The sequence below is a fragment of the Vibrio cincinnatiensis genome (assembly GCF_022113815.1).
Lineage (GTDB): Bacteria > Pseudomonadota > Gammaproteobacteria > Enterobacterales > Vibrionaceae > Vibrio > Vibrio cincinnatiensis_A.
In genome coordinates this window covers 57,672-115,342 of the sequence record NZ_SGOM01000008.1, presented here as the reverse complement: position 1 = coordinate 115,342, position 57,671 = coordinate 57,672, and the positions used below count along the sequence as shown (strand labels likewise).

53 protein-coding genes, 9 tRNA genes and 2 pseudogenes (2 of these 64 cut by a window edge) are annotated in these 57,671 nt (G+C 44.0%); 38 read left to right on the top strand and 26 right to left on the bottom strand.

What is annotated here, in order from left to right:
- From EXA13_RS11585 to EXA13_RS11575, 3 genes are all read right to left on the bottom strand, one after another.
- Positions 1–1,952: the 5' portion of a DMSO/selenate family reductase complex A subunit gene (locus EXA13_RS11585; RefSeq protein ID WP_238133320.1), read on the bottom strand. 484 nt of this gene lie to the left of the window's left edge; only the first 1,952 of its 2,436 coding nucleotides appear in the window; it begins with the start codon at positions 1,950–1,952; its stop codon lies beyond the left edge, outside the window.
- Positions 1,953–2,091: 139 nt separating this feature from the next.
- A complete protein-coding gene (locus EXA13_RS11580) occupies positions 2,092–2,607 on the bottom strand; it encodes a 4Fe-4S binding protein (protein ID WP_238133319.1) in 516 nt (171 codons plus the stop codon).
- A gap of 190 nt (positions 2,608–2,797) precedes the next feature.
- Positions 2,798–3,892, bottom strand: coding sequence for an NADH:flavin oxidoreductase/NADH oxidase (locus EXA13_RS11575; RefSeq protein ID WP_238133318.1), 1,095 nt, complete (start codon positions 3,890–3,892; stop codon positions 2,798–2,800).
- A gap of 108 nt (positions 3,893–4,000) precedes the next feature.
- On the opposite strand from EXA13_RS11575, the gene EXA13_RS11570 reads away from it, so the two are divergent.
- Together EXA13_RS11570 and EXA13_RS11565 are read left to right on the top strand one after the other, a co-directional pair.
- Positions 4,001–4,933, top strand: coding sequence for a LysR family transcriptional regulator (locus tag EXA13_RS11570; RefSeq protein ID WP_238133317.1), 933 nt, complete (start codon positions 4,001–4,003; stop codon positions 4,931–4,933).
- Positions 4,926–5,396 carry a YhcH/YjgK/YiaL family protein gene (locus tag EXA13_RS11565; RefSeq protein WP_238133316.1) on the top strand — a complete coding sequence of 157 codons (471 nt, stop codon included), beginning with the start codon at positions 4,926–4,928 and terminating at the stop codon, positions 5,394–5,396. The genes EXA13_RS11570 and EXA13_RS11565 overlap by 8 nt, the downstream gene beginning before the upstream one ends.
- Before the next feature lie 217 nt (positions 5,397–5,613).
- On the opposite strand, the gene EXA13_RS11560 is transcribed toward EXA13_RS11565, so the two are convergent.
- From EXA13_RS11560 to EXA13_RS11540, 5 genes and pseudogenes are all read right to left on the bottom strand, one after another.
- On the bottom strand, positions 5,614–5,772 hold the full coding sequence (locus EXA13_RS11560; RefSeq protein WP_238133370.1) for a hypothetical protein: 159 nt from the start codon (positions 5,770–5,772) through the stop codon (positions 5,614–5,616).
- Positions 5,700–6,562: pseudogene (locus EXA13_RS11555) on the bottom strand (lipase family protein). Before EXA13_RS11555 ends, EXA13_RS11560 begins: the two are co-directional and overlap by 73 nt.
- 226 nt (positions 6,563–6,788) lie before the next feature.
- Positions 6,789–7,334 (bottom strand): DUF6795 domain-containing protein, encoded by a 546-nt coding sequence (locus tag EXA13_RS11550; protein ID WP_238133315.1) that lies wholly within the window; start codon positions 7,332–7,334, stop codon positions 6,789–6,791.
- 587 nt (positions 7,335–7,921) lie between these two features.
- Positions 7,922–9,754, bottom strand: coding sequence for a glutamine--fructose-6-phosphate transaminase (isomerizing) (gene glmS / locus EXA13_RS11545; protein ID WP_238133314.1), 1,833 nt, complete (start codon positions 9,752–9,754; stop codon positions 7,922–7,924).
- Positions 9,755–9,850: 96 nt separating this feature from the next.
- Positions 9,851–10,612 carry a DeoR/GlpR family DNA-binding transcription regulator gene (locus EXA13_RS11540; protein WP_238133313.1) on the bottom strand — a complete coding sequence of 254 codons (762 nt, stop codon included), beginning with the start codon at positions 10,610–10,612 and terminating at the stop codon, positions 9,851–9,853.
- Between the two features lie 442 nt (positions 10,613–11,054).
- On the opposite strand from EXA13_RS11540, the gene pykF reads away from it, so the two are divergent.
- Positions 11,055–12,467: a pyruvate kinase PykF gene (gene pykF, locus EXA13_RS11535; protein ID WP_238116071.1), complete on the top strand. Its 1,413-nt coding sequence runs from the start codon at positions 11,055–11,057 to the stop codon at positions 12,465–12,467.
- 75 nt (positions 12,468–12,542) lie between these two features.
- Here the strand turns inward: pykF and EXA13_RS16825 are convergent, their stop codons facing one another.
- The 4 genes from EXA13_RS16825 to EXA13_RS11520 form a co-directional block, all read right to left on the bottom strand.
- Positions 12,543–12,674 carry a hypothetical protein gene (locus tag EXA13_RS16825; RefSeq protein WP_269117635.1) on the bottom strand — a complete coding sequence of 44 codons (132 nt, stop codon included), beginning with the start codon at positions 12,672–12,674 and terminating at the stop codon, positions 12,543–12,545.
- A gap of 157 nt (positions 12,675–12,831) precedes the next feature.
- Positions 12,832–14,682 (bottom strand): sensor domain-containing diguanylate cyclase, encoded by a 1,851-nt coding sequence (locus EXA13_RS11530; RefSeq protein ID WP_238133312.1) that lies wholly within the window; start codon positions 14,680–14,682, stop codon positions 12,832–12,834.
- Between the two features lie 206 nt (positions 14,683–14,888).
- The gene (locus EXA13_RS11525) at positions 14,889–15,587 is read right to left on the bottom strand and encodes an oxidative stress defense protein (protein WP_238116073.1); all 699 of its coding nucleotides are present in this window, start codon (positions 15,585–15,587) and stop codon (positions 14,889–14,891) included.
- A gap of 182 nt (positions 15,588–15,769) precedes the next feature.
- Positions 15,770–16,666 (bottom strand): LysR family transcriptional regulator ArgP, encoded by an 897-nt coding sequence (locus tag EXA13_RS11520; protein ID WP_238116074.1) that lies wholly within the window; start codon positions 16,664–16,666, stop codon positions 15,770–15,772.
- A gap of 115 nt (positions 16,667–16,781) precedes the next feature.
- Between EXA13_RS11520 and EXA13_RS11515 the strand changes: the two genes are divergently transcribed.
- A complete protein-coding gene (locus EXA13_RS11515) occupies positions 16,782–17,414 on the top strand; it encodes a LysE/ArgO family amino acid transporter (protein WP_238133311.1) in 633 nt (210 codons plus the stop codon).
- A gap of 96 nt (positions 17,415–17,510) precedes the next feature.
- Here the strand turns inward: EXA13_RS11515 and mscS are convergent, their stop codons facing one another.
- The 5 genes from mscS to EXA13_RS11490 all read right to left on the bottom strand — a co-directional run bounded on the left by mscS (position 17,511) and on the right by EXA13_RS11490 (position 24,481).
- Entirely contained in the window at positions 17,511–18,374 is an 864-nt protein-coding gene (mscS, locus tag EXA13_RS11510) for a small-conductance mechanosensitive channel MscS (RefSeq protein WP_238133310.1), read from the bottom strand.
- 428 nt (positions 18,375–18,802) lie between these two features.
- Positions 18,803–19,879: a class II fructose-bisphosphate aldolase gene (gene fbaA / locus EXA13_RS11505; protein WP_238133309.1), complete on the bottom strand. Its 1,077-nt coding sequence runs from the start codon at positions 19,877–19,879 to the stop codon at positions 18,803–18,805.
- Between the two features lie 154 nt (positions 19,880–20,033).
- The gene (locus EXA13_RS11500; RefSeq protein WP_238116078.1) at positions 20,034–21,197 is read right to left on the bottom strand and encodes a phosphoglycerate kinase; all 1,164 of its coding nucleotides are present in this window, start codon (positions 21,195–21,197) and stop codon (positions 20,034–20,036) included.
- Between the two features lie 153 nt (positions 21,198–21,350).
- On the bottom strand, positions 21,351–22,376 hold the full coding sequence (gene epd, locus EXA13_RS11495) for an erythrose-4-phosphate dehydrogenase (RefSeq protein ID WP_238133308.1): 1,026 nt from the start codon (positions 22,374–22,376) through the stop codon (positions 21,351–21,353).
- Between the two features lie 146 nt (positions 22,377–22,522).
- Entirely contained in the window at positions 22,523–24,481 is a 1,959-nt protein-coding gene (locus EXA13_RS11490; RefSeq protein ID WP_238133307.1) for a ligand-gated channel protein, read from the bottom strand.
- Positions 24,482–24,626: 145 nt separating this feature from the next.
- Here EXA13_RS11490 and EXA13_RS11485 point away from each other — a divergent pair, with 145 nt between their 5' ends.
- On the top strand, positions 24,627–25,538 hold the full coding sequence (locus EXA13_RS11485) for a LysR family transcriptional regulator (RefSeq protein WP_238133306.1): 912 nt from the start codon (positions 24,627–24,629) through the stop codon (positions 25,536–25,538).
- A gap of 65 nt (positions 25,539–25,603) precedes the next feature.
- On the opposite strand, the gene tkt is transcribed toward EXA13_RS11485, so the two are convergent.
- A complete protein-coding gene (tkt, locus tag EXA13_RS11480; protein ID WP_238133305.1) occupies positions 25,604–27,601 on the bottom strand; it encodes a transketolase in 1,998 nt (665 codons plus the stop codon).
- A 320-nt stretch (positions 27,602–27,921) separates the two neighbouring features.
- Here tkt and metK point away from each other — a divergent pair, with 320 nt between their 5' ends.
- The 7 genes from metK (at position 27,922) to ruvX (ending at position 33,460) form a co-directional block, all read left to right on the top strand.
- Positions 27,922–29,076 (top strand): methionine adenosyltransferase, encoded by a 1,155-nt coding sequence (gene metK / locus EXA13_RS11475; RefSeq protein ID WP_238133304.1) that lies wholly within the window; start codon positions 27,922–27,924, stop codon positions 29,074–29,076.
- A gap of 63 nt (positions 29,077–29,139) precedes the next feature.
- The gene (locus EXA13_RS11470; RefSeq protein ID WP_238133303.1) at positions 29,140–29,643 is read left to right on the top strand and encodes a SprT family zinc-dependent metalloprotease; all 504 of its coding nucleotides are present in this window, start codon (positions 29,140–29,142) and stop codon (positions 29,641–29,643) included.
- A 79-nt stretch (positions 29,644–29,722) separates the two neighbouring features.
- Complete coding sequence (locus EXA13_RS11465) at positions 29,723–30,433, top strand: endonuclease (RefSeq protein WP_238133302.1); 711 nt, start codon at positions 29,723–29,725, stop codon at positions 30,431–30,433.
- Positions 30,434–30,676: 243 nt separating this feature from the next.
- Complete coding sequence (gene rsmE / locus EXA13_RS11460) at positions 30,677–31,408, top strand: 16S rRNA (uracil(1498)-N(3))-methyltransferase (protein ID WP_238133301.1); 732 nt, start codon at positions 30,677–30,679, stop codon at positions 31,406–31,408.
- A 12-nt stretch (positions 31,409–31,420) separates the two neighbouring features.
- A complete protein-coding gene (gene gshB / locus EXA13_RS11455) occupies positions 31,421–32,377 on the top strand; it encodes a glutathione synthase (protein WP_238133300.1) in 957 nt (318 codons plus the stop codon).
- A 39-nt stretch (positions 32,378–32,416) separates the two neighbouring features.
- Complete coding sequence (locus EXA13_RS11450) at positions 32,417–32,980, top strand: YqgE/AlgH family protein (RefSeq protein ID WP_238133299.1); 564 nt, start codon at positions 32,417–32,419, stop codon at positions 32,978–32,980.
- 54 nt (positions 32,981–33,034) lie between these two features.
- The gene (gene ruvX, locus EXA13_RS11445) at positions 33,035–33,460 is read left to right on the top strand and encodes a Holliday junction resolvase RuvX (protein WP_238133298.1); all 426 of its coding nucleotides are present in this window, start codon (positions 33,035–33,037) and stop codon (positions 33,458–33,460) included.
- Positions 33,461–33,502: 42 nt separating this feature from the next.
- Here ruvX and EXA13_RS11440 read toward each other — a convergent pair whose 3' ends face one another.
- Complete coding sequence (locus tag EXA13_RS11440; RefSeq protein WP_238133297.1) at positions 33,503–34,609, bottom strand: PilT/PilU family type 4a pilus ATPase; 1,107 nt, start codon at positions 34,607–34,609, stop codon at positions 33,503–33,505.
- An 11-nt stretch (positions 34,610–34,620) separates the two neighbouring features.
- Positions 34,621–35,658, bottom strand: a complete 1,038-nt coding sequence (locus EXA13_RS11435; RefSeq protein ID WP_238133296.1) for a type IV pilus twitching motility protein PilT — start codon at positions 35,656–35,658, stop codon at positions 34,621–34,623.
- Between the two features lie 26 nt (positions 35,659–35,684).
- On the opposite strand from EXA13_RS11435, the gene EXA13_RS11430 reads away from it, so the two are divergent.
- From EXA13_RS11430 to hemW, 7 genes are read left to right on the top strand one after another with little or no spacing between them, the layout of a single operon-like run.
- Positions 35,685–36,392 carry a YggS family pyridoxal phosphate-dependent enzyme gene (locus tag EXA13_RS11430; protein WP_238133295.1) on the top strand — a complete coding sequence of 236 codons (708 nt, stop codon included), beginning with the start codon at positions 35,685–35,687 and terminating at the stop codon, positions 36,390–36,392.
- A gap of 21 nt (positions 36,393–36,413) precedes the next feature.
- Positions 36,414–37,232 (top strand): pyrroline-5-carboxylate reductase, encoded by an 819-nt coding sequence (gene proC, locus EXA13_RS11425; protein WP_238133294.1) that lies wholly within the window; start codon positions 36,414–36,416, stop codon positions 37,230–37,232.
- Between the two features lie 51 nt (positions 37,233–37,283).
- Positions 37,284–37,841, top strand: coding sequence for a YggT family protein (locus EXA13_RS11420; RefSeq protein ID WP_238133293.1), 558 nt, complete (start codon positions 37,284–37,286; stop codon positions 37,839–37,841).
- Positions 37,841–38,128 carry a DUF167 family protein YggU gene (gene yggU / locus EXA13_RS11415; protein WP_238133292.1) on the top strand — a complete coding sequence of 96 codons (288 nt, stop codon included), beginning with the start codon at positions 37,841–37,843 and terminating at the stop codon, positions 38,126–38,128. The genes EXA13_RS11420 and yggU overlap by 1 nt, the downstream gene beginning before the upstream one ends.
- A 41-nt stretch (positions 38,129–38,169) precedes the next feature.
- Positions 38,170–38,601, top strand: a complete 432-nt coding sequence (locus EXA13_RS11410) for a DUF4426 domain-containing protein (protein ID WP_238133291.1) — start codon at positions 38,170–38,172, stop codon at positions 38,599–38,601.
- A gap of 26 nt (positions 38,602–38,627) precedes the next feature.
- Positions 38,628–39,230, top strand: a complete 603-nt coding sequence (locus EXA13_RS11405; RefSeq protein ID WP_238133290.1) for an XTP/dITP diphosphatase — start codon at positions 38,628–38,630, stop codon at positions 39,228–39,230.
- Between the two features lie 9 nt (positions 39,231–39,239).
- Entirely contained in the window at positions 39,240–40,412 is a 1,173-nt protein-coding gene (hemW, locus tag EXA13_RS11400) for a radical SAM family heme chaperone HemW (RefSeq protein ID WP_238133367.1), read from the top strand.
- A gap of 33 nt (positions 40,413–40,445) precedes the next feature.
- On the opposite strand, the pseudogene glsB reads toward hemW, so the two are convergent.
- Together glsB and trmB are read right to left on the bottom strand one after the other, a co-directional pair.
- A pseudogene (gene glsB / locus EXA13_RS11395) lies at positions 40,446–41,370 on the bottom strand (glutaminase B).
- A gap of 134 nt (positions 41,371–41,504) precedes the next feature.
- A complete protein-coding gene (gene trmB / locus EXA13_RS11390) occupies positions 41,505–42,224 on the bottom strand; it encodes a tRNA (guanosine(46)-N7)-methyltransferase TrmB (RefSeq protein ID WP_238133289.1) in 720 nt (239 codons plus the stop codon).
- A 236-nt stretch (positions 42,225–42,460) separates the two neighbouring features.
- On the opposite strand from trmB, the gene mutY reads away from it, so the two are divergent.
- The 13 genes from mutY (at position 42,461) to EXA13_RS11325 (ending at position 48,089) form a co-directional block, all read left to right on the top strand.
- Complete coding sequence (gene mutY / locus EXA13_RS11385) at positions 42,461–43,516, top strand: A/G-specific adenine glycosylase (RefSeq protein ID WP_238133288.1); 1,056 nt, start codon at positions 42,461–42,463, stop codon at positions 43,514–43,516.
- Positions 43,517–43,536: 20 nt separating this feature from the next.
- Entirely contained in the window at positions 43,537–43,812 is a 276-nt protein-coding gene (locus EXA13_RS11380; protein ID WP_238133287.1) for an oxidative damage protection protein, read from the top strand.
- A 70-nt stretch (positions 43,813–43,882) separates the two neighbouring features.
- Positions 43,883–45,013 (top strand): membrane-bound lytic murein transglycosylase MltC, encoded by a 1,131-nt coding sequence (mltC, locus tag EXA13_RS11375; RefSeq protein WP_238133286.1) that lies wholly within the window; start codon positions 43,883–43,885, stop codon positions 45,011–45,013.
- Positions 45,014–45,121: 108 nt separating this feature from the next.
- Positions 45,122–45,197 (top strand) — tRNA-Phe (locus EXA13_RS11370).
- A 49-nt stretch (positions 45,198–45,246) separates the two neighbouring features.
- A tRNA-Thr gene (locus tag EXA13_RS11365) sits at positions 45,247–45,322 on the top strand.
- 6 nt (positions 45,323–45,328) lie between these two features.
- Positions 45,329–45,404, top strand: a tRNA-Phe gene (locus tag EXA13_RS11360).
- Positions 45,405–45,416: 12 nt separating this feature from the next.
- Positions 45,417–45,492, top strand: a tRNA-Asn gene (locus tag EXA13_RS11355).
- 217 nt (positions 45,493–45,709) lie between these two features.
- Positions 45,710–47,344 (top strand): methyl-accepting chemotaxis protein, encoded by a 1,635-nt coding sequence (locus tag EXA13_RS11350; RefSeq protein ID WP_238133285.1) that lies wholly within the window; start codon positions 45,710–45,712, stop codon positions 47,342–47,344.
- 249 nt (positions 47,345–47,593) lie between these two features.
- A tRNA-Phe gene (locus EXA13_RS11345) sits at positions 47,594–47,669 on the top strand.
- Between the two features lie 52 nt (positions 47,670–47,721).
- Positions 47,722–47,797: transfer RNA gene (locus tag EXA13_RS11340), tRNA-Thr, on the top strand.
- Positions 47,798–47,815: 18 nt separating this feature from the next.
- Positions 47,816–47,891: transfer RNA gene (locus tag EXA13_RS11335), tRNA-Asn, on the top strand.
- A 35-nt stretch (positions 47,892–47,926) separates the two neighbouring features.
- Positions 47,927–48,002: transfer RNA gene (locus EXA13_RS11330), tRNA-Thr, on the top strand.
- An 11-nt stretch (positions 48,003–48,013) separates the two neighbouring features.
- Positions 48,014–48,089: transfer RNA gene (locus tag EXA13_RS11325), tRNA-Asn, on the top strand.
- A 117-nt stretch (positions 48,090–48,206) separates the two neighbouring features.
- On the opposite strand, the gene djlA is transcribed toward EXA13_RS11325, so the two are convergent.
- Positions 48,207–49,076, bottom strand: coding sequence for a co-chaperone DjlA (djlA, locus tag EXA13_RS11320; RefSeq protein ID WP_238133284.1), 870 nt, complete (start codon positions 49,074–49,076; stop codon positions 48,207–48,209).
- Between the two features lie 147 nt (positions 49,077–49,223).
- On the opposite strand from djlA, the gene lptD reads away from it, so the two are divergent.
- The 6 genes from lptD to apaH all read left to right on the top strand — a co-directional run bounded on the left by lptD (position 49,224) and on the right by apaH (position 55,986).
- A complete protein-coding gene (gene lptD / locus EXA13_RS11315; protein WP_238133283.1) occupies positions 49,224–51,575 on the top strand; it encodes an LPS assembly protein LptD in 2,352 nt (783 codons plus the stop codon).
- Positions 51,576–51,619: 44 nt separating this feature from the next.
- Entirely contained in the window at positions 51,620–52,915 is a 1,296-nt protein-coding gene (gene surA, locus EXA13_RS11310) for a peptidylprolyl isomerase SurA (RefSeq protein WP_238133282.1), read from the top strand.
- Positions 52,905–53,897 (top strand): 4-hydroxythreonine-4-phosphate dehydrogenase PdxA, encoded by a 993-nt coding sequence (pdxA, locus tag EXA13_RS11305; RefSeq protein ID WP_238133281.1) that lies wholly within the window; start codon positions 52,905–52,907, stop codon positions 53,895–53,897. The genes surA and pdxA overlap by 11 nt, the downstream gene beginning before the upstream one ends.
- Positions 53,898–53,909: 12 nt before the next feature.
- A complete protein-coding gene (gene rsmA / locus EXA13_RS11300) occupies positions 53,910–54,716 on the top strand; it encodes a 16S rRNA (adenine(1518)-N(6)/adenine(1519)-N(6))-dimethyltransferase RsmA (RefSeq protein WP_238133280.1) in 807 nt (268 codons plus the stop codon).
- Positions 54,717–54,779: 63 nt separating this feature from the next.
- A complete protein-coding gene (gene apaG / locus EXA13_RS11295; protein WP_238133279.1) occupies positions 54,780–55,160 on the top strand; it encodes a Co2+/Mg2+ efflux protein ApaG in 381 nt (126 codons plus the stop codon).
- A gap of 10 nt (positions 55,161–55,170) precedes the next feature.
- Positions 55,171–55,986 carry a bis(5'-nucleosyl)-tetraphosphatase (symmetrical) ApaH gene (gene apaH / locus EXA13_RS11290; RefSeq protein WP_238133278.1) on the top strand — a complete coding sequence of 272 codons (816 nt, stop codon included), beginning with the start codon at positions 55,171–55,173 and terminating at the stop codon, positions 55,984–55,986.
- Positions 55,987–56,038: 52 nt separating this feature from the next.
- Here apaH and folA read toward each other — a convergent pair whose 3' ends face one another.
- The 3 genes in view from folA to EXA13_RS11275 are tightly spaced (at most 37 nt apart) and all read right to left on the bottom strand, a layout consistent with a single transcriptional unit that may run on beyond the window.
- The gene (gene folA, locus EXA13_RS11285) at positions 56,039–56,539 is read right to left on the bottom strand and encodes a type 3 dihydrofolate reductase (RefSeq protein ID WP_238115796.1); all 501 of its coding nucleotides are present in this window, start codon (positions 56,537–56,539) and stop codon (positions 56,039–56,041) included.
- Between the two features lie 37 nt (positions 56,540–56,576).
- Positions 56,577–57,050, bottom strand: coding sequence for a threonine/serine exporter family protein (locus EXA13_RS11280; protein ID WP_238115797.1), 474 nt, complete (start codon positions 57,048–57,050; stop codon positions 56,577–56,579).
- 2 nt (positions 57,051–57,052) lie between these two features.
- Positions 57,053–57,671 carry the 3' portion of a threonine/serine exporter family protein gene (locus tag EXA13_RS11275; RefSeq protein ID WP_238115798.1) on the bottom strand. The gene runs 143 nt beyond the window's last position, so only the last 619 of its 762 coding nucleotides appear in the window; its start codon lies beyond the right edge, outside the window; the stop codon is at positions 57,053–57,055.

Genomic DNA, 57,671 nt, shown 5'->3' with positions numbered 1-57,671 from the left:
TCAGAGTAGATTTCAATTTTACCTGATGGCGTTTTTAATGGATGCTGCTGAGGATTATCACGGAATGCTTTCAGCGCAATATGCTGACTGCTATCTGCCACTCGGCGATCAATCACTCCCATACCATCGGTTTCTGCAAATGGAGGAAGATGAGGCTCTTGCTTGCGAACTTGGTTATAAGCATGTTCGATCCACTCTTGATAACTCCGTCCCTCAGTAAAGGCCTCTTTAATGCCCATTTTTTCGGCAATGTCAGCTAACACATCATAAGTTGGACGGTTCTCCCACATTGGCTCAATGGCTTTTTGTAGACGAACTAAATAGTGATACGAGCCAGATTGGTATGAGTTATTGATCAACTCATCGGATTCTAAGGTTGAAACATCCGGTAGTAATAAATCGGCATACTTCGCTGAAGCAGTCATGTGATTATCCCAAACCAGAATAAATTCACATAAAGATTCATCGCGCAGCACTTTATCGACTTGGTTGAGATCCGAATGCTGGTTAGCGGTTACGTTCGAGGCATAATTCCAAAGAAATTTCACATTGGTGGCTAATCGATCTCGGCCTTGAACATAATCTTTCTCTGCCGTCATTTCCGTGCCGCAAGTAATGGCATCTAGCCAACTGAAACAAGGAATGGAGACTTTGACGGGGTTTGGAATCGCCAGCCCTGCCAGCGGATAGTTAACACTGCCTCCCCAAGTACCAATATTGGTGCCAGGGCGACCAAATTGCCCAGTCATGATCGGTAACATCATAATTGCACGAGAAGCATGTTCACCATTTTGAGTTCGCTGAACCCCCCACCCTTGTGAGATCCAGGCCGCTTTGGCTCCTGCAATTTCACGTGCCAATTCACGAATACGTTGAGCAGGAATTTCGGTTAATGCTTCAGCCCATTCTGGTGTTTTTTCGATCTTATCTTCACCAAGCCCAAGAATATAAGCTTTATAGGATGAGTTCGCTGGCGCACTGGCAGGTAAGGTTTCTTCACTCCAACCGACGGTATATTGGTTAAGCATGGCCTCATCAAGTAGATTTTCTTTAATCAAGGTATGCCCAATGGCCGCCACCAATGCCGCATCCGTTCCGGGACGAATCGGTAACCATTCGGCATTAAATGCGGTCACACTGTCGGTACGACGAGGATCAATCAAAATAACCTTAGCGCCGCTTTGCTCCAGTGCATGGTAAATTTCCGCAATTTGTCCGCCGCCAGACATACGAGTTTCAGCCAAGTTTTGGCCAAACATCACCACTAAATCGGAATTTTTGATCTCAGCAAATAAGGTTTGTTGTTCGGTCCCGTAGATATTCCCCGCTTGACCAAAAACAAAAGGTTGAATTCGGTTAAGCTGCGCTTCTGAATAAGTATTGTGCATATCCAAAAAGCCGCCGGCTAAATTCAGCAAACGTTTACAGGTATTACGGCCTTGTAGATTGGCACCCGTAGTCCCACTACCATATTGATAATAAATCGCTTCGTTACCGTAAGTGCTGATCACTCGTTGCAGTTCATTGGCAACAATAGTGGTTGCTTCATCCCAACTGATGCGTTTGAATTTACCTTCACCGCGTTGACCCACTCGCTTCATTGGGTACTTCAAACGATCGGGGTTATAGGTACGAAAACGAGCAGAGCGCCCACGCAAGCAAGGACGAATTTGGTGTTGACCAAAAATCGCTTCATTTACCCCATCTTCTGGGGAAATTTTGACCGCCACGCCCTCACGAACATGTACTTTAAATGGACAACGACTACCACAGTTCACCAAGCAAGCACTGTAACGGATCTGCTCTTCACTCGAAGGCATTTCACTTTTAGCCGCCAAGGCATTAAATGGCAAACTGATTGAACTGGCCGCAACGGCGGCACCAGAAGCCACGACAGAGCTCTGAATGAATTCACGGCGTGTAAATAGTTTTTTTATTATTGATGTGGACATAGACCCTCCAATGTATGGGTCTATTATCATTAGTGATGACTATTTTCCCCTATGATCATCATCAACTAAAGATGAATTACCGGTAACACCCACAATAAATCAGAATTAACCGCTAATAAAAACCATTATCACCAGCCATTCACGTCGTTCTAATCTTCCAACTTATTGCGCTTGCTGGGCAAGTACTTCGGCACTGTCCACACCCATTACACAATGCAGGATCCACCGTCGGTTTTTGATCCGGTAGACATTGAATTGCTGCCGTTGGACACTGTTCCACACACAGTTCGCAGTAACCCAATAAGCGGCTATGGCACTGGTTAGCAAAGGTGGGTAACAATTCTGTCTGTGAAGCAGGCTGAAGCGCTCCTGTCGGGCAGGCTTGAGCACACTGGCTGCATAACTGACAGTGATTATAATCCACGCAAAGCTCTGGCCACGGTTCATTTAACTGAATGACTGAATTTGGGCAGGCCTTAACACATAAACCACAGCCATCGCACAATTCACGAAAAAGCCCTTCCGCTAATGCTCCCGGAGGACGTGGAATGGTACGCTTTGGCAAGTTTTCCGCTTCTTGGTAAGCCGATTTACCACGAGCCAACATGCCTCGAAAAAGATCACGCCGACTAAAACTGCGAGGGGTATCGCTCATAATTACCAGTGTAGAAATAGAAATGACACGCTAATCATAACGCGAAAAAACAAAAACCAAAAAGTGAACTTCACAACCCTCAGCGCTTTCATCCTTTCTGCTCAGCCCAGTCAAACAAGGCCACAGAGAATAAAATAAAGCCGCAATGCAAAATGCAGTGCGGCTTATCAATAAAAAAAAGTATAAAAAATCACTCAGTAAGAGCATAACGCTCTAACCAATGTGCATAAGGTGCGGGTAAAGTCCAAGATGGCTTATCAACCCCCAGTTTTCGCGCCAGCGTATAAGTCCAGTGAGGGTCGGCTAAATAAGCTCTGCCAATCATCACTAAATCCATTTGACCATCAGCCACCACACGCTGTGCATCTTCGGCTTTATCAATCCCCCAAGAGGAAGCGACCGGAAGCCCCGTCTCTTTTTTCACTCGTTCCGCTATCGGAGCCAAAAACGCTGGCCCCCAAGGAATGTTAGCCTCTTTCGTCGAAAAGCCGACACTGACGTTCACCATATCCAGCCCGACTTCCTTCATCTCATTGAGTAAGGCAATGGCTTCTTGCAAGGTTTCTTCATCACGACCATCAAATTCTATCACGCCAAAACGAGCGGTTAACGGTAAGGTTTCTGGCCATACTTCACGTACTGCTTGCAACGTTTCTAACAAGAAACGTCCACGCGCCTTAGCATCACCACCGTAACCATCTTGTCGCTGATTAGCGTGAACAGAGAAAAAGCTTTGCGCAAGGTAACCGTGAGCAAAATGCAGTTCAAGCCATTCAAACCCCGCGGCTAAAGCCCGTTGCGCCGCTTGCACAAAATCGGCTTTGACGCGTTCAATATCTTCAAGAGTCATCGCTTTAGGTTCTTTCGCTAAATGGCCCCCAAAAGGAATGGCAGAAGGTGAAAGGGTTTCCCAGCCGCCTTCTCCTTCAATATGGTCATCACCTTGCCATGGAATGTTGGCGCTGGCTTTTCTACCAGCATGGCCAATTTGAATACCCGGTACACTGCCGTTGCTTTTAATGGTTTGTGCCAGTTTCGCTAACTCTTGTGCTTGAGCCTCATTCCAAATGCCTAAACATTTAGGCGTGATCCGCCCTTCAGGAGAAACGGCCGTAGCTTCAACAATCACCAAACCAGCACCACCACGAGCAAGGCCGGCATAGTGAACTTGGTGCCAATCATTCGCTACCCCATCCGTTGCACTGTATTGGCACATAGGAGGAATCGCAATACGGTTTTTTAACGTCACAGATTTTAACTGGAAAGATTCAAATAACGCGGACATAACTCTTCTCATCAGCAGATTTAACCATTTAGGAAACCTAGTCTAGCGCTTGCTAAGTTAAATAAAAAATTATTAAATGTTTTCAGGTTAATAATTTTTGGTTATCACATGATCAACCCAATTTGGTTAAAAACGTTTAAAACACTGGTCGATGTCGGGCACTTCACCCAGACTGCCGAACAACTCAATATGACTCAACCCGGTGTCAGTCAACATATTGCCAAGCTCGAGGCGGCCTGCAATTACCCTCTTATCAAACGTTTTAATAAACAGTTTGAACTAACGATTCACGGAAAAAAAGTTTACCAATACGCACAGAAATGGCTGGAAGAAGAGCAACAATTGCTACAAGAACTGGGGCATGATGAACCCTTTAAAGGGAAATGTACCCTCGGTTGTTCAGGCACACTAGCGTGGTTACTCTACTCACCGTTACTTGAACTGCAAACCACTTACCCGGAACTGACCATTGAATTAGAGGCTACGCCTAATGAAAGAATTTATGAACAAGTTCATAAAGGTGCGATTGATATCGGTTTAGTCACTAAGCCACCCAGTACCAAATATTTTGATAGCCAAATCGTGGGCGTTGAGTCTTTAGTGTTTGTGGTACCCAGTACCTATGATCGCCACCTCCCCTTAACGGAACTCCTACCTCGCTTAGGTGTGGTACGTCATCCGGATTTAGAACACTATTTTCATGCTTATCTTTCACACAGCAACGATCCACAATTAGCCAAACTCGACCTCACTTCCATTCCCAGCAAAAGTTACATTAATCAGGTCCATCAAGTTTTGCTGCCCGTGGCAAAAGGAATCGGCTTTAGCGTGGTTCCGAAATGCTGCGTGAGTTTGTTTTCTGAGCAAGATAAACTAGCGGTATTACCCGTGACAGAAGAGATTCAAGAACCCCTTTATTTGGTCACAAAACGCCACGCGCCGTTAGCCAAACGATATGAATTAGTCGTTGAAACCATTCAATCGGTTCTCAATTCCTGTAATCTTTTGTCGAAAAACCACCAAGAGGCAAACCATGTTTAAAGGCCATTTATCTGCGCTTGCAGAGTATTCACAGCTTCCCACAAAACTTTTAGATGTCATCGACACTGTCAAACAACACCTAGCCACTCACCCAAGTAATGGACGCTACACACTCGAAGGCGATGAGGTTTTCTTCTTTATCGTTGATGATCACAGCCAACCACTCAATGAACGTAAAGCAGAAATTCATAAAAAATATCTTGATGTACAGATTGTGTTAGAAGGGGAAGAGCGTTTTGGCTTTAGCCTGCATCCATTCCAAAGCCTCGCAGAAGATTATTTAGAAGAGCGAGATCTGGCTTTTAGTGAAGATATTATTGATGAACAGTTTGTCGATTTATCTGAAAATGAATTTATTATTTTTAATGCTGAGCAGCCACACCGACCCCTTATTGCCGTTGAAAACCCACGCCCAATCCGCAAAGCGGTAATAAAGGTGGCTAAGTTTTGGTTAGAGGGATAAGTACGATTTATTTCTACATCATTCACAAGTTGGATTTTTGCTCTAACTTGTCTTGCTGCAGATTTTTGCTTTAATTTCTAATCAAGGCGGGAAAAGAGAACTTATCCAAGGTGGGTAAAACCAAAGCCTCGAAAATATCCGCATAAAAAGAAAAATGCCAGTCACCTTAACTGATTGGCATTACTCACAAGAAGTCTTTTCTCTGTAGCATGGGTATTTAACTGGCAAGCTGAATCGCCTGCTTTGCGATGAGATAGAGCTTACCAATGACAACACTAAACACTTTTCGAATAAAACTGGCTGTCATATCTTCAATGGCAGTGACTGGTTTTCCTGCAAAAACCAACATATGACCGAGCAAACCACGAACTTGCACTTCCCGTATTTTCGACGCTTTGGCGACTTTCTCAAGATGTCTGGAAATGTGAGGCCGACGGAGATAGATGCCTGTGCTGCTATGGAAGCGAGAAGGCCAGCATCTTTCAAGAGAGTGATCAGGGCTGAGCTTATTTTATTTGCCCAATATTCTGAAAATGAAGCTTGATTTCTGTGTTCAAATTTCAATCTGACAGGCGTATGCAAATATTGATTGGCCCTAATTTTTAATGCTTTCCAGTCTTCCGTATTTGCCGTGTTTAAATAACCCGGATTGTCATCTGCCGACATTGAATGAGCGCTGAGAGTGAGTCGGGGTGAACTGTCTAAGCGATATTCTTGCCCTTGGTAGGGAGCATGCACAAAAGGCCAAAGTGGAATCATAGGGACAGGATCACCGCCATGAGTACAGCGGAATATTTTATCCGCTCTGTTGCCTGATTTTATAGCATACTGTTCCAAGCCAACACGTGGTGCGCCAAATGTGTAGAGATTGACTCGACAAGAATACTCACTTTTTAGCCAGTCGGCACAAAGCGATGCTAATGCTCCCCCCAAACTATGCCCTACAAAGTGAATTTTTTTGGTGTGCGATTGCTTTTAGATAAATGTTGTTTGAGCTGATTTTTAATACTATTGAATGAGTTAATAAATCCTGCATGTGCTATTGAACCATTAGGAGAACCTTTGCAACCAATATTAAAGTTAGTGCTCCAATCATTCGCATTTTGTGTGCCACGAATAGAGACAACGAGTTCGTCTTGATATATCCCCTTGCCAATGCCAATCATCGAAAATGCTTTTGAAGTTCGCATTACGCCTGGAATGACTTTCCTAATCAAATGTATGCTATCTAATAATGCAATACCACCTGTTTGCCCATTAAATGTACTATCCTCTGAAAAAGAAAAGTGTTTCTTGTACTCTCCAGTTACTAATTTAATGTTTGTGCCAAGGTAAATCTCGTAAGGGATGTTTGCTATTTTCGAAGCCAGTTTCGGTGTTAGGGTAGCCATTTTAATCCTCTTGGATTTTTTCTCTACGCTTATATCCCTTAATTCTGCATCTGCTTAGTACCATCAAATCGGCACCATGTGGAACAACAGGGTTTTTAAAATAGTATTGATATTCAATAGAGTTTATCTCGCATTTTGTATTTTTAAGATTGTCCACAATAAGATCAAGCGGCTCATCGTAACCTAGTATTGAATGCCATAGATATATTCTCTCTTCGTCATTTACTAGGTAAATACCAAAGTAAGAGTAAGCCTGATTTAATGGAAATTTCTTCAACCACTGAGCATGAATCATTGGATCAAAATGAAAATATCCAGATGAATCTGTCTTAGTTTTGTCATTATATCTGTAATCTAGAAAGCCGCCTTCAAGATAAACGTCTCTATCCGCTAAAATCTCTCCGTCAAGAGTAAGGTGGCCAGAGATCTCTGGGCTTAAGACATACTCATTTTTTTTAAATAAATCAAAGATGTTTAACATAGTACTTTGGCTTACTGATGAAAAAAGAACTAAGAATAATGTTAGTATCAGCTTGGTGATGTTCATTTTCATTCCGATTACAAATGATGCCTAATATATTGGATGTTCATTGGTAATATGAGAAAGTTTTTTCATTCTGGAATAAATCTCTAATTTGTTATGAAAATAACAAAACTGTTAATTAAAAAACCAACTTTTTCCTACAATAACTATACAGATCTCCCCGAACAAACATCAAAGAGACAATACGTGCTATATCTGGCAACCGCATGAAAGAACGTAGAGGTCAAAAAGGAGGCCATATCTTTTTGAGATTTAAAATATATAGCATCGACTACCATTTACTGAAATCAACAAATTTAAAAGTTACATTCATCCCCATACTCGATTTTGTTGAAAAATTAACAACTTTCGATGTGTAGGGGAAAATGTCATGCTTAATCCAACTCAATTTATGGACGACCTAATCGTAACTACTACCAAAAAATGAATGGTAGTGGGTTAGCGTATGGCTTTGCTGACAAGAACGCGAACTGTTACAAGTTTCAAGTTCGCTGTGAAATCATCGAGTAGATTAAAGAGGTCTATCTTTGGGGTGATCCTAGTCACCCCTTATTTACTCTCTTACAATTGATTTAATATAAACCGTACGCTTATTCGACTGTTACCGCCTTGGCTAAATTGCGGGGTTGGTCAACATCGGTGCCTTTGATCAATGCAACATGGTACGAAAGCAATTGCATCGGAATGGTGTAATAGATCGGTGCGGTGAGCTCACTAACGGGTGGCATGGTGATGATCTTCATTGTTTCGTCAGCCTCAAATCCCGCATTTTGGTCGGCAAAGACATACAATAAGCCCCCTCGTGCTCGAACCTCTTCAATATTAGACTTCAGTTTTTCCAAAAGATCATTACTAGGGGCGACGACCACAACGGGCATATCCGCATCAATCAAAGCTAATGGACCATGTTTTAGCTCACCCGCAGCATAAGCTTCTGCATGAATGTAAGAGATCTCCTTAAGCTTCAATGATGCTTCGAGGGCTATCGGATAAAACTCACCACGCCCTAAAAATAGCGTATGGTGCTTATCAGCAAAGTCTTCGGCAATCACTTCTATCTGTTTCTCACAAGCGAGCGCTTGCTCAATGTGCCTTGGTAAAGCATGCAACGCTTGCACAATATCCGCTTCTTTTTGGCTATCAATCACCTGCTTTTGTTTGCCTAATGCCGTCACAAGCATAAGCAGTGCAGAAAGTTGTGTGGTAAAGGCTTTGGTTGAGGCGACGCCAATTTCAATGCCCGCTCGAGTCATAAAGGCAAAATCAGACTCTCGAACTAATGAAGAACCAGCGACATTACAAATTGTCATTGCTGCCATATAGCCTTTTTCTTTAGCTAGACGCAATGCTGCCAGCGTGTCGGCCGTTTCACCAGACTGAGAAAGGGTAATAAGTAAACTATTTGGGCGTGTCACAAATTTTCGATAACGAAATTCAGAGGCAATTTCGACATCACAGCTTACCCCAGCTAAAGCTTCAAACCAGTAACGAGCAGTCATTCCTGCGTTGTAAGAGGTGCCACAAGCCACAATTTGAACATGTTCAACTTGGCTTAAGATCTCTGCGGCATGTACCCCAATACTTTCCGTAATTACGGTGTCGTGGCTGATCCGACCTTCCATGGTATTGATCAAAGCGGTAGGCTGTTCAAAGATTTCTTTTTGCATAAAGTGACGATACTTGCCTTTATCTCCAGCATCGTGCTCGGCATTAGATTCGATCATCTCGCGTACGACAGGTTCTCCATTCGCCGCAAAAACATGCACTTCTCGGCGAGTGATTTCTGCAACATCGCCTTCTTCAAGATACATAAAGCGGCGAGTAACGCTCAGAAGTGCCAGTTGATCAGAAGCGAGGAAATTTTCCCCGACACCAAAACCAATCACAATTGGGCTACCAGAACGAGCAACCGCGACTCGACTGGGATCGTTACGATCCAGTACAACGGTGCCGTAAGCCCCTTCCAGTTGTTTGACGGCTTTTTGCAATGCTTCAATTAATGAGCTTGAGGTCCGACGTTCCCAATTCACTAAATGAGCAATCACTTCGGTATCGGTTTGTGATTCGAAGACGTATCCCCGTTCACGCAAAAGGTCACGTAATACTTGATGGTTTTCAATAATGCCATTATGAACCACAGCAATGTCACCAGACATATGTGGGTGAGCGTTGATCTCCGATGGTTCACCATGCGTTGCCCAACGTGTATGGGCAATCCCCGTTCCACCAGACACTTGCGCAGCTTCTACCGCATCCGCTAACTCTTGTACTTTACCTAATCGGCGAATTCGGGTTAGCTGATTCTCTTCATCAACCACAACGACTCCCGCAGAGTCATAACCCCGATATTCTAAACGGCGTAAGCCTTCAACTAGAATTTCAGCAACATCTCGCTGCGCTACGGCACCCACAATTCCACACATACAAACTCCATTATGTTATTAATTTTTGAACTAGCCTCAGGCAGCAAGCAAAGGCCATTAGGGGGGCTAGCGTCAAGGTAATATGTCTCGATGTAATTAAGCTCGAATGACTCGAACTTGATGAGATTCTATCTGCTTGGCACACTCATCACTCAGATCGCGATCGGTGACCAAGACATCAATACGTTGCCAAGCAAGCTCTAAGTTCGGGATCTTCCGCCCGACTTTGTCTGACTCAATCATGACGATAACTTCTCGAGAAACATCCGCCATTACTTGGCTAAGCCCGGTTAATTCATTAAAAGTCGTCGTTCCTCGCTCTAAATCAATGCCATCCGCGCCAATAAAAAGCTGATCAAAATCGTAAGAACGCAGAACAGATTCAGCTACTTTGCCTTGAAAAGATTCAGAATGCGTATCCCAAGTCCCTCCTGTCATCAATAAGGTTGGTTCGCTTTCTAATTCATTAAGAGCATTGGCGACATGTAATGAGTTGGTCATCACAACCAAACCTCGTTTGTCATTCAATTGCTGGATGAGCGCTGCGGTTGTGCTGCCGCTATCGATCACAATCCGGTTATGATCTTTAATCAGTTTTGCAGCCGCTTTGGCCAAGGTTAACTTTCGAATCGAAACTTTTTCATTAAATTCGTCAGCCACAACCTCTTTGGGGAGAGCGATAGCCCCCCCATAACGGCGCAGTAACAAGCCATTCGTTTCTAGAGATGCGAGATCCTTCCTAATGGTGACTTCTGATGTTTTAAATTGGATAGATAACGCTTCAACACTCACCTCTCCCTGCTCGCTAACTAAGCAAGCAATGGCGTGCCTTCTTACTTGTGTGTTTCGTTTAGACATATTTTATTAGGATTTATATTTTCGATTCGAAACCAATTATAATCACTTCGAAACATAGGCGTCCATTTATTTTGATCCAAAAAATTAATATTTAGAGCTAAAACCTTGTTCTAAGACAAATCTTAAATCGTGATATTGCCTTCATTAGATGATAGAATTCGCACCCGAAAAGAAAATAAATTACAGAAATTAGTAAAATATTTTGCCAACAATCCCGCTTTAAGGTCGATAAGTTGGCGCTTTCTGAAATTTCACCTCGGAGAAACAGTCATAAAATGACTAAATCCGTTGAAAGACTTTCAGCTTTAAGGTGTTCCACTCGTGAATGAGTCTTGGCAATAGAGAAGAAAAATTTGCCGCTACCGAGATCATTTTGAAGCTAGGCATTACACTAAATTAAACTTTAAATTCATCCTAATTTACTTACCGGAGAGAACTTTCCATGAAAAAGACCAAAATCGTATGTACGATTGGCCCTAAAACTGAATCTGTAGAGAAGCTAACTGAACTGGTTAACGCGGGTATGAACGTAATGCGTTTAAACTTCTCTCATGGCGACTACGTAGAGCACGGCACTCGTATCGCAAACTTCCGTAAAGTCATGGAAGCAACCGGTAAGCAACTTGCTATCCTATTAGATACTAAAGGCCCTGAAATTCGCACCATCAAACTTGAAAATGGTGATGATGTTGATCTCGTTGCTGGCCAAGAGTTCACTTTTACAACTGATACTTCTGTTGTAGGTAATAAAAATACTGTTGCCGTCACTTACGCAGGTTTTGCACAAGACCTTTCTGCTGGTAACACCATTTTAGTCGACGATGGTTTGATTGAAATGGAAGTCATTTCAACAACAGCAACTGAAGTTAAATGTAAAGTACTGAACAACGGTGCTTTAGGTGAAAACAAAGGGGTTAACCTACCAGGCGTCTCTGTTAACCTGCCTGCTCTGTCTGAAAAAGACAAAAATGACCTGAAATTTGGTTGTGAACAAGGTGTTGATTTCGTTGCTGCATCTTTCATCCGTAAAGCCTCTGACGTGAAAGAAATCCGTGAAGTACTAGCGGCTAATGGTGGCGAGAACATTCAAATCATCTCTAAAATCGAAAACCAAGAAGGTGTCGATAACTTTGATGAAATTCTTGAGCTTTCTGACGGTATCATGGTTGCTCGTGGCGACCTAGGTGTTGAGATCCCAGCAGAAGAAGTTATCTTTGCTCAGAAGATGATGATCGAGAAATGTAACCGTGCTCGTAAAGTCGTTATCACTGCAACACAAATGCTAGATTCTATGATCAAAAACCCTCGCCCAACTCGTGCAGAAGCGGGTGACGTTGCGAACGCGATCATGGATGGTACTGATGCAGTTATGCTTTCTGGTGAAACAGCAAAAGGTAAATACCCGGTTGAAGCCGTTACTATTATGGCACAAATCGCAGCTCGTACCGATGCAGCTCTAAAAGCTGAACTGGGTTCTCGCCTAGATAGCCCTCGTCTACGTATTACTGAAGCAGTTTGTAAAGGTGCGGTAGATACGGCTGAAAAACTGGCAGCTCCACTGATCGTGGTAGCAACCGATGCGGGTAAATCTGCTCGTTCAGTTCGTAAATACTTCCCAACGGCCAATATTATTGCGGTAACGACTAACAAGAAAACCGCTGCTCAACTTGTATTGAGCAAAGGTATTGTTCCTGTTGTTGTTGATGCAATCAACAGTACTGATGACTTCTACCGTCTAGGTAAAGAGATCGCTCTTGAATCTGGCTTAGGTAAAAAAGGCGATATCGCTGTGATGGTTTCTGGTGCATTGGTTGCTTCAGGTACAACAAACACAGCTTCTGTACACGTTCTGTAATTTCTTTCAGTCCAGTGTAGAAAAATAACGAAATCGGGGCCTAAGCCCCGATTTTTTATGATGATTCCAACAGATTTACCAGCCAAAAAACTCTTTGTGGTGGGTATTGAGCAGCAATACCATAGGAAGAAAATAAAGGGCACTGATCTGCACACCTAACACCAATAAAGCGCTAATCGTTAACCTCACTAGAAAAAGATACATCATAATTCAGCCTCACAATGTCAGCTCATGGGCTTAATCTTCAGCGATCCACATTTCATGCTTAAGCGATGAAAAATGTGATCATCGCTATTCGATTCTTATTCAGTTTAGCTCAAAATTGTCACATTAGACTTTCGTTATAGTGAGAAACAGAGTAAAGCTATGCAATATCATCGGTGCTACGGCAAATGGCAACTTGATTACGCCCAGATGTTTTTGCTTCATACAGCGCGATATCTGCACACTTATAAGAGCGGGTAACATCTTCCGTTAAATCAGTGATCCCCGTGCTGATTGTGACAGGTAAACTTTCTTCTAACTCAATTGCTTTTCTCAGCCGTTCCAGCACTAAATAGGCTTCTTCAAGATGAGTATGCGGCATAATAACCGCAAATTCTTCCCCACCAATCCGAGCGATAAAGTCAGTACTTCTGAGCTGAATCAATAATTGGTGAGCGATGCCGCTAATAACTCGGTCACCTTGATCATGCCCTTGTTCATCGTTAACTCGCTTAAAGAAATCAATATCGAGCAAAGCCAAACAAGTATGGTGATGATCGGCATACCGTTCAATCAACTGGCTTTGAACACGCAGTTCTTGCTCAAATTTACGGCGATTCCATATATGAGTTAAGCCGTCTTTTTCACTCAGTTCCCGCAGTTTATTCTCTAATATTTTTCGCTCACTAATATCCACAATAGATGTAATGTAATAACTCACCTCTCCGCCTTCAAAAATAGCCTGAATACGGATAATGGTGGTCAACATCTGGCCTTGAGGAGTGGTGAACTCTACTTCTCCCTCCCATAAATGATGAGCAGAAACGGTTTCTAAAACATCCATAACAAACTGCATACCATGATGAGAAAGCAGTACTTTTAGTGCATTACGCCCCAAAGCCCAAGGCCGAGATAAACCGGTAATTTTTTCAAATTCATCATTGACCATTATTACTTGGTGTGATTTATCTGAAATCATCACTGCGGACATCCCACTTAACGCAGCTCGAGCGAGCTTACTTTCCATATTGCGTCGATGGTAATGCAAAATCATTGAAACCGTGGGCAATACAAAGATAAGTACCAATAAGAAAACAAAAATACCTTCTTTTACAAGGTCATTTAAATCACGAGCCGCTCGTTGAGCTAGCTGTTCGGGCGTTAAGTTGATCACTAAATAAAGGGCATACTGATCAGAAAGATCGACCCGATGAAAAGCGATAAGATGCCCATGATCCAGTCGATAGCCATTGTGTTCATTACGCATGGCTTGCCAAGTATCAGGAAACTGGCTCACCAATTCATCAGGAACCCTATCGGCCTTCATTAACGCATGATGAGCAAGCCGTTGACTAAGATAAATCCCTTTATCTGTCACGATGTTCGGTTGTAAATCATCTTCTAATGCGTAGTTAAGTCGATGCGACAAACGCCAAAGATCCACATCAACCACAATATAGCCGTAACGTTGACCAAAAATGGTAATGGGAGTCAACAGTTGCAATGAAGGGGTGTTGCCATTATCTCTTTCCATTCCCCAGATCCCGACATGCTCTTGACTGACTTGCTTAGCATAACGAAGTCGATCATGGTTAGGGGGAGTCAAACGCTCATCCGTCACCGTGGCTCTTTGATTCACGGACGAATAATCGACTTTTATTTTGACCACGCCATTGGGATCAAGAAAAAAGATTGAGTTATACCATTTTTGATTTTCAGCCACAGAAACAAAGATGGCTTCTAAACTGAGTTGATTAAATTCATTAGGGGAACGAGCGTAATAATGAGTGACTTGTCCATGACTCAACAGGTTCACAACCGAAAAAAGTTGATCTTGGATATTCGCGTACTCACGAACACTGTAGTTAAGTTGGTTAAGCGCTTGCTGAGCGGTATTCGAAACGTTTGCTTGGGTGAGCTGCTGATAACGCTGCGCATAGTAGACAATGATGGCTGAGGTGATCAGTACCGTGGTGATGAGAAGAAAAATAACAATTCTAGAAAATCTCATAACCCTGTTCAAACATAAATAGCCACATTAAAGCGAGCATTATAACAGCATTTGTTTTTTACTGAATATAAAACTGCCAGTTCATCACGCTAAATTATTTGAAATAAAACTATCTTTCTCTTCTATAAAAAAGAAGGTCCTTAACAAGGACCTTCTTTTTAGCGGGAGCGAGCTTATGCCGTTAGGCGACAAACTTACCGCCACGGTTAAGGGGCTAATTTGTAGATAACATCGACTCGATCTCGAATGACCAACGTAGAGTCTTGATACGTATCATTCACTAACGCTTTTTCACTCATATTTGCACTACGCATTAACACGGGTTGAGGCGTCATTGAGTTATATTCAATCCGCCATACACTACCAAGCTTAGCTTTAAAACCCGAGGCTAGAGATTCCGCTTTTTTCTTTGCGTCCGTGATGGCGGCCATTCTTGCTTGTGCTTGGTATTTTTCTTGTTCACTGACTTTCAACTGTACGTTATCAACTTGATTAATACCTTGTGCCAAGGCTAAATCTAAGTATTGATTAAGCTGGCTCACCTTCGCCACTTCTACAGTGATACTGCGTTGAGCGCGGTAGCCAACCAACTCTGGCTGACCCGATTTAGGGTAATGGTATTGCGGTGTTAAATAGAGGTTAGAGCTAGAAATATCTTGAGCCTCAACCCCTGATTGCTTCAATTGTGAGGTAAATTCAGCCACAACGTTATCAACTGTCGCTTTGGCTTGCTCAGCATTCATATTCGTTTCAACGACTTTGACTGAGAATTGGGCACGATCTGGTACTGCCGTCACCTCTCCATAGCCAGAGGTTGCAATATGGGGGAAATTAAACTGTTGAGCCTGAGCGCTTACAGCGGTAAAGCTACACAAAGCAATAGCAAACTGAGGGAACCATTTCATATAACTCACCTTATTTAGATAAATGATGTTCTTCCAGCCTAGTCTGACTCTCACTCTCTGTCACTTTGGCTAGGCAGATTTTGATATTGCCTGATCCTAGCGAGGGGGATGTAAATTCTCTGTGAGTTATCTGCAAGTTGACACAACTTTACACTCACTTTCTCGCTATTCATAAACCGACATTACTGAGGTAAAACCGATCGAGCATAGCGAACAATGTCAGTCGATAGCCGTTTCAGCACACCTGTTTCTAAAGGCCAATGATGCCAATACATGTTATTGGTTACCGCCAGCCCCGGAGTGACATTCATCAACGCCCCTGAAAGTAATTCTTCGGCAATTTGGATACGAGGGATTAAACAGTACGCTAAACCTGATTTAGCAAGTGCAACAAACGCTTCCGAGCTTCCAACTTTATGGTTAATCATGGGGTCAAGTTGACAAGAAAAGTGTTCTTTTAAGAATCGAGTATGCTGATCATCTTGGATATCAAAAGAAACAGAAGGTGCCTTGATCAACGTATTAGCGTTCACACCTTGCTGAAAATAACGCTCAACAAAGGCAGGGCTGGCAACGCATAGGTACTCCATCTTACCTAAAAATTCACTATCACACCCAGCCAATGGTTTATCCGCAAGACTGATGGCACCAAGAACTTCACCATTTTTCATTTTCTCAATTGAGCGAGACTCATCCAAAATGGCGAAATGAAACGCCACATGTTCTTTTTCCATCAATGGCTGTAGAGCGGGAAGTAGCCAAGTCGCTAAACTATCAGCATTGGTCGCAATCGATAGGGTTACGGGGCGAACCGCAGGATCATTTCGAAGTTCAGGCATCGCTTCTTGCTCAAGCAACTGAACTCGGCGATACAGCCCTAATATCTTTTTCCCGATGGGAGTTGGTTTCGGAGGAATGCTACGAACCAGTACAGGTTGAGCAAGAAAACGCTCCAATTGTTTAATACGCTGAGAAACCGCTGATTGCGAAATACACAATGTTTGAGCTGCTCGCTCAAAGCTTCCTTGGTGAAGAACAATATCTAATGCCGCAACCCACCGGTAATCAAGCCCCCGCATCCTTCCCTCTCTATAATTAGTAAAACTAATGAGATATTAAAATCATTAATTACACTTATCAAATAAATCTCGTTATCTTCTTTTGCATTAACGCATGGGGAATTGGAGAAATAGTGTGAGTTTATGGGTTGTATTACAGGGATTTAGTTTAGGGGCAACGATGATTATCCCGATAGGAGCACAAAATGCCTACGTGTTAAACCAAGGTATGAGGCGGAATCATCACCTGACAACAGCAACAGTCTGTAGCTTATTGGATATGTTATTTATCTCTCTTGGGATTTTTGGTGGGGGCGCTTTTATCTCACAAAATGACACATTACTCCTATTGGTGACACTCGGTGGAATTGCTTTTCTCTCTTTCTATGGCTACTTATCGCTCAAAAGTGCGTGGCAACTGAATACACCGTCTCAGCCATCAGAACAAGGTATGCTCAATCGATCTCGGCGAGCGGTAATATTAGGGGCTTTAGCCGTCACGGTGCTCAATCCTCATCTGTATTTAGATACGGTCGTCATACTGGGTTCAATCGGTGGACAATTTGCGGGTAATGAACGTTTTGCTTTTGCGTTAGGGACAATTCTGGCCTCTTTTGTATGGTTTTATACCCTTTCATTGGGGGCAGCAAAGCTTTCTCCCATTTTAACGCGCCCTAAAGTAAAACAAACCATTGATGTCGTGATTGCGATCATGATGTTTATCATCGCTGCTTTATTGGTGAAAGGCCTTTACCAAATGTTTTATTAACGCCATTGCGTCATAACTCGGATGTGTAGGGGGATATAAACCTAAAAAAATAACGAAGGCGAGCCTTCGTTATTTTTTCTGTCATGCTGACTGGAATCAGTTCAATTTGTTTAAATGAACATCCATTTGAGGGAATGGAATTTCGATGCCATTCTCGTCCAGTCCTTCTTTAATTTTGTGCAGCAATTCCCAATAAACTGGCCAATAATCGGTGCTTTTCACCCAAGGGCGTACCACAAAATTAATCGAAGAATCCGCTAATTGATGCACCTCTACCGTCACACCTGGCTCTTTAAGTACACGAGTATCACGTTCAACAACTTCACGAAGCACTTGCTTCGTTTTATTAAGATCGGCTTTATAAGAAACCCCAATCAGTAAATCTATACGGCGAGTATCATGACGCGAATAGTTGATAATGGCACCACCAATCACCGCAGAGTTAGGTAATACCACCATTTTGTTATCAGGTGTTTTTAAGATGGTTTGGAAAACTTGGATTGAGTCAACAGACCCAGCCGTTCCAGCCATTTCAACATAATCACCCGATTTAAATGGACGGAAAGCCACAATCAACACACCAGCCGCAAAATTAGATAAAGAGCCTTGCAACGCCAAACCAACCGCTAAACCAGCCGCACCGATAATCGCAACCACTGAAGCTGTTTGTACGCCAACGCGACCAAGCGCTGCAATCAGAACCACAATAAATAATGTGTAACGTACTAAGGCATGAATAAAATCGATAACCGCTTTATCCATCTCTTTTTTCTTAAGTACTTTACTCACACTTCCAGCAATCATTTTGACGACGATATTACCAATAAAGAGGATAAGAATCGCAGAAATGATATTTACCCCATACTGGAACAATAGTTCAGAATTATTGACTAACCAAGCATTGACCTGATTTAAACCTGCCGCGACTGGTGCTTCCACACCCATCGATTCACTAGCCATATTGCGTATCCTCTACAATCATCATTAAATATTGATACTTAAGTCATCTTACCCCTTAAATGACCAACCACCCGAAAGGATAATTTCCTCTTAGTGCTGATATTCACAGGGGTACTTTCAGCAGGCTCAAGCACCTAACCGACTGACCAATCAGTATATTTCAAAATATTACTTTTGACGTCACCTTTTTGGCAATTTATCGCAAGCAACCCTTTTTACAAAGTCAGTTTTTAGTAAAAAGGAGGGAACTTGGCAAGAAACTTTATCAGCGTATGCAATTATGGCTGAGTCTGCCAGTACTTGTGATAAAAAATCTTATTTGATAAGAATGACATGTGCATGAAAGCTATAATATTTAACTTAAGAACATAAAAAACCCGCTCTATAAAGAGCGGGTTACAGTAGCTAACAGAGCAAAACGTCGATGATTATAGAACGTCGATTGCGTTAAGATCTGCAAATGCTTTTTCTAGACGAGCGACCATCGATGTTTGTCCGGCACGTAGCCATACACGTGGATCGTAGTATTTTTTGTTTGGTGCAGATTCGCCAGTTGGGTTACCGATTTGACCTTGTAGGTAATCGTGGTTTTCTGCTTCGTATTTACGAATGCCATCCCAAGTTGCCCACTGAGTATCAGTATCGATGTTCATTTTGATAACACCGTAGCTGATTGACTCTTTGATTTCAGCTTCAGAAGAACCTGAACCACCGTGGAATACGAAGTTTAGAGAGTTTGCTGGAAGGCCAAATTTCTCAGAAACATACGCTTGAGAATCACGCAGAATAGTTGGAGTAAGTACAACGTTACCCGCTTGGTAAACACCGTGTACGTTACCGAAAGAAGCCGCGATAGTGAAACGGTGGCTAACGGCATTGAGTTTTTCATAAGCGTAAGCAACGTCTTCAGGAGAAGTGTATAGCTCAGAAGAATCCATATCTGAGTTATCAACGCCATCTTCTTCGCCACCAGTACAACCTAGTTCGATTTCGATAGTCATACCCATTTTCGCCATGCGCTCTAGGTATTTCGCACAAGTTTCAACGTTCTCTTCTAGCGTTTCTTCAGAAAGATCTAGCATATGAGAAGAGAAAAGAGGTTTACCTGTTTCAGCGAAGAATTTTTCGCCAGCGTCAAGTAGTCCGTCGATCCAAGGTAGTAGTTTCTTCGCCGCGTGGTCAGTGTGTAGAATCACTGGCACACCATAAGTTTCAGCAACTGCGTGTACATATTTTGCACCGGCAACAGCACCAAGAATTTGTGCACCTTGACCTTCTAGTTTAACGCCTTTACCTGCGAAGAAAGCCGCACCACCGTTAGAGAACTGAACGATAACTGGAGCTTTAACTTTCGCAGCCGCTTCTAATACGGCGTTAACAGAATCTGTGTTAACACAGTTAACTGCAGGAAGAGCGAAGTTGTTATCTTTAGCTACTTGAAAGACTTTTTGTACGTCATCACCAGAGATAACACCAGGTTTTACGAAATCGAAGATCTTAGACATGGATTTGATCCTATTTTCTGTCGTTTTAAAAATAAAAACGGTAAGTTTAAATTCTTGCAAACGTTTGCTCACAACTGGCGTCATTCTAACAGATAAAAACCGGCTGTGCAGCAAACAACAAAGCGGGAGATTGCTCCCGCTTGTTATTCAATGGTTATGCTTTCGCGCGAGCTTCAAGCATTTCTACTGCTGGTAATACTTTACCTTCAACAAACTCAAGGAAGGCACCGCCACCTGTTGAGATGTAAGAGACATCGGCTTTAATACCAAACTTATCGATTGCCGCCAGTGTATCACCACCACCTGCAACAGAGAAACCTTCAGAAGCTGCAATCGCTTCAGAAATACCGCGAGTACCTGCTTCGAAGTTTTTGAATTCAAATACGCCAACAGGACCATTCCATAGAATGGTTTTTGCGTTTTTAAGAATTTCAGCCAGTTGTGCTGTTGAATCAGGGCCAAGGTCGAAGATCATATCGTCGTCTTGAACTTCAGAAACGTGTTTGATTTCTGCTTCTGCGTTTTCGTCGAATGCTTTGGCACAAGCTACGTCAGTAGCGACAGGAATTGCACACTCTTCCATCAGTTTTTTAGCCGTTTCAACTAAGTCTGCTTCATAAAGTGATTTACCCACATTATGGCCAGCAGCAGCGATAAAGGTGTTGGCGATACCACCACCCACCACAAGTTGGTCAGCAATTTTAGATAATGACTCAAGTACAGTCAGTTTTGTTGATACTTTAGAACCACCAACGATAGCAACCATTGGGCGAGCTGGTTTATCCATCGCTTTGCCTAGTGCTTCAAGTTCGTTAGCCAAAAGAGGGCCAGCACAAGCGATAGGAGCAAACATACCCACACCGTGAGTTGAAGCTTGTGCACGGTGAGCCGTACCAAATGCATCCATCACAAATACGTCGCACAGCGCTGCGTATTTCTTAGACAATTCTTCTTCGTTTTTCTTCTCGCCTTTGTTAAAGCGAACGTTTTCTAGAACCACCAATTCACCAGCATTGAGCTCGATACCATCAAGGTAATCTTTAGCTAATTTCACGTCGCAATCAAGAGCGTCGTTTAGGTAGTTAACAACTGGCTGTAGAGAGAACTCTTCTGCGTATTCACCTTCAGTTGGGCGGCCTAGGTGAGAAGTCACCATTACTTTTGCGCCCGCTGCTAAACAGTGCTTGATGGTTGGTAGTGATGCAAGGATACGAGCATCAGAGGTCACTTTACCCTCTTTTACTGGCACGTTTAGATCAGCACGGATAAATACACGTTTACCTGCTAAATCCAGGTCAGTCATCTTGATTACAGACATGGTTTGTCCTCTCAAATATTTAAAGAAATTGAAGTTTTTCATCAACTCGGCGATCCTGCCGAGCCTGTAAATTCTCAAGCTGCTTACTGATATGGGGGAGAGATTTATTTATTTCAATGCGGAAAATAAAAATATCCCTGAACATTTAAGCCGTTATTTTGCGGCCTGCATCGCCAACGCGGTATCCAACATACGGTTAGCAAATCCCCATTCGTTATCGCACCAGACAAGCATTTTAACTAGTTGCCCATTGCTTACTCGCGTTTGGCTGCCATCCACAATCGCACTGTGAGGATCATGGTTGAAATCGATGGAAACCAGCGGTGCTTCAGTATAGTCAACAATGCCGTCTAATGTACACCGAGATGCGTGAATAATGGTTTGATTTACGTCATTAACTTTCACATTTGTATTCAATGTGACGCTTAAATCCATCGCGGTCACATTCACGGTCGGAACCCTGACGGAAATAGCCTCAAATTTGTTAGAAAATTTCGGAAATATTCTTTCAATCCCTTTATGCAACTTAGTATCAACAGGAATAATGGACTGACTGGCAGCTCGAGTTCGACGAAGATCGCTATGATAAGCATCAATGACTTGTTGATCGTTCATTGAAGAGTGAATGGTGGTAATCGTTCCTGAATCAATGCCAAAGGCATCATCCAAAACTTTGATAATTGGAACAATACAGTTCGTGGTACAAGAGCCATTCGAAACTATCCGCTGTTTTGCTGTTAGAGTTTCGTGATTGACTCCATAAATAATGGTGTTATCGAGATCGGCGGCGCCGGGGTGAGAGAAAAGTACTTTTTTAGCACCCGCTTCTCGATGTTGTAATCCATCGGCTTTCGAGCCAAACACTCCTGTACAATCAAGGACAATATCAACGTTAAGATCTCGCCAAGGAAGCAATGGGATCTCTTGTAAATGCAAAATCCGAATTCGGTCAACTTCCCCGTTTTCATGGTGAATATGGATGTGTTCTTGGTCGTGAGAAACTTTTTTAGCAAATCGTCCATGAGTGCTGTCATACTGCAGCAAATGGGCCATCGCTTCTGGCTTCGCCAGTTCATTGACCGCGACCACTTTTATCTGCTGATTTTTACCACTTTCGTAGACGGCCCGTAATACATTACGGCCAATCCGCCCAAATCCATTGATCGCCACTTTTAACATGAGAGAAGGTCCTATTCGTTCATGGCTTGATGTTAACGATTAATACTCAACGATTCATCCAATATTCTCATCTTTCTTCATTTTAGCTCATGGGAAAAGAAAACCCTTGCACTCACACAAGGGTTTTTCACCATCAGCAGGTTGTTTTAGAAAGCCACATCCAGCCCTAGCCAATAACGGCGACCATCTTCCACATAGCCGTATTCTTCGTAACCAATATCTTTATCAAACAGGTTATAAACCGCGGCTTTAACGGTGGCAGTTGGTGTGAGTGAATAGCTAACCCCCATGTCAACGAAGGTGTAATCAGGAGCAATCAGATCACTATTTGAAGCTCCCCCTTCCGGCTTCATTTCCTTGCCACGATAGGTCACTTTAGCCCAGCTATTGAGTAATTCAGTCGCTTGCCATGAGAGATCTGCGCTCACTAAATGCTTCGGCAATTGTAGTAATGGGTTGCCTTTAAACTCGCCCGATTTCTGTTCTGAATGCGTGTAGGTATAGCTGGCTTTAAAGTCGATGTTCTGTGTCACAGGCAATTCTAATGTCGCTTCAGAGCCGTAAGTTTCAGCTTTATCCACATTCACTCGGTAAGTGGGAGCATTTCCCCAATCATTGTCTCCATCCGTACAGACGTCTTTAGGGCAAGCAACCCGGGTAATTTTATCTTTAAAGTCATTATGAAATACCGTCAATGAAGCATGTACACCAGACGGGGAAAAATACAGTAAGCTCAGCTCTTTGTTGACGGATTTCTCTGGCTCAAGGTCTGGGTTGCCGTAGATGTTACCACCACGACTCACCTGCCCCCAGTTAGCTGTAATTTCTCGTAACTGCGGCGCTCTAAAACCAGTGGAAACGCCCCCTTTAAAGGTCCAGCTCGGGTCAATGTTCCACACTCCATAGGCACGAGGGCTAAAGTGCGAACCATAGTGTTGGTCATAGTCAAATCGACCACCAAACGTTAAAGAGAAGCTTTCGAGTAACGCCCATTCATCTTCAATAAATGCCGCCCATTGAGAATTAGAAATCTCGGTACGATCCGAAATCGAATTAGAGGTAAAATCTTCCAGTTTTGCATGGCTACCTTCTAAACCCAGGGTCGCGGTATGGCTATCGATAGGAACCACCAAGCTAGTTTTAAACACGGTGTTCTCAATCGTCATCTCACGGCTTTTATTTTTATTTTCTTCGTACTGAAGGTAAGTATCTGAATAGCCAACTTTGCCCCAATCACCTTGATGACCCAGGGCAAAATGGGTTCGGCGATATTCATTTTCGTTATCGGTACACGCCCCTCGACATCCTGTTGTCTGAGCGGATTTTCCCACATGGTTAGTACGATCTTGGGCTGAAACTCCCGCTTCAAGTTGAACTGTATGCAACTCATTCAACTGATAATTTAATTTTGACGTTAAATTTCGCAGTGATTTATCACCATAGCCATACTCAATATTATCTTCATCACGCTGGGTCGTTTGCCCATAAATCTGTAATGAGAGAGCCTCAGTTAAAGGGCCAGTAACAAAAAAGTTCGCACTCTGCTCATCCCCTGATTGGCGATCCTCTTGAATCACAGTACTGAGCTGGACATTACCAGACCAGCTTTTTTGCTCTTTTCGGGTAATGATGTTGATCACCCCACCAATGGCATCGGAGCCATACAAGGTGGACATTGGTCCACGGATCACTTCGATACGTTCTATCGATTGCAATGGTGGCAACCACCCTTGTTCAATACCTGGACCATCACTATTCGGTCGAGTTTGCCGAGAAGATTGACGGCGACCATCGACAAGGATCAACGTATAATTAGAACCCATACCACGGATGCTGATATCCGTTTTATCACCTCCTCCTGTCACCACGACACCAGGAACACTACGCAAAGCATCGGTGACATCTCGGTAATAACGAGATTCCAACGCCTCACGAGAGATCACACTAATACTCGCAGGGGCATCTTGGACACTCTGTTCAAATCCAGCGGCCGTCACGACAAGGGTTTCATCCGCTTTAACAACTTGTTGAGCATTAACTTGAGCACAGACCAACATCCCTAAAGACACCGCAATAGAGACTTGAGTCAGATTAGGTCTAGACATTTACCACTCCATAAATGATAATTATTATTAATTACAAAGAGGAATTATTCACATTTTCGCTTTATAGAAAAGGGGCAGATATGGAATAGTTCAGACCAGTTTTGGAACAACACTTGAGTTTTCATTAAATTAAGGTACATCCATCATGCAGGATCTCAGTGCAATACGCGCGTTTTATGCACTCTGCCAATACAAAAGCCTTACCGCAGCCGCCAAAGCATTAGCTCAACCCAAATCAACTTTAAGCCGCCGAATTTCGCAATTAGAAACCGATTTAGAACAAACCTTAGTGACACGTCAGGGAAATAAGCTTTCACTCACCAAGGCTGGCGAGATATTTTCAGCTTACGCAGAACAACTGTTAACCGTTGCGGAAAAAGGTCAAGAAGCCATTCATGAGCTCAATAATCAGGTTAGTGGTGAGCTCACGTTAGTGGTTCATCCCTGTTTGATCAGAGGGTGGATGAGTAAAATTTTAGATACGTTTATGCAAGAGCATCAGCATATAAAAATCAAGCTTCATAGCCAATTTCAGCTAGGTGAGTACTTATTGGATCCCGATTTAATTGTTTGGGTCGGGCCGATTTCACCTGCGGGTTATCATCGAGAGCTGTTAGGGCAATGGAGCCACACGGTCTATGCTTCTCCGGATTATCTTCAAACCCATAAGCCATTACAGCACCCGCAAGAGTTGGTTGATCATCCATGGATTGACTTTATTACTTTTCGTCAAGAAGCCTTTGAATTACATCATAACGAGCAAGGAACCTACACCTTACCTGTAATGGAAAGCCGTCTACAAAGTGATAACCTCGCCATGCAGGCCGATGCGATAGCAAAAGGTCGTGGTATCGGACTACTTCCTACCTGGATAGCCAATGGATTTGAACGATCGCACCCCAAAAGTTTAGTTGCCTGTCTACATGGTTGGACATCCTCCCCCGTTGAGGTGCAAGGTTTTTATCCGATAGGTCGTCATCCATTAAGGCTCAGGCTACTTATTGATGCTATGCGAAAAGCAATTCCCGCAGAATGGCAGCAAAATGAAACCGAATAGAAAATAAAAAGCCTTAGTGCATGAACACTAAGGCTTGACCTGTCAGTAAGGTAATCAGGGTGAGATTAAGCCAGTAATTCGTTAGCTGTCTTCACCACATTTTCAGTAGTAAAGCCAAACAACTTAAAGAGCTCACCAGCAGGCGCAGATTCGCCAAACGTTGTCATACCAATGATCTTGCCGCCAAAACCGACATATTTGTACCAGAAGTCAGCAATACCTGCTTCAATCGCAATACGCTTGGTAACATCCGCGGGCAGTACCGCTTCACGGTAAGCAGCTTCTTGTTTATCAAACGTATCGGTCGATGGCATAGAAACCACTCGCACTTGTCTGCCTTCCGCCGTCAATTTCTCTGCCGCATCAACCGCAAGTTCTACCTCTGATCCCGTTGCAATCAGAATGAGTTCTGGCTTACTTGCACAATCTTTTAAGATGTAGCCCCCCTTCGCAATATCTGCGACTTGAGCTTCACTGCGAGGCTGCTGAGCCAAATTTTGACGAGAGAAAATCAAAGCGGATGGTGCATCTTTACGCTCAATCGCCAATTTCCAAGCGACGGCTGATTCAACTTGGTCACAAGGACGCCATGTACTCATATTCGGGGTTAAGCGTAAAGAAGCCATCTGCTCAACGGGTTGGTGCGTTGGGCCATCTTCCCCTAAACCAATAGAGTCATGCGTATAAACTTGAATGTTTTGTACCTTCATTAATGCTGCCATACGCATTGCGTTACGAGCGTATTCCATAAACATTAAGAAAGTTGCACCGTAAGGAACAAAACCACCGTGTAAAGCGATACCATTAATTATTGCGGTCATCGCAAACTCACGAACGCCATAATGAATATAGTTGCCATTAAAATCATCTGCCGTCAGTGATTTAGACCCTGACCACATGGTAAGGTTTGATGGCGCCAAATCCGCCGAACCGCCCATAAATTCTGGCAACAACTTACCAAACGCTTCGAGTGCATTTTGTGAAGCTTTCCGTGACGCGATATTGGCAGGGTTTGCTTGTAGATCGGCAATAATCGCGTTCGTAGCTTCTTGCCAATTGGCTGGCAACTCACCATTGACTCGGCGTTTTAACTCCGCCGCTTCACTTGGATATTCAAGCGCATAAGCAGCAAATTGCTCATTCCATGCAGCTTCTTTTGTTTGGCCGGCTTCTTTCGCATCCCACTGAGTATAAATGTCTGCTGGAATCTCAAACGGAGCGTATTCCCAACCAAGGAATTCACGCGCTGCTTGAATTTCATCATGGCCAAGAGGAGCACCGTGACAATCGTGAGAACCCGCTTTATTGGGTGAACCAAAACCAATAATAGTTTTGGTACAAATTAAGGTTGGGCGAGAGGTTTCTGCTTTCGCAGCAACAATCGCAGCATTAATCGCTTCGGCATCATGGCCATCTACCGCCGGAATCACATGCCAGCCATACGCTTCAAAACGCTTAGGGGTATCATCAGAGAACCAACCTTCCACATGACCATCGATAGAAATACCGTTGTCATCCCAGAACGCAATCAGTTTACCTAAACCAAGAGTACCAGCCAGTGAGCACGCTTCGTGTGAAATCCCTTCCATCAAACAACCATCACCCATAAACACATAAGTGAAATGGTCAACAATATCGTGGCCTGGTTTATTAAATTGAGCCGCTAAAGCTTTTTCCGCAATCGCCATTCCAACCGCATTAGTAATACCTTGGCCTAAGGGACCTGTCGTGGTTTCAACCCCCGGAGCATAGCCGTATTCAGGGTGGCCTGGTGTTTTAGAATGCAGTTGACGAAAGTTTTTCAGATCATCGATAGAAAGATCATAACCACTCAAATGCAGCAAAGAGTACATCAGCATAGAACCGTGGCCATTAGAGAGCACAAAGCGATCACGGTCAGCCCACTTAGGGTTTTGTGGGTTATGGTTTAAGTGGCTACGCCACAGCACTTCGGCGATATCCGCCATCCCCATAGGGGCACCCGGGTGGCCAGAGTTAGCTTGTTGAACACCATCCATACTTAACGCACGGATTGCGTTAGCCAGTTGTTTGCGCGAAGACATGTCAGCTCCTAAAAAAGCAATAAGCGAAATGAGTAAAAATTGTGGTCGATATTGTCGCAAAGCCCCTTAACCTCTGCAAACCTTTTGCTGGTGATTTGTTCTATTTTTGCAAGGTGTTACCACATATTTCGGCATAAAGATAAAAACGCCACAAATTTAAGCAAACGTTTGGCTATAAGATAAACGAAAAAAGAGCTTGTAATTTGAGCATTGAAAACTAGAATAGACGTCTAGATGTAGAAACGCCTACATATTGAACAGTTTTGTTGACCTGTTATTCCGTTAACGGGTCACTCTTGATTACAAAGATTGGAGCTATCATGGCTAAACACTTGTTTACTTCTGAATCCGTATCAGAAGGTCATCCAGATAAAATTGCCGACCAAATCTCTGATGCGGTGCTTGATGCCATTTTAGAACAAGATCCGAAAGCACGTGTTGCTTGTGAAACTTACGTCAAAACCGGTATGGTCATGGTCGGCGGTGAAATCACCACTTCTGCGTGGGTTGATATTGAAGAGTTAACTCGTGAAACCGTTCGTGAAATTGGTTATGTTCACTCGGATATGGGCTTTGATGCCAATTCATGCGCTGTACTGAATACCATTGGTAAGCAGTCACCAGATATCAACCAAGGCGTTGATAAAGCGGATCCTAAAGAGCAAGGCGCTGGTGACCAAGGTATTATGTTTGGTTACGCATGTAATGAAACCGAAGTGTTAATGCCAGCCCCCATTACTTATGCCCATCGCTTAATGCAGCGTCAAGCTGACGTTCGTAAAAATGGCACTCTGCCATGGTTGCGCCCTGATGCAAAGTCTCAGGTCACATTCCAATATGATCAAGGTAAGATCGTGGGGATTGATGCTGTCGTTCTTTCTACCCAGCATTGTGATTCTATCTCAACCGCAGATCTACGCGAAGGCGTGATGGAAGAAATCATTAAGCCTGTATTACCCGCAGAATGGTTAAACAAAGATACCAAATATTTTATCAACCCAACAGGTCGCTTTGTCATTGGTGGACCAATGGGCGATTGTGGCTTAACGGGCCGTAAAATTATTGTTGATACCTATGGTGGTGCAGCCCGTCACGGTGGTGGTGCATTCTCCGGTAAAGATCCATCAAAAGTTGACCGTAGTGCCGCTTACGCTGCTCGTTATGTGGCGAAAAATATTGTTGCTGCAGGCATGGCTGACCGCTGTGAAATTCAACTTTCCTACGCGATTGGGGTGGCCGATCCGACCTCGATCATGGTGGAAACTTTTGGCACTGAAAAAGTCTCACACGATATTATTATCGAAGCGGTACGCCAATTCTTCGATCTTCGTCCTTACGGGTTACAAGAGATGCTGAACTTACTGCAACCGATTTATAAGAAAACCGCTGCTTATGGCCACTTTGGTCGTGAAGAGTTCCCATGGGAAGCGACCGATAAAGCCGCACAATTACGTGATTTTGCCGGTATTAAGTAAACGTATTCTTACGGGTATAATAAAACCTCAGCTCAGGCTGAGGTTTTTTATTGGGAGTTTCACTTGCTTGACTTTGAATTACACTACCGTGCTCAACAGCAAATCCAACGCTGCATAAAACTGGCCAGTCACTACTTTGCTTACCCTTTCGCTCAGCCGAAACTGAATTTTAAACTGCGTGGAAAAACCGCAGGAAAGGCGTATCTCCAGCAGTGGGAAGTTCGCTTAAATCCGATCTTATTTGTTGAAAATACACAGGCGTTTCTCACCGAAGTCATCCCCCATGAAATTGCCCATCTGATTACTTATCATCATTATGGCCGCGTTCGTCCTCATGGGGCTGAATGGCAACAGGTGATGTTACAGGTATTTCAATGCTCCCCTCGCACCACTCACTCATTCAATATTGATTCAGTACAAGGTAAAACGTTCGAATATCGATGCCCATGTCAAACCTATCCACTCTCTATTCGTCGCCATAACAAGGTATTGCGTCAACAAGCAACCTATCGTTGCCGCCGCTGTCAGCACCCTCTCACCTTTACTGGCAAACAACTGACTCCTTAACCCACTCATCCGCAATGGATAGGCAGGTCATTTTTTGAGTGTTAGACTGAGAAAAATCATACTAAAATCAGTCTAAATTATGTTTTATTCTCGTTTGTTATCCACTATAGGCTTACTACTATTCAGTTGCAGTGCCTTCGCCTCAGCTCCAACCTCTTTTGCTCAAGCCAAAAAAACGGCAGTGAAAATTTATCAGCACCATCCGGTCAGTTTTTATTGTGGGTGCGACATTACTTGGCAAGGGCAAAAAGGCATCCCCGATCTTGAGAGCTGTGGTTACCAAGTACGTAAACAAGTGGTACGAGCCAATCGTATTGAGTGGGAACATGTCGTTCCCGCTTGGCAATTTGGTCATCAGTTACAATGTTGGCAAGAAGGTGGTCGAAAAAATTGTACACGCAATGACGAGCAATTCCGCAAAATGGAAGCCGACCTCCATAACCTGACTCCAGCGATTGGTGAAGTCAATGGTGATCGTTCTAACTTTAATTTTAGCCAGTGGAATGGTATTGATGGCGTCACCTACGGGCAATGTGAAATGCAAGTAAATTTTGCTCAGCGCAAAGCCATGCCTCCTGCGCGGGCGCGCGGGGCAATTGCTCGAACCTATTTATATATGAGCCAGCAGTACAGTTTTCGTTTATCGAAACAACAAGCTCAATTGATGCAGGTCTGGGATAACCAATATCCCGTAGATGAATGGGAGTGTGAACGAGATAGGCGGATCAGCGACATTCAAGGACACCATAATCCTTTCGTGTACAACCAGTGTTCAACTCACCAACCTTGATGTTTATCGAATCATACAATAAACCGCAGAGTGCATCACCGCTCTGCGTCTTTGCTGTCTGTAAAATCGTTGCAGTTGTCGCTAGGTGAGCTATCATCCCTGTACTCAAACGTGCTGAGCTTTACCCCTTGTTTTTTATCGTCTCAGCATCCATGTTATATACCCGAATCGCTTGAAGTCATTACACACCCAGTCCTGTTTTAAACAATGCTTGGGTATATCATCAATCATTAGGAACCCGGCATGCGCATTCCCCGAATCTATCATCCATCCTTGATCACCCAGTTAGGCACACTCGCCCTCAGTGATGATGCCGCCAACCACATTGGCCGTGTTCTGCGTATGCAACCCGGTCAAGAAGTACGATTGTTTGATGGCTCTGATGCCGAATTCCCAGCCATTATCCAAGAGGTAGGGAAAAAACAGCTGCTGGTGGACGTGACTGAACGCCTTGAGCACAGCATTGAATCCCCCCTTAACTTACACTTAGGACAAGTTATTTCTCGGGGCGATAAGATGGAATTTACCATCCAAAAATCGGTCGAGCTGGGTGTAAACACCATCACACCTCTGTTATCTGAGCGCTGTGGCGTAAAGCTTGACGAAAAACGCTTTGAGAAAAAACTGCAACAATGGCAAAAAATCGCCATTGCTGCCTGTGAACAATGCGGCCGAAATCGTGTTCCCGTTATTCGCCCCATCATGGAATTGGAAACATGGTGCGCAGAGCCAAGCGATGCCCTAAAACTGAATTTACATCCAAGAGCACAATATTCGATCAACACCCTGCCTGCACCCGTCAATAAAGTTCGTTTGTTAATTGGTCCAGAAGGAGGCTTATCTGCCCAAGAAATTGCCATGACCGAACAATACCAATTTGCAGAAACGCTACTTGGACCTCGAGTGCTACGAACAGAAACCGCAGCACTAACCGCAATTACCGCCCTACAAGTTCGCTTCGGCGATCTTGGCTAAAGGAGATCTCCAATGATTAAACTCGGTATCGTCATGGACCCTATTTCGTCCATTAATATCAAAAAAGATTCCAGCTTTGCCATGCTGCTAGAAGCCCAGCGCCGTGGTTATGAAATCCACTATATGGAAATGGCGGATTTACACTTAGATCAAGGTGTCGCGATGGCCGACACCAAAATCGTTGAAGTCAAACAAGATCCTAACGGCTGGTATGAGTTTAAATCTCAACAAACGCTAGCCTTGGCAGAACTTGATGCGATTTTAATGCGTAAAGATCCACCTTTTGATACAGAATATATTTACGCGACCTATATTCTTGAGCGCGCAGAAGACGAAGGCGCACTGATTGTTAATAAGCCGCAAAGCCTACGTGATTGTAACGAGAAACTCTTTACCGCTTGGTTCCCTGAGTTAACGCCAACAACGATAGTGACTCGCAAAGCAGAAAAGATTAAAGCCTTTCGCCAGCAGCATGGGGATGTGATATTAAAACCATTAGATGGCATGGGTGGCTCCTCTATCTTTCGGGTAAAAGAAGGGGATCCAAACGTTTCTGTAATCATCGAAACCCTGACTAATCATGGCCAAAACTACTGCATGGCACAAACGTTTGTACCAGACATCAGTAATGGAGATAAACGAATTTTAGTGGTCGATGGTGAGCCGATGCCTTACTGCTTAGCTCGAATTCCCGCTCAAGGGGAAACTCGGGGTAACTTAGCCGCCGGAGGAACAGGTGAAGCCCGTCCACTGAGTGAAACAGATAAAGCCATCGCTTTAGCGGTCGCTCCCATCTTGAAAGAAAAAGGGCTGATCTTTGTCGGGCTCGACGTTATTGGTGATAAACTGACCGAAATTAACGTCACAAGCCCAACGTGTATCCGTGAAATTGAAGCTGCATTTGATATTTCGATTACCGGAAAATTGATGGATGCGATCGAACGTCGTATTAAAGCTTTATCCATGTAGGAGCCGATGGCTCCTGAACGCTAAAGGATTGAAGATTAGATGAATCTAACTAATCATTTTCTCGTTGCAATGCCAAGCATGCAGGATCCTTACTTCAAACGCAGCGTGATCTATCTCTGCGAACATAATGAAGAAGGCGCGATGGGGCTGATGATCAATGCACCTATCGATATTACTGTCAGTGGTATGTTAAAGCAGGTTGAAATTGAGTCAGCTTACCCACAATCACGGGATCAAAGTCTGAAAAAACCAGTCTTTAATGGGGGGCCTATCTCAGAAGATCGAGGGTTTGTCCTGCATAAACCCAAAGATCATTATGAATCCACCATTCAAATGACGGATGAGATTTCCGTAACGACCTCCAAAGATATCCTCACCGTATTAGGAACAGAGGCCGAGCCCAGTGGCTATATTGTCGCTCTTGGTTATGCTGGCTGGTCACCCGGTCAGCTGGAGAAGGAGTTGACCGAAAACTCATGGTTGACCATAGAAGCCGATGCCGACTTGATTTTTGATACCCCTGTGCATGAAAAATGGCATAAAGCCATAAAGAAATTGGGCATAGACCCAATTCAATTAGCCCCTCAATCCGGACATGCCTAACCTTTTATCGCCTTTAATTTCAATTAAAGGCGTTATTGTTATGAGAATTTAATTATGTCACGTACCATCATGGCCTTTGACTATGGAACCCAAAGTATTGGTAGCGCCATTGGTCAAGAAATTACCGGAACCGCCTCTCCGCTCAAAGCGTTTAAAGCCAACGATGGCATTCCCAATTGGGATGAAATTGAAAAACAGATCAAAGAGTGGCAACCCAATTTATTAGTGGTTGGGCTTCCCACCGATTTACAAGGGAACGCACTCGAAACCATTACCCCTCGAGCAAAGAAATTTGCCAATCGCCTACATGGGCGCTTTGGTTTGCCCGTTGAACTGCATGATGAACGGTTATCCACCAAAGAAGCACGATCTGAACTCTTTTCTCAGGGAGGGTACAAAGCATTAAGTAAAGGGAATATTGACTGTCAATCCGCCGTTGTGATCCTAGAAAGCTGGTTTGAGAGACAGTGGTCAGCGTAAAAAACATCCATCCCCAACCAACGTCGGGGATGGAAAACAAGTTTAATCCATATCGATTTTGATATTGTCTAAGGCACCCGAGGTGTAGCTCTCGCCACGTTGAGTTTTCAGCATTAGCCTTAAGTCATTCGCAGAATCTGCACTGTGTAGCGCATCTTGCTCACTGATTTTATCGTCGATCACTAAACGATAAAGCGCTTGGTCAAAAGTCTGCATTCCCGTTTCTGTTGATTTCGCCATGGTGGGCTTCAATTCATGCAGCTCGCCACGGCGGATAATATCCGCCACCCTTGGGCTATTAAGTAATACTTCAAATACCCCGTGTCGGCCATTACCTTGCTTATCTCGAATCAGTTGCTGACCAATAACCCCTTTTAGGTTCATCGATAAATCAAATAAGAATTGCTCTTTCTGCTCTTTCGGTACCAGATGTAAAATCCGCTCTAACGCTTGGTTCGCATTGTTAGCATGCAAGGTCGCCATGCAGAGATGCCCGGTTTCAGCAAATGTCATCGCGTATTCCATGGTTTCTCGACTGCGTATTTCACCAATAAGAATCATGTCTGGGGCTTGGCGAAGTGAATTTTTCAGTGCCACTTCGTAACTTTGAGTATCAAGCCCGACTTCTCGCTGAGTAACGATACAACCTTGATGAGGGTGAACAAATTCAATGGGATCTTCCACCGTCAGAATATGGCCACTACTTTGTGTATTGCGATACCCCGTCATCGCAGCCATCGTCGTCGATTTCCCAGATCCCGTCGCTCCGACAACCAAGACAAGCCCCCGCTTAGCAAGCGCAAGATCTTTTAACACCTCTGGTAATTGAAGCTCATCAAAGGTCGGAATATGGGTTTCAATACGTCGGATAACTGCACCAGGCAATTCTCGTTGATAAAAAGCACTGACCCGAAACCGACCATCTTCACGCACAATAGCAAAGTTCGCTTCACGACTCTGGCTAAACTCATTTTGCTTATCAACGTCCATCATTCGGGTCAACAAGGCTTTCACTTGCGATTCCGTTAATGGCTCCCCTTCAGCTTGCAGTTGACCATTAACCCGATACAAAATAGGCGCAGCGACCGTGATATATAAATCCGACGCTTTATGAGTCAGCATGCCCTGTAATATTTGATCCAGTTGCATTATTTCCTCTCTTAAAAGGTCGACATTTCTACTTCGATCTTCTTCTGCACTTCTTGAGGCTCAACCACCCCTTGAGCCATTAATTGCTTCGCATGCTGTTCCATCGTTTGCATCCCATGCATCGCACCAGTTTGAATAATGGAGTACATTTGCGCCACTTTGTCTTCGCGGATCAAGTTACGGATAGCGGGTGTCGCTAACATGATTTCATGACAGGCAACCCGCCCGCCACCTAACCGTTTTAATAACTTCTGAGCAATCACCGCCCGCATCGATTCAGATAACATAGAGCGCACCATATCTTTATCGCTGCCGGGAAAAACATCAATAATCCGGTCAATCGTTTTTGCCGCTGAGCTGGTGTGCAGCGTACCAAAAACCAAGTGCCCAGTTTCTGCTGCAGTTAATGCCAAGCTGATAGTCTCTTGGTCACGCAATTCCCCCACTAAAATCACATCGGGGTCTTCGCGCAACGCACTACGTAACGCATTTTTAAAACTGTGTGTATCCCGATGCACTTCTCTCTGGTTCACCAAACATTTATTGTTGCTATGTACAAATTCGATCGGGTCTTCAATCGTCAAAATGTGCTTATTATGATGAGCATTGATATAATCGACCATAGCAGCCAGCGTGGTCGATTTACCCGAGCCTGTCGGCCCGGTAACAAGTACTAACCCTTTTTCATAATTGGCAATTTTTCTAAAGATCTCAGGAGCATCCAGTTGATCAAGGGTAGGAATTGCCGTAGGAATGGTTCGAAATACCGCAGAGCAGCCACGAGCTTGGTGAAAAGCATTCACACGGAAGCGACCAACATTAGGAAGTTCAAAAGAAAAATCCACTTCCAACCGTTCTTCGTATTCACTACGCTGGGCATCATTCATGATTTCAAAAATTAATCGATGCACATCAGAGTGGCTAAAAGCAGGTACACCAAGCTTTCTCACTTCACCATCGATACGAATCATGGGCGGAACACCCGCAGAAAGATGTAGATCTGAAGCATTATGCTTTACACTAAAATCTAGTAACTCTGAGATATCCATTTATTTTCCTTAAGTAAAGTCGGGCTATGAGTAGTATTCAACAAAATCTTCAACAGATCACCTCACAGATCGAGAACGCACAACAAAAGTGTGGGCGCTCTCCAAGCTCTGTGCAACTTTTAGCAGTCAGCAAAACCAAACCCGTCGAGGCAATTCTCGAAGCGGCCAATGCTGGGCAAGTCGCATTTGGTGAAAACTATGTGCAAGAAGGGGTCAATAAGATCCAGTATTTTGCCGAACATCACCCTGAACTCAAACTGGAGTGGCACTTTATTGGCCCACTACAGTCGAATAAAACACGGCTCATTGCTGAGCATTTCGATTGGATGCACACCATAGATAGGGCCAAAATTGCCCAAAGGTTAAGTGAGCAGCGTCCAGCTGATAAGCCACCACTGCAAGTTTTAATTCAGGTTAACACCAGTGGTGAAACATCGAAATCAGGGATTTCTGAAAGTGAACTTCTCCCGCTGGCGGAGTTGATTTCTGGCCTTCCTAACCTCACGTTAAGAGGATTGATGTCGATACCGGAGAATGTCGGCGATTATTCTGCTCAACTCGCCGCCTTTCAGCGTTTAGCGCAATTAAAAACACAACTGGCCAAAACCTATCCGCATCTTGACACATTATCGATGGGAATGAGCGGAGATATGGACGCCGCAATCGCCGCAGGCAGTACGATTGTTCGTATCGGGACCGCCATTTTTGGTCAACGTGATTACCGCACAGAATAAATATTAGGATACAGATTAACCATGGAACAGAGAACCATCGCTTTTATCGGAGCTGGCAATATGGCACACGCGATTATCGCCGGCTTAATCGCCAGCGGTTATCATCCACAGCGCATCATTGCCAGCGCACCTTCGCAAGAACATTTGATATCACTGAAAGAAAAATATGCCGTACAGACTACCAGTGATAATCTTGCTGCCGCCAAACAAGCAGATGTCGTGGTATTAGCGGTCAAACCTCAGTTGATGGCAGAAGTATGCCAACCGCTCCAAGCTATCGACTTTTCAAACAAGTTAGTGATCTCCATTGCTGCAGGAGTCTCGGTGGCGCGGCTAAACCAACTATTGGCTTGCCAGCCCGCCTTAGTACGGGTGATGCCAAATACGCCTTCTCTGGTTAATCGAGGGATGGCAGGCTTATTTGCTGCCGACGGAACGCAAGAGCAAGATAAAACCTTTACGAGTCAATTAATGTCGGCGGTCGGTAAAACCTGCTGGGTAGAAACAGAAGCCGACATCAATCATGTTATTGCTGCAGCAGGTAGTGCGCCCGCTTACTTTTTCCTTTTTATGGAAGCAATGCAATCTGAAGCAATGGCACAAGGGTTTGATAAAGAAACGGCTCGCCTTCTCGTTCAACAATCAGCACTCGGTGCTGCAGAAATGGTGCAGGCAAACCCAGAAATTGAACTCTCCACTTTACGTGAACAAGTGACCTCGAAAGGCGGAACCACCGCTGAAGCGATCCGTACTTTTAATGAACATCAATTGTCTGACATTGTTGCTAAAGCTATGCGTGCGGCTGTTGCTCGAGCACAAGAGATGGAAAAACTATTTTAAATGAATGACGGTTTCAGTACTCTACCCATAAATTTGTAGTAAGGGCATCTTATGAATGCAATGAGTTTTTTAATCTCCACCCTGTTTGATATTTATATCATGGTGGTTATTTTGCGAATTTGGTTACAGGCCGCTCGGGCTGACTTCTATAATCCATTTTCTCAATTTATTGTCAAAGCAACCCAACCGGTTGTTGCACCTCTGCGACGCATGATTCCGTCGATTGGCAGCATTGATCTCGCCACCATACTGTTCGCTTACGTGTTATGTGTGGTGAAATTTATCGTATTAATTCTGATTGCCTCAAATGGCGCAGTCAGCTTTAGTACTGACTTCTTATTCTTGGGCTTACTTTCACTCATCAAAGCGGCAGGCGGCTTACTCTTCTGGGTACTGCTGATTCGTGCCATCCTAAGCTGGGTCAGCCAAGGTCGTAGCCCGATTGAATATGTATTCCATCAACTAACTGAACCCATGCTGGCCCCCATTCGTCGCATTATTCCTGTGATGGGCGGTTTTGACCTCAGCGTATTAGTGCTGTTTATTGTTTTACAATTTGCCAACTTTTTGATGGGCGATCTTATTGGGCCAATCTGGTATCAGCTATAATGAAAGCAGTTTGGTTGGATGGCTCAGATCTCTGCTTAAGGCTATATATTCAACCGAAAGCCAGCCGAGATGCACTGGTGGGGTTACATGGGGATGAGCTGAAAGTAGCCATTACCGCTCCACCGGTCGATGGCAAAGCTAACGCTCATTTAACTAAATACTTAGCCAAACAGTGCAAAGTAGCCAAAGGAGCGATAACCATAGAGAAAGGAGAGCTGGGACGCCATAAACAAGTGCGCATCCAAGCACCCTCTATTATTCCAGTAGAGATCCAAGCCTTACTCTAGTCCCCACACCTTGTGGGGTATTTTTTATTAGGAGAGATCCCATGCGTCAATGGTTATATGCCCTGTTGCTCACTTGCATTGCCCTACCTAGTAGCGCAGAACAATCGATCACGATTAAAGATATTGAGGTTCACTACTCAGCCTTTAATTCTACATTCTTAACCCCGCAGGTAGCGCGTAGCTATCAATTAACCCGCAACGGTTATTCTGCTGTTTTAAATATCAGTGTGTTAGATACCGCATCGTTAGGCAAGCCAGCGCTAGAAGCACGCATTTCAGGTCAGGTTCGTAATCTCATCGGTCAAACTCGCTCACTTCAGTTTCGAGAAATCAAGGAAGAGCAAGCGATTTACTATCTTGCTGAATTTCCTATTAGCAACGAGGAAAATCTTACCTTTGATATTGCAGTAGAAGCCGGAAACAAAGGCACCGGAAAACTACGTTTTACGCAAAAATTTTACGTGCAGCCGTAACCTTCCCCATCATTAACGAGAAGAATATGAAAAAAATTGTATTAGCCACAGGAAACCAAGGCAAAGTAAGAGAAATGGCTGACTTATTAGCCGATTTTGGCTTTGACGTTGTCGCACAAAGTGAATTTAAAGTATCAGAAGTCGCAGAAACGGGAACCACCTTTATTGAAAATGCCATAATCAAGGCTCGTCATGCGGCTAAAGAAACGGGGCTGGCTGCCATTGCCGATGATTCTGGTCTAGAAGTGGATTACCTCCATGGCGCTCCGGGGATCTACTCTGCACGTTACGCAGGTGATCATGCCAGTGATGCAGAGAATATCGAAAAGCTGCTTGAGGCCCTAAAAGAAGTGCCAGAAGCGCAAAGAACCGCTCGCTTTCACTGCGTATTAGTCTTGATGCGCCATGCTGATGACCCGACACCCATTGTTTGTCATGGTCAGTGGGAAGGACGGATTCTGACTCAGACTCAAGGCAGCAATGGCTTTGGCTATGATCCACTCTTTTGGGTGCCAGAAGAGCAGTGCTCCTCAGCACAACTTGAGCCGATACGTAAAAAACAGCTTTCTCACCGTGGTCAAGCACTCAAACAACTGTTTACCCTATTAACTGAACACCCGCTCCAATAAGAGAACATGATGCTTACTCCTCCCGCTCTCAGCCTCTATGTCCACATTCCTTGGTGTGTTCAGAAATGCCCTTACTGTGATTTTAACTCTCATGCCGTAAAAGCAGAGATTCCGGAACAGGAATATCTTCAGGCGTTATTGGAAGATCTCGATACTGACATTGAGAAATATCGCCTCAACGATGCGCCACGCCTCCTACACTCTATTTTTATTGGAGGAGGCACTCCCAGCTTAATTTCGGCGCAAGGAATCGAGCAGTTGCTGAAAGGAATAGCACAACGAATTCCTTTTAAGCCTGATATTGAGATCACCATGGAGGCAAACCCGGGGACGGTAGAAGCAGAACGTTTTGCGGGATACAGAAAAGCGGGAGTGACGCGAATTTCCATTGGAGTACAAAGCTTTGCAGAAGAAAAGCTTGAACGCCTTGGTCGAATTCATGGTAAACAAGAAGCCATGAATGCCGCTCAGCTTGCTCATCAGATAGGCTTAACCAGTTTTAATCTCGATCTAATGCATGGTTTACCGGATCAAACGTTAGCACAAGCACTGGAAGATCTTGACCAAGCCATTGCCCTCGATCCTCCACATCTCTCTTGGTATCAGTTAACTATCGAGCCAAATACCGTTTTTCATTATCAGCCACCCGTTTTGCCTGATGATGATGCACTATGGGATATTTTTGAGCTAGGGCATCAGAAGTTAACTCAAGCCGGTTATGTGCAGTATGAAATTTCTGGCTATAGCAAGCCGGGCTATCAGTGCCAACACAACCTCAATTACTGGCGGTTTGGTGATTACTTAGGGATTGGTTGTGGCGCACACGGTAAAGTCAGCTTTAGCGATGGACGAATCATTCGTACCACCAAAATTAAACACCCTAGAGGGTATTTAGCCGCCTACCAAAATATGGTGAAACCGTATTTAGATAGCGAACATGAGGTTGAGTTGGTTGATAGGCCCTTTGAATTTTTTATGAATCGCTTTCGTCTGCTGGAAGCTTGTCCAAAACACGATTTTACCGAGACCACTGGGCTGCCATTAAGCGCGATAGAAGCAACCATTCATTGGGCCGTAGAGATGGGCTATTTACATGATACCCCGCAGAATTGGCAGATCACTGAGCAAGGAAAACTCTTCCTCAACGATCTACTCGCCGCATTTATGGTTGATGATGATTAACACTCGATCCTCACGGTAAAATCCATGAAGGCCTTAGAAGATGGACCGCCCTATGCGCTCGGAAAGCAATTCGAGCACTTTGGTACCCGCAAGTGAATTTCCTGAAGAATTCAACTCAGGAGACCAAACCGCAATGGTCATTTCACCGGGTACGATAGCAATAATGCCACCGCCCACACCAGATTTTCCGGGCATACCGACTCGATACGCAAACTCACCCGCCCCATCATAAAGACCACAGGTGGCAAGTAAGGCATTCATTTGTTTACTTTGCATGGCGCTGATCACCCGCTGCCCAGTCTGCACAGAAACCCCTTTGTTCGCCAAGTAACTAAACGTTTTCGCCAGTTCCACACAACTCATTTTTAGTGCACAAGCATGAAAATAGTTGTTCAGTACAGGAATGACTTCGTTGTCAAAATTACCAAATGAACGCATTAAATAAGCAATCGCGGCATTACGATCACTGTGCAACATTTCCGATGTAGCGACCACTTTGTCATACACAATTTGTGGCTCCCCACTGAGCTGACGAACAAATTCTAATAACCGCTGACGAGGGGCCGATAACCGACTATGTAGCATATCTGCAATGACAATAGCTCCAGCATTAATAAAAGGGTTGCGCGGAATACCCTGCTCCATTTCTAACTGAATCAAAGAGTTAAAAGCTTGCCCTGAAGGTTCTTTCCCCACTCGACGCCAAAGCTCTTCGGGTTTATACAGCCCCATTGCTAGCGTGAGACTCAATACTTTAGAAATCGATTGAATCGAAAAGCCTTCATGGGCATCCCCCGCACTCATCACGTCACCTCGGTTGGTGTATACCGCAATAGCCAATTTATGATTAGGCACCTGTGCTAAGGCGGGAATGTAGTTAGTTAGCTACCTTCCCTTGTCCAATTAATGGGCGAACTTCATCCAGAATGCTCGCCAAAATATGTTCTGTCGGTTTCATAATCTGAACGTTACTTATTATTGTTAGTGAGTTGAGCGATTAAAAAAGCCAACATCATGAAGAGCACAATGTTGGCTTTACTGTTCTTTTGTGCTGAAACTAGTATCTTTCGCACATGACTAACTTGTCCAGACTTAACTGATGCGTTGGTATTGAATATCCCAAACACCATGTCCCAATCGATGACCACGCTGTTCAAATTTAGTCAAAGGTCGGCTCTCAGGACGAGGAATATAATCGCCTTCCTCCGCTAAGTTAACAAAGCCAGGGGCCTGATTCATGACTTCAATCATATGTTCTGCATAGTTTTCCCAATCTGTTGCCATATGGAAAACACCTTCATCAACCAATAATTTCTGACGAACCATTTCAGCAAATTCGAGCTGAACAATACGACGTTTATGGTGGCGTTTTTTATGCCAAGGATCAGGGAAAAACAGTTGCAAGGTTGCCAAGCTATTGTCAGGGATCATATGAGAAAACACTTCGACCGCATCATGGCACATCACACGAAGATTGGTGACACCCGCATCACGAGCCGAGGCTAAACAAGCCCCTACGCCTGGGCTATGAACTTCAATACCAATGAAGTTTTTCTCTGGCGCATTTTTGGCCATTTCCACCAAAGAAGCCCCCATCCCAAAACCGATTTCCAACACAACAGGGTGATCATTACCAAAAACTTGCCCCCAATCGAGTCGCTCATTCTGATAATCAATACCCATGGTTGGCCAGCACGCTTTCATTGCCGCTTCTTGGCCTTTCGTTAACCGACCTTCACGACGGACAAAACTGCGAATTCTGCGCATCACTTTACCGTCTTCATTCCGTTCGTTCGTGGTTACTTCACTCATTGATATTGCCTGTCTATTTTTTAATCTTGACTGAAAGGGAGTGTGATTATCCAAAGAATTGCGTGTGGTGCAAGTGTTATTGTTCAGTCTCTAACAACGATTTTTTAATTAAAAACGAAGATGTGAGCAATCACCATCCCCCCCCCCAATCGATATCCCTATAATTTATCGGTTGTACTTTGAGGCCATTCTGTGGTGCAATTTTGCTCCACTATTTTTATTATCATGAGTAAGTTGTGACCCCATTTGCTAAGGCTATTATTACTTGGTATGACGCTTACGGTCGTAAAGACCTTCCCTGGCAACAGAACAAAAGCGCTTATAGTGTCTGGATCTCGGAGATCATGCTCCAGCAGACACAAGTAGCCACTGTTATTCCTTATTATCAGAAATTTATGTCTCGCTTCCCAAGCGTTATCGATTTAGCTCATGCCGAACAAGATGAAGTGCTTCATTACTGGACGGGGCTGGGTTACTACGCTAGAGCTCGTAATTTACACAAAGCCGCTAAAATTGTAGTGGAAGAATATAACGGACAGTTTCCAACCCAACTTGAACTGATGAATGCATTACCGGGTATCGGCCGTTCAACGGCTGCAGCCGTGCTTTCCTCTGTTTTTAACAAGCCCCACGCTATTTTAGATGGTAACGTAAAGCGAACCTTGGCTCGTTGCTTTGCCGTCGAAGGCTGGCCGGGAAAGAAAACGGTAGAGAATCAACTATGGAAATATGCAGAACAACACACACCAACCAAGGATGTCGATAAATATAACCAAGCAATGATGGATATGGGGGCAATGATCTGCACCCGTAGCAAACCTAAATGCTCATTATGCCCAGTGGCATCATTCTGTATAGCCAAAGAACAAGGCAACCCACTCGATTACCCAGCCAAAAAACCCAAAACTGAAAAACCTACCAAACAAACTTGGTTTGTTATTCTTTATCACCAAGGGGAAGTTTGGCTTGAACAGCGGCCACAAGTTGGTATTTGGGGGGGGTTATTTTGCTTTCCACAACACACAGAGATGAACATTGCGCACACTCTGGCTATACGTGGTATTCATGAAGCCGAAATCCAACACCGAAAGACGCTGATCGCCTTTCGACATACCTTTAGCCATTACCATCTGGATATCACGCCCGTTTTATTGGAACTGTCCAAGAAACCAGACATCATCATGGAAGGAAACAAAGGTCTTTGGTATAACTTAACTCGTCCGGAAGAAGTCGGTTTAGCAGCCCCCGTTAAGCAGCTAATCAGTGGCCTACCGTTTGAAATTCATTCATAAATCATCAAGAGGAAATCATTATGAGCCGCACGGTATTTTGTGCTCGCCTACAAAAAGAAGCTGACGGTCTGGATTTTCAGCTTTACCCAGGAGATCTGGGAAAACGTATCTTCGATAACATATCAAAAGAAGCCTGGGCGCAATGGCAAACCAAGCAAACAATGCTGATCAACGAAAAAAAACTGAATATGATGGATCCTGAACATCGTAAACTCCTTGAACAAGAAATGGTGAATTTCCTCTTTGAAGGAAAAGATATCCACATCGAAGGCTATACCCCGCCAAGCCAAGCATAACTTTCATTGAACGTCGATGGAAATTGGGGCTTTCGCCCTCATTTCCTCGCTATATTTGTCCGGAAAATGCATGAAAAAGTGTTTTTATTGCCTGACCACTCTGCTGCTTTTGGTCGGTTGTAGCCGAGAATTTATCGAAAGTATTTACGATATCAATTATGAGCCAACCAATCGATTTGCGAAAAATCTTGCCCAATTACCCGGTCAATTTGAAAAAGATACCGCAGCGCTTGATGCCCTAATTCATAGCTTTTCTGGCAATATCGAGAAACGGTGGGGGCGTAAAGAAGTAAAAATGGCCGGCAAAAGTAACTATGTAAAATACATAGATAACTACCTAAGCCGTACCGAAGTTAACTTTAGTGATGGGAAAATATTGGTGGAAACCATCTCCCCTACCGATCCCAAAGTACACTTGAAAAAAGCGATCATGACCACGCTACTAACGCCTGATGACCCGGCCAATGTTGACCTTTTTTCATCCAAAAATATCGAATTAAAAGGCCAACCTTTTTTATATCAACAGGTGGTCGATCAAGATAAACAACCGATCCAGTGGAGCTGGCGCGCCAACCGCTTTGCTGATTATTTGATAGCTCACCACCTCAAAGTAAAACAAGTGGATTTTAAAAAATCCTATTACGTGGAAATCCCGATGGTTGAAGATCAAATGCAGATCCGCAGCTACCAATACTCAGATATTGTGCGCCAAGCATCACGTAAATACGATATTCCAGAAGATTTGATCTATGCGATCATCAAAACCGAAAGCAGCTTTAACCCTTATGCCGTCAGTTGGGCCAATGCTTATGGGCTAATGCAAATTGTGCCTAAAACTGCAGGGCGCGACGTCTTTAATTTGGTCAAAAATCGCTCTGGAGAACCGTCACCAGAATATCTGTTTAACCCTGAAAATAATATTGATACGGGAACGGCATACTTTTATCTCCTTAAAAATCGCTATCTTAAAGAGGTAAAACAGCCGCTCTCTTTAGAATACAGTATGATTTCAGCCTACAACGGAGGCACGGGTGGGGTTTTACGCACATTTCATAGTGATAGGCAGCGTGCCATGAAAAATCTCAACGCTCTGCAACCAAACCAAGTTTATTGGGCCTTAACCAAAAAACACCCAAATGCAGAAGCAAGGCGCTACCTTGAAAAAGTGACTCGCTATAAACAGGATTTCCATAAAAAATAAGAAAATGCGCTAAATTGCCTAAAATAACGACGCTTGAACCAATTTTTCCTTTTTTTTCTAAAAACCAGTTGACGCAGCGAAGGAAAATCCGTTTAATAGCGCTCCGTTGCCCGGATAGCTCAGTCGGTAGAGCAGAGGATTGAAAATCCTCGTGTCGGTGGTTCGATTCCGCCTCCGGGCACCACAAATTTTATTGTTGGTGCAATCGCAACAACAAGCAATAAATTAAGTGCGCCGACTTAGCTCAGTAGGTAGAGCAACTGACTTGTAATCAGTAGGTCACCAGTTCGATTCCGGTAGTCGGCACCATTTATTGCCTCGATAGCTCAGTCGGTAGAGCAGAGGATTGAAAATCCTCGTGTCGGTGGTTCGATTCCGCCTCGAGGCACCATATTAAAGCTGTTCCTCCTTAGCTCAGTTGGTAGAGCGACGGACTGTTAATCCGCAGGTCGCTGGTTCGAGCCCAGCAGGAGGAGCCACCATTCAAAACCCAGTCCTTGACTGGGTTTTCTTTTTTGTCTACCACCTCGCCTTTTTGATGCTTATTTCTACAATAGATACTTTTTTCGAGTAAAAAATTTAATCCCTGTCATAGTTTACTAACTTCCTCATATCCTACATCCCTCACTTGCTCTATGCTGATATTATTGTAATTTAATCATAATAATATTCTTCAATATCGCTTGAGGGTGGCATATGAAACTGAAAACTCAATCTTATTTTTTATCAGGAATTATCTTAATTGCCTTGCTTGCTCTCACTGCGACGGGGCTTTGGACACTTCGTGTTGCTAGTAATCTTGATAATAAAGCGCGTGTAACAGAACACTTCCAAAGTGCTTACAATATTCTGCTAGAAGTTGAGAAGATGTCTCAAGAAGGAAAGTTATCAGAAACCGAAGCAAAAGCATTAGCAACGCGTTTGATGCGTAATAACATCTATAAAGATAACGAATACGTGTATGTCGCAGATAAAGACATGATGTTTATTGCCGCCCCTCTCGATCCTCAACTTCATGGTACCAGTTTCCACGATTTTAAAGATGGACAAGGCAACAGTGTGGGCAAACTGATTCAAGATGTTCTTGCCAATAAGCGTTCACAGCTTGTGGAATATACTTGGACACAAAAACAAGCTGATGGCTCTATCGAAGAAAAACTCTCGATTGCACAAAAAACCCCTTATTGGGGCTGGGTGGTGGGAACCGGTATTGGGTTTAATGAAGCTAATGCCCGTTTTTGGTCAACCGCACAGTGGCAAGTTTCTCTCTGTTTTGCCATCGCAGGTGGTATTTTCCTTATTCTCGTTTACGCAATTCGAAAAATATTAGCACTGCTTGGTGGAGAGCCTAATGACGTACGAAATGCAGTACAATCGGTCGCTGATGGTGATATTTATACTCAATTTACAGAACAAGCTCCCAAAGACAGTATTTATGGTGCCGTACAACAAATGAGCCTTTCTTTAGCTCAGTTGGTCCAAAACTTAGAGGCATCAATGATGGCTTTACGGGGAGAATTGTCTGAGGTCGAAAATCGCTCCCACTCGATTGCGGCTCTGACAGAAACCCAACAACAATCAACAGAAATGATCGCTACCGCAATGACAGAAATGGCCTCTTCAGCAACTCAAGTGGCTCATTCAGCACAAGACACGGCATTAAATACCGATGAAGCAGACAAGCAAAGCCAACAAACACAACAACTTATCCATAATGCTGTAGGTAATATTCAAGGTCTTGCCGATCAACTACAAACAGCTAGCCAAGCCGTGTTAGAGCTTGATAATGAGGTGAACAACATTGCTCAAGTACTCAATGTCATTGGCGATATTGCCGAACAAACCAACTTACTGGCTCTGAATGCAGCGATTGAAGCCGCTCGAGCTGGTGAACAAGGTCGAGGCTTTGCGGTTGTCGCCGATGAAGTTCGTAACCTTGCAGGACGAACTCAAACCAGTACGAAAGAAATCCAACAAATGATCCAAAACCTTCAATCTGGTTCTCGCAATGCTATTGATAGTATGCAAATTTGCGCACAAACGAGCCAAAGCACGGTAACGGAATCAGAAAATGCTTCTGCAGCATTAGGTTTAATTGTTAGTGCTCTGGAAAGTATCTCCTCCATGAGTCACCAAATTGCCACAGCAGCAGCAGAGCAAACACAGGTGAGTGACGATATTTCTCAACGCATCAATATGATTGAGCAAAGTGGAACTGATTTAAGCCATGTCGTGACCGAAAGCCACCAAAGTACCCGCACATTGACTCATTTAGCCCATGAGCTTGAGCAATGGGTAAGTAAATTCAGCATTAAAAATGAAGTAAGATAAACAACAACTTCCTGACCTCTCTGGATAACAAATAAAGGCGTACCAAATACGCCTTTATTGTCTCTGACCGTTAAAAAATGGAGAAGGCTTCCGTCTGACACTAATTTACCTTTATTCCCCTGTTTCCTTAGCTTTTTCCATCCAAAATGAGCAAAAATAGCCCGCTAAGTATAGAAAATCACCAAACGAGTTTTTTTTTGCATTTTACTGTTGACGAAGAATCGGAAAACTCGTTTAATACACCCCGTTGCCTCGATAGCTCAGTCGGTAGAGCAGAGGATTGAAAATCCTCGTGTCGGTGGTTCGATTCCGCCTCGAGGCACCATTATTCAAATGAGTATTGGTGCGATACCGATACCATGAAAAGATAAATATGCGCCGGCTTAGCTCAGTTGGTAGAGCAACTGACTTGTAATCAGTAGGTCGCCAGTTCGACTCCGGCAGCCGGCACCATTTATCTTAAAAGATTGTTCCTCCTTAGCTCAGTTGGTAGAGCGACGGACTGTTAATCCGCAGGTCGCTGGTTCGAGCCCAGCAGGAGGAGCCAAATTTTTGAACAGTGTGAATACATTGTTTAATTAGGCCGACTTAGCTCAGTAGGTAGAGCAACTGACTTGTAATCAGTAGGTCACCAGTTCGATTCCGGTAGTCGGCACCATAAAAATTTATTCCTCCTTAGCTCAGTTGGTAGAGCGACGGACTGTTAATCCGCAGGTCGCTGGTTCGAGCCCAGCAGGAGGAGCCAAATTTTAAATCCCAGTCAATGACTGGGATTTTTTTTGCTCTGAAAAGCTGAGAACGGCCATCCCCGATGCCCTTTCTCAGCGTTATCGGGGAAATGAGTAAAACTTTCCGTTGTCCGTTACTTAATGCCCTTCTCTTTTTTAATCAGATCATAAGCATGTTGGATTTCTTGTGATTTTTCTTTCGCCATGTTCATCATCTCAGGCGGTAACCCTTTTGCCATTAGCTTATCTGGGTGATGTTCATTCATTAATTTACGGTAAGCTCGCTTAATCTCTTTTGCATCAGCATCTTCGCTGACACCCAACACTGAAAAAGCATCCGCCAATCGATTTCGAGCGCTTGCTTGTTGCCATTGCCCCGAGCCAGAATGGCGATCTTGTTCGCTGCCAAAACCCCCACTAAAGCCACCAGCGGATTGAAAACGAAAGGCCGCTTCTTGCATACGTAATCGACGTTCTAATTGCTCTGAGGAAAATCCGAGTCCCTGCGCAATTTTATGTAGAACCTGCCGTTCACTAGGATGTAAATCACCATCAGCGAAAGCCGCTGAAATCTGAAGTTCAAGGAAAAACTGTAATAAATCAAACCGACCACCGGTAAAAAAACGTACATTCTCTAATGTTTCTTGTAATGGAAAATCGGCCCCTTTCCCCTCTCGAAATGCCTCTTGTGCAGCACGACGTTGCTCACCATGTAAATTCATGCGCTCCATCATCACGCTCGCAAGGTGGATTTCTTGTTGCGTCACCTGCCCTTTCGCTTTTGCTACATGTCCCATCACAGCAAAAGCCGCTTTAAAAAACTCTTCTTGTCGCTCTGACTGGCTGGGACCAGAGGAATTAAAGCCCCCTGTAGCAAATGGATTCTGGCTACGCTGACGGGCTTTATCAAATTGATGGCCAAGGAAAAAGCCAAAGACTGCGCCAAACGGTCCCCCAAATAGGAAACCGAAGAAAGCGCCAAGTATTTTGCCAAAAATATGCATTTATGTGCTCTCAATCTATGAATTTTTTAGGTGTGCTGTGGTCTGATAGTGCCGGGAGCGTTAAATTCCTTTATGATAGGGAACATTTTATTGACTTATCACTCCTAAAGTCGGAATCAAACAAGCTCAACAGGATAGTACAACTCGATGTCACGTTTTTCCCGCACATTTTTAGCCGCTTCCATTAGCGCCGCGCTTTTTGCGCCACAGACTCAAGCAGACACCACGGTGGATGAGAGTGTGCAGGAACTGCCCACTATCGATCAATGCTTAGTTAACCAGCCTGAATCGGAAAATCCGAGCGCACAGCCTATCAATGTCGAAGCGGATAAGCTAGAAGCAATTAATGGGGAACGAGCAACCTATTCGGGTAATGTGGTTGTTATTCAGGGGCAAAAGCAGATCCACGCAAACAGTGTAACCTTACATCAACAAGACAACATTGTGATTGCAGAAGGGGACGTAAAATTTAGCGATGGCCAAGTCAAAACAACCTCTGATCGGGCGACCAATAATTTAAATACCGATCAAATGACATTGGAAAATACGCAATATCAATTCTTATGTCAGCCAGGGCGAGGACAAGCCGCTTATATCGCGAAAACAGGTAAAGCGGTGTATGAAATTGAAGATGGTTCAATCACGTCGTGCCCTGAAGGAGACAACGCCTGGCGACTACGAGCCTCAAGCATCGATGTTGATCAAGACGAGGAACAAGCGACATTTTATAACCCACGCTTGGAAGTGCAAAATATCCCGATTTTCTATTTACCATACCTAACGGTACCGATTGGTGATACACGTAAAACGGGCTTTCTCTATCCAAGCTTCTCATACGGTTCACGAGATGGATTTGAAGCTGCAGTACCTTTCTATTGGAACTTAGCACCAAACTATGATCTAGAGACAACGGTTCACTATATGGAGAACCGTGGAACGCAACTGAGTACACTTTTCCGCTATCTCACCGACTATGGTCAAGGCGATATTAAAGCTGAATATTTACCCGATGATAGCCTATACCCAGAAAAAGGGGATCGCTGGGCTTTCCAATACAAACACAGTGGTATTTATCAGCAAGCTTGGAAGTTTGATCTCGACTACTCTCGGGTTAGTGATATTGAATATTTCTCAGACCTCAGCTCGGGGGTCGGTCATCGTGAAGATGGTCAATTGATTCAACAGGGCCGAGTCACTTACCGCAGCGCATCATGGGATGCTTCGTTGCTGGCTAGAGATTTTCAGGTATTAACTACGGGCGATAACCAACCTTATCGGTTAATGCCGCAACTCGCTTTTAACTACTATGCCCCAGAAGTACTACGCTACCTAGATCTGGATCTAAAAAGTCATATTTCCCGCTTTGAAACCGATGCATCCGGAAAGCCTTCGGCTACTCGTGTTCATATTGAACCGGGCATAACCATTCCTATGGGTAACACTTGGGGTACATGGACAACTGAAGCTCGAGTACTCGGTACATACTACAAACAAGATTTAAAGGGCGTAACCAGTAGTGATTATCAAGATCTTGAGGAAGAAGTGTCACGAGTCATCCCTGAATTTAGAACCCATGCAGGAATTATCCTTGAGCGAGATACGGTACTCTTTAATAACTACACCCAAACGCTAGAACCCCAGATCCAATATCTGTACGTTCCTAAGGAAGATCAGAAAAAAATCGCATTGTATGACACCACGCTGTTACAAATGGATTACTACGGTTTGTTCCGCAGCCGTAAATACAGCAGTGTTGATTATATCGCCCCAGCGAACCAGATTAGCTATGGAGCATCGACTCGTTTCTTTGATGATCAATACAAAGAACGGTTAAATATTGCCTTCGGACAAATTTTCTATCTGGATAAGGGGCTAAAAGCGAGTAATTTAACCGAACCAGAAGAGGAAGAATCGCAAAGCAGCTATTCGGCTTGGGCGATCGAAATGGATTTTAACTATGACGACTACCTCTTCTATCATGGTGGTATTCAATACGATGTTGATACCAGCGCCATGCAGTTAGCCAATAGTACATTAGAGTACCGCTTTACGGGGGGGTATCTCCAAACAAACTACCGTTACGTCACCAAAGAATATATCGAGAATACGGTGGGAGACACCATTCCCGTCAATCGGATTACTAAAGATGGTATTTCACAAGTTGGTTTACTCGGTGGCTACCAACTGACACAAAAATGGCAAATGAATGGGCAATATTTTTACGATACAACCACGAAAGAAGCCCTTGAATGGTTAATAGGTTTACGTTACACCTCCGACTGCTGGTATATGGGCTTTGCTTACAGTAACCAATTGAAAAGTTGGAAAGGAGACTTTATTACTGATGCACATGCCTCTCCAGAGTATGAAAATAACTTTAGCTTTAATATCGGAATTATTGGCTTTGGTACCAATGTAACCTCAAGTGAAAGTATGACAGGAATTAAAGGGTCAAGTAATTCACTCGGTTATGGCCGCCCTTTCTTTTTGAATAACTAATGACGAACCTAACTTTAGGATCATCGATTTTGATAGGACATGGAATGAAATTGTGGACCACCGCATTATGCACGTTAGTCACTCTACTGGGTACGGCCCCTGTACTGGCTCAGCCAGTTGAATTGGATCGTGTCGCGATAATCGTTAACAGTGGCGTTATTTTACAAAGTGAGATTGATAGTGCGCTATTAACGGTTAAAGCCAATGCAAAACAAAACCAACAAACCCTTCCAGCAGAAAACGTATTACGTGAACAAGTCATTGAAAAACTAGTTATCGAAACCCTGCAACAACAAGAAGCGGAACGCATTGGGGTACGTATTGATGATAATCGCTTAAATGATGCAATCCTTGAAATAGCCCGTAACAACCAACAAACACCAGAACAGTTACGCACTTCTGTTGCTGCTGAAGGGCTCACATATGCCGAATTTCGAGAACAGGTCAGAAAAGAAATGGCCGCCAGTGAGGCTCGTAATGCTTTAGTTCGTCGTCGAATTAACATTATTCCGGCAGAAGTAGAAACACTGGCTGAATTACTGGCACAAGAAACAAATGCGACGGTTCAGTATAAAATCCGTCACATTCAACTACGCTTCAATGAAGGACAAGAGAAATCGCAAGTTGAAGAACAAGCGAAAAAACTCGTGGAACAGCTTAATCATGGTGCCGATTTCAGTACGTTGGCTCTCACTTACTCTAAAGGACCCAAAGCACTGCAAGGTGGAGATTGGGGATGGATGCGTAAAGAAGAGATGCCGACGATTTTTGCTGATCAGATAAAAATGCAGAATAAAGGCAGCATCATAGGCCCATTTCGCAGTGGTGTCGGCTTTCATATTCTAAAAATCGACGATGTAAAAGGGCTGGAAACGGTAGCGGTAACCGAGGTCAATGCTCGTCATATTTTAATCAAACCAACCATCATTTTAAGTGATGAAGGGGCACAGAAAGAGCTTGAAGAGTTCATTCGCCGCATCCGCGCCGGAGAAGCCAGCTTTGCGGAATTAGCGCAACAATACAGCCAAGATCCAGGATCTGCGGCACAAAATGGTGAGTTAGGCTATCAAACCCCCGACCTCTACGTACCAGAGTTTAAGCACCAAGTGGAAACTCTCGCCGTAGGAACCATTAGCCCCCCCTTTAAAACCGTGCATGGGTGGCATATCGTAGAAGTGCTCGATCGTCGTAATGTGGATCGCACCGATGCAGCCTTAAAAAACCGAGCCTACCGCATTTTGTTTAACCGAAAATTCAATGAAGAAGCCAGTGCTTGGTTACAAGAATTACGTGCTGCAGCTTTCGTAGAAGTTTTACAGGATAATCAAGATGACGATTAAACGCATTGTTATCACCGCTGGGGAGCCAGCCGGTATAGGCCCGGATTTAGTACTTGATCTTTCAAGAGAAAGTTGGCCACATCAAGTCGTGATTTGTGCTGACAAAACAATGCTAATGCAGCGATCTCAATTATTGGATATTCCTGTTGAGCTTATTGACTATGATCCAAAGCAGCCCCCTCGCCCTCAACAAGCGGGGTCTTTGGTCGTAGAGCACGTTGATGTAGCCGAAACTGTCATTCCAGGTCAACTCAATGAAGCAAATGGTCATTACGTACTAAAAACATTAGAAAGAGCCGCTTTAGGCTGTATGAATAACGAATTTGATGCTATTGTCACCGGCCCCGTACACAAAGGGGTTATCAACCGAGCAGGCGTGGCATTTAGTGGTCATACAGAGTTTTTTGCTGAGCAATCAAACACCCCTTTAGTGGTTATGATGCTGGCAACAGAGGGGCTTCGTGTCGCTTTGGTTACCACTCATATCCCATTAGCTTATGTATCTAAAGCGGTCACTGCTGAACGGTTAGAAAAAATTATTCATATTCTCCACAAGGACTTAGTCGAGAAATTTGCGATTGAACAACCAACGATCTATGTCTGCGGCCTCAATCCACATGCGGGAGAAGATGGTGTCCTCGGTCATGAGGAAATTGATACCATTACCCCAACCTTGGAAAAACTGCGTCAGCAAGAAGGTATCAATCTGATCGGGCCCTTACCCGCCGATACCATCTTTAATGACAAATATTTACAGCAAGCTGATGCCGTATTAGGCATGTATCATGATCAAGTACTACCAGTGCTGAAATACAAAGGCTTTGGGCGCTCAGTCAATATTACTTTAGGCCTACCTTTTATTCGTACCTCTGTCGATCACGGTACTGCATTAGATCTTGCCGCAAGTGGCCAAGCTGATGTGGGCAGTTTTAGAACCGCTCTGGCTCAAGCTATCACCCTTGTTGATAAAAGAACGCAATAATTCGAGAAAACTATGAGAAATGATGTCCATTTAGGACACAAAGCGCGTAAACGTTTTGGTCAAAACTTTCTAAACGATCCTTATATCATTGATGGTATCGTTTCTGCGATCAACCCTCTTCCCGGTCAAAATTTAGTTGAGATCGGACCCGGTTTGGGGGCAATCACAGAGCCCGTAGGCCGTGAAGTTGATAAGTTCACGGTCATTGAGCTTGACCGTGATCTGGCTGAGCGATTACGTAATCATCCAGATCTGGCTGAGAAACTGACCATCTATGAAGGCGATGCCATGCGCTTCGACTTTAGCCAACTGGTTAGGCCCAACAATAAGCTACGAATTTTTGGTAACTTACCCTATAACATTTCCACACCATTGATGTTTCATCTATTTGAATACCACAAAGATATTCAAGATATGCACTTCATGTTGCAAAAAGAGGTGGTCAATCGTTTAGCGGCAGGTCCAGGAAGCAAAGCCTACGGACGATTAACCGTTATGGCGCAATATTACTGCAAAGTCGTGCCTGTACTGGAAGTACCACCAACCGCTTTTGTTCCACCACCCAAAGTAGATTCAGCGGTAGTAAGGCTCGTTCCTTATGAGCAGCTTCCTCATCCCACCACGAGTTTAAAATGGTTAGACAGAGTCGTAAGAGAAGGCTTTAACCAACGACGTAAAACCGTGCGCAATTGCTATAAAGGCCTACTGGATGATGAGACTTTTGCTCACTTAGAAATAAATGCCAGCATGCGTCCAGAAAACCTCACGTTGGCCCAGTTTGTTGCCATGGCTAACTGGCTTGATGCTCACCATGCTTAAAAAAGTAAGGATGGAAAACCCATCCTTATTTTCTTCGTCTTGATAGAAGAATAAGGAGGGCTTATGGATACTTCCCAGCCTTGTATCACGATTCAAGTCCAGACTAAATACATCGCAGAACAGTCTGAACCTGATTACCACCGCTATGTTTTCGCGTATTTAATTACCATACGAAACCTCAGTAATGAAACAGTACAATTGACTCGGCGTCACTGGCTTATCACCGACGCCAATGGAAAACAAATGCATGTTGAAGGTGAAGGTGTTGTCGGAGAACAACCAATCATTGCTGCAAATGATGAATACACATACAGCAGTGGTACAGCGCTAGAAACGCCCGTTGGAGTCATGCAAGGACACTACACATTCCTCAATCATGCGGGTGAGACTTTTATCACAGACATTGAGCCATTTCGTTTGGCTGTCCCTAACGTACTAAATTAACGGATCTATTGTGGCTAACTATATTGTCGGTGACATTCAAGGGTGTTTAGATGAATTATACAAACTCCTTGAGCAAGCCCATTTCACTCCTCAAAAAGATACCTTATGGTTGGCTGGAGACTTAGTCGCTAGAGGCCCTAAATCACTAGAAACCCTGCGATTTATTAGAGGGTTAGAAGGTTCAGCAAAGGCCGTATTAGGTAACCATGATTTGCACTTATTAGCCGTCGCACAAGGGATTCACCCCGTAAAAAAGAAGGACAAAACTCTGGCTATTTTTGAGTCTGACGATGCCGACGAATTATTGAACTGGGTGCGTCAACTTCCATTATTACTCGAACATCCTGAATTTGTTCTTACTCATGCAGGTATATCTCCTCTGTGGGACTTAGCCACAGCAAGAGCCGCCGCACAAGAAGTCGAGCTAGTTCTACGCAGCCAACACTGGCCATGGTTATTAGCCAATATGTACGCCAATACCCCCGATCTCTGGGATGCCCAACTACAAGGTATTGAACGTTATCGATATATCATTAACGCTTTCACTCGTATGCGATTTTGTTTTTCTGATGGACGATTAGATATGGCCTGCAAACTCCCTCCAGCACAAGTGAGTAAAGGGGATTTAATGCCATGGTTTACTTTACCGCAACGTATTCCACTGAAGAAAACTGTACTCTTTGGCCACTGGGCTGCACTTGAAGGGTATGCAGATGAACAAGTGATCGGTTTAGATACTGGCTGCGTATGGGGAGGTCCTTTAACCATGCTACGCTGGGAGGATAAACAATACTTTCAGCAGCCAGCATTAGGCGAGAAGTTCTAGGTTCTAGGTTCTAGGTTCTAGGTTCTAGGTTCTAGGTTCTAGGTTCTAGGTTCTAGGTTCTAGGTTCTACAAACTTACGCTCTAAAATAGTGAAGTCCATTGAATAGGCATTTTTCTCATCTGCAGAATAGTGCTCACGGTAACACTCATACCAATCCTCTCCCCACTCGGGAAACTGAGTATCTCCGGCCAACTGAGCATCAATGCAGGTAATATAAAGCTTACCTGCATAAGGTAAGCATTCAGCATAAATACTTCCACCGCCAATAATCATCACTTCAGGCACCTCCCCCGCTTTCGCCAGTGCGGCTGCCAGTGAAGAAACCACCTCCACACCTTCAATCATCAAGTGAGGATCGCGGCTAATCACAATATTCTGCCTTCCCGGTAATGGACGACCAATAGACTGGTAAGTTTTACGCCCCATAATCACAGGTTTGCCCATTGTACAACGCTTAAACCAAGCAAAATCAGCCGGTAAATGCCATGGCATTTGATTATCTTTACCAATTACTCTCTCGTTTGCCATCGCGGCAATCATACTGATGATCATCAGCGCATCCTCTTTTTGTTCAAGCACGGTATCAGCATTATACGATAGGTTTGCGGCGGTAGAATAGCAGCCCAGGAACCGCAAGGCCAACCGCTAAACCACCAATAATGAACATGGCTTTTAAAAAGTTTTCCATCAAGGTTCCCAATAATTCAGGGGTAAAGCCTAGGTGGTTAATCTCCACCATTGCAATCATCGCCTTATAAGCAAAAACACCGGGTACCATCGGAATTAATGCAGCAACGGTAAATACCTTAGGGTGTGCTAAAAAACGACGAGACCACTGCACGCCAATCATACCAACAAGAGTCGCGGCAAAAAACGTAGCCCACTCAATAGGAATACCAAAGTGCATCATAAGGTAACGAGAGCCGTGGCCTATCGCCCCTCCTAATGCACAATATTTTAAAGCGGGAACGGGTACATTAAAGACTAAGGCGAAGCCTACAGCAGGAATAGAAGCAAACAACATATCGTTGAGTAACCCTAAAAAAAGTGACCATGTCAGCATACTTACCACCCCCAAATTCCAGTTATACTCATTGCCGCAATAATGCCTAAGCTGGTGGCAAACGTCAGTAAACTCGCCATCACAAAGCGAGCGATCCCCATATTAATATAACCTTTAAGCATATCAGCAACCGCATTGATAAGAGGAAAACCAGGAACCAGCATCAATACGGAGGATGCCATAACCAGCGTTGGTTTATTTCCCAGTTGGTACATTACCGCTTGAGCTGAAATAAGAGAGGTAACAAATGCTGTCGCCGCAAAATTAAGTAATGGATTAAATTGGCGATGGCCAATTTCTTGGCGAACAATCATTCCTACGGCCGAAGCGAGAAATGTCATGGCAAAAACCATCCAATCTCCCCCCGCTAAGTGGCTGAATGCGGCACAAGAAAGGCCAATCATGACCACAACAAGCCAACGATTATAACGCTCAGGGGTAATTCGGTTCAGCTTGTCTTGAGCCATTGAGTGATCCAACAAACCTTTTTCCGCCAAGATACAGATCCGTTGAATTTGAGTAACCACGCGCATATTAATGCCTCGGTCAGCACAGCGACGAGCGGTCGTAATGCAGTGTTGTTGATAAACAGTCGTCACCACTAAAGAGCTGGCCGACAGT

What these genes read in the sequence shown, in the direction of transcription:
- gshB (WP_238133300.1), top strand. Translation starts at nt 31,421, where the DNA reads ATGATTAAACTCGGTATCGTCATGGACCCTATTTCGTCCATTAATATC.
- EXA13_RS11530 (WP_238133312.1), bottom strand. Translation starts at nt 14,682, where the DNA reads ATGAGATTTTCTAGAATTGTTATTTTTCTTCTCATCACCACGGTACTG.
- mscS (WP_238133310.1), bottom strand. Translation starts at nt 18,374, where the DNA reads ATGGCTAGTGAATCGATGGGTGTGGAAGCACCAGTCGCGGCAGGTTTA.
- pdxA (WP_238133281.1), top strand. Translation starts at nt 52,905, where the DNA reads ATGACGATTAAACGCATTGTTATCACCGCTGGGGAGCCAGCCGGTATA.
- EXA13_RS11485 (WP_238133306.1), top strand. Translation starts at nt 24,627, where the DNA reads ATGCAGGATCTCAGTGCAATACGCGCGTTTTATGCACTCTGCCAATAC.
- EXA13_RS11520 (WP_238116074.1), bottom strand. Translation starts at nt 16,666, where the DNA reads ATGCGGGGGCTTGATTACCGGTGGGTTGCGGCATTAGATATTGTTCTT.
- EXA13_RS11435 (WP_238133296.1), bottom strand. Translation starts at nt 35,658, where the DNA reads ATGGATATCTCAGAGTTACTAGATTTTAGTGTAAAGCATAATGCTTCA.
- epd (WP_238133308.1), bottom strand. Translation starts at nt 22,376, where the DNA reads ATGTTAAAAGTGGCGATCAATGGATTTGGGCGGATTGGCCGTAATGTA.
- EXA13_RS11570 (WP_238133317.1), top strand. Translation starts at nt 4,001, where the DNA reads ATGATCAACCCAATTTGGTTAAAAACGTTTAAAACACTGGTCGATGTC.
- EXA13_RS11540 (WP_238133313.1), bottom strand. Translation starts at nt 10,612, where the DNA reads ATGTCTAAACGAAACACACAAGTAAGAAGGCACGCCATTGCTTGCTTA.
- folA (WP_238115796.1), bottom strand. Translation starts at nt 56,539, where the DNA reads ATGATCATCAGTATGATTGCCGCGATGGCAAACGAGAGAGTAATTGGT.
- EXA13_RS11350 (WP_238133285.1), top strand. Translation starts at nt 45,710, where the DNA reads ATGAAACTGAAAACTCAATCTTATTTTTTATCAGGAATTATCTTAATT.
- EXA13_RS11575 (WP_238133318.1), bottom strand. Translation starts at nt 3,892, where the DNA reads ATGTCCGCGTTATTTGAATCTTTCCAGTTAAAATCTGTGACGTTAAAA.
- EXA13_RS11430 (WP_238133295.1), top strand. Translation starts at nt 35,685, where the DNA reads ATGAGTAGTATTCAACAAAATCTTCAACAGATCACCTCACAGATCGAG.
- EXA13_RS11420 (WP_238133293.1), top strand. Translation starts at nt 37,284, where the DNA reads ATGAATGCAATGAGTTTTTTAATCTCCACCCTGTTTGATATTTATATC.
- rsmA (WP_238133280.1), top strand. Translation starts at nt 53,910, where the DNA reads ATGAGAAATGATGTCCATTTAGGACACAAAGCGCGTAAACGTTTTGGT.
- EXA13_RS11405 (WP_238133290.1), top strand. Translation starts at nt 38,628, where the DNA reads ATGAAAAAAATTGTATTAGCCACAGGAAACCAAGGCAAAGTAAGAGAA.
- EXA13_RS11380 (WP_238133287.1), top strand. Translation starts at nt 43,537, where the DNA reads ATGAGCCGCACGGTATTTTGTGCTCGCCTACAAAAAGAAGCTGACGGT.
- proC (WP_238133294.1), top strand. Translation starts at nt 36,414, where the DNA reads ATGGAACAGAGAACCATCGCTTTTATCGGAGCTGGCAATATGGCACAC.
- lptD (WP_238133283.1), top strand. Translation starts at nt 49,224, where the DNA reads ATGTCACGTTTTTCCCGCACATTTTTAGCCGCTTCCATTAGCGCCGCG.
- EXA13_RS11280 (WP_238115797.1), bottom strand. Translation starts at nt 57,050, where the DNA reads ATGCTGACATGGTCACTTTTTTTAGGGTTACTCAACGATATGTTGTTT.
- EXA13_RS11490 (WP_238133307.1), bottom strand. Translation starts at nt 24,481, where the DNA reads ATGTCTAGACCTAATCTGACTCAAGTCTCTATTGCGGTGTCTTTAGGG.
- EXA13_RS11465 (WP_238133302.1), top strand. Translation starts at nt 29,723, where the DNA reads ATGTTTTATTCTCGTTTGTTATCCACTATAGGCTTACTACTATTCAGT.
- EXA13_RS11500 (WP_238116078.1), bottom strand. Translation starts at nt 21,197, where the DNA reads ATGTCTGTAATCAAGATGACTGACCTGGATTTAGCAGGTAAACGTGTA.
- apaG (WP_238133279.1), top strand. Translation starts at nt 54,780, where the DNA reads ATGGATACTTCCCAGCCTTGTATCACGATTCAAGTCCAGACTAAATAC.
- EXA13_RS11580 (WP_238133319.1), bottom strand. Translation starts at nt 2,607, where the DNA reads ATGAGCGATACCCCTCGCAGTTTTAGTCGGCGTGATCTTTTTCGAGGC.
- EXA13_RS11440 (WP_238133297.1), bottom strand. Translation starts at nt 34,609, where the DNA reads ATGCAACTGGATCAAATATTACAGGGCATGCTGACTCATAAAGCGTCG.
- yggU (WP_238133292.1), top strand. Translation starts at nt 37,841, where the DNA reads ATGAAAGCAGTTTGGTTGGATGGCTCAGATCTCTGCTTAAGGCTATAT.
- fbaA (WP_238133309.1), bottom strand. Translation starts at nt 19,879, where the DNA reads ATGTCTAAGATCTTCGATTTCGTAAAACCTGGTGTTATCTCTGGTGAT.
- EXA13_RS16825 (WP_269117635.1), bottom strand. Translation starts at nt 12,674, where the DNA reads ATGATGTATCTTTTTCTAGTGAGGTTAACGATTAGCGCTTTATTGGTG.
- tkt (WP_238133305.1), bottom strand. Translation starts at nt 27,601, where the DNA reads ATGTCTTCGCGCAAACAACTGGCTAACGCAATCCGTGCGTTAAGTATG.
- metK (WP_238133304.1), top strand. Translation starts at nt 27,922, where the DNA reads ATGGCTAAACACTTGTTTACTTCTGAATCCGTATCAGAAGGTCATCCA.
- ruvX (WP_238133298.1), top strand. Translation starts at nt 33,035, where the DNA reads ATGTCACGTACCATCATGGCCTTTGACTATGGAACCCAAAGTATTGGT.
- djlA (WP_238133284.1), bottom strand. Translation starts at nt 49,076, where the DNA reads ATGCATATTTTTGGCAAAATACTTGGCGCTTTCTTCGGTTTCCTATTT.
- EXA13_RS11525 (WP_238116073.1), bottom strand. Translation starts at nt 15,587, where the DNA reads ATGAAATGGTTCCCTCAGTTTGCTATTGCTTTGTGTAGCTTTACCGCT.
- EXA13_RS11565 (WP_238133316.1), top strand. Translation starts at nt 4,926, where the DNA reads ATGTTTAAAGGCCATTTATCTGCGCTTGCAGAGTATTCACAGCTTCCC.
- surA (WP_238133282.1), top strand. Translation starts at nt 51,620, where the DNA reads ATGAAATTGTGGACCACCGCATTATGCACGTTAGTCACTCTACTGGGT.
- EXA13_RS11550 (WP_238133315.1), bottom strand. Translation starts at nt 7,334, where the DNA reads ATGAACATCACCAAGCTGATACTAACATTATTCTTAGTTCTTTTTTCA.
- glmS (WP_238133314.1), bottom strand. Translation starts at nt 9,754, where the DNA reads ATGTGTGGAATTGTGGGTGCCGTAGCGCAGCGAGATGTTGCTGAAATT.
- hemW (WP_238133367.1), top strand. Translation starts at nt 39,240, where the DNA reads ATGCTTACTCCTCCCGCTCTCAGCCTCTATGTCCACATTCCTTGGTGT.
- rsmE (WP_238133301.1), top strand. Translation starts at nt 30,677, where the DNA reads ATGCGCATTCCCCGAATCTATCATCCATCCTTGATCACCCAGTTAGGC.
- mltC (WP_238133286.1), top strand. Translation starts at nt 43,883, where the DNA reads ATGAAAAAGTGTTTTTATTGCCTGACCACTCTGCTGCTTTTGGTCGGT.
- pykF (WP_238116071.1), top strand. Translation starts at nt 11,055, where the DNA reads ATGAAAAAGACCAAAATCGTATGTACGATTGGCCCTAAAACTGAATCT.
- EXA13_RS11450 (WP_238133299.1), top strand. Translation starts at nt 32,417, where the DNA reads ATGAATCTAACTAATCATTTTCTCGTTGCAATGCCAAGCATGCAGGAT.
- EXA13_RS11410 (WP_238133291.1), top strand. Translation starts at nt 38,170, where the DNA reads ATGCGTCAATGGTTATATGCCCTGTTGCTCACTTGCATTGCCCTACCT.
- trmB (WP_238133289.1), bottom strand. Translation starts at nt 42,224, where the DNA reads ATGAGTGAAGTAACCACGAACGAACGGAATGAAGACGGTAAAGTGATG.